Source organism: Streptomyces sp. NPDC007189 (assembly GCF_040703635.1).
GTDB lineage: Bacteria > Actinomycetota > Actinomycetes > Streptomycetales > Streptomycetaceae > Streptomyces.
Genome location: NZ_JBEYEY010000010.1, coordinates 1 through 54,347, shown reverse-complemented (window position 1 = coordinate 54,347; position 54,347 = coordinate 1). Strand labels below are relative to the sequence as shown.

Genomic DNA, 54,347 nt, shown 5'->3' with positions numbered 1-54,347 from the left:
AAGGAGGCGGAACGCGGCCTGCACTCGGAGGCACACGAAGGAGGCGGAACGCGGCCTGCACTCGGAGGCACACGAAGGAGGCGGAACGCGGCCTGCACTCGGAGGCACACGAAGGAGGCGGAACGCGGCCTGCGCTCGGGGCACGCGGAGGGGGCACGCGCCGCCTGTGCGCGAGCGTGCGCCCAGGAGGCGCCACGCCGCATGTGCGCCAGGACGCGCGGAGGGGGCGGAGTAAGCGGCCCGTGTCCGGGCATGCGACCAGGGCGACGCGCCGCCGTCGGGGCCGGGCGACCGGCCGTCGGCCGAGCGGTGATACTGGAAGGCGCATCCGCCCCCATCAGCAGATTGGCCCATGTCGAACTCCACCACCGACCGCGCCACCGTCCCGCAGACCCTGTGGGCGGCCCGCGGCCGTCACACCGGTCCCGCCCCCGAGGAGGTCGTCCGCCGCACCCTGCGCCGGCACAAGGACAGCGGCGACATCGACGACTTCACCGAACCCCCCGTGCCCGAGGAGGAGCAGCGGCGGGTCTTCGAGGCCCGCTGGCGGGTCGCCGGCACGGTCACCGTGCGGGCCCGGCTCACGCTCGTGGCCCGGGAGGCCGGGCCGCAGGGGCACGAGTGGCGGCTCGTCGCGGAGGCGGAGCGCCCGTGGGACGAGGCCTGGCCCTCGCCGGCGACGCTGTTCTGGCCCGAGGGCGCGGTGGGCGAGGACGGCTCCTGGGACCATCACGCCACGGCCGCCGGGCTGCGGTTCCGGCAGGTCAACCCGCTTCCCGCGGACGACAAGGAGATGCGGCGCAGGCTGCGGGACGCGGCCCGCGAGGCGTGGTGCGTCAACGTCGTCGTGCACGAGGCGATGACCCCGGACGAGCGGGGCAAGCTGCCGCTGGCCCGGCTGCTGCCGCCCGGACTGAGGCACCGCGTGGTGGAGCACCGGGCCGCGCCGCACCAGTTCCGCGCCGTCAACTGGGCGCTGAAGGACCTCGGTGTCGAGGCCCCGCGCGGCGGCGCGGTACTGCTGCCTCCGGACCCGGCCCCGGAGGGCTACGACAGCAGCGAGCACACCGTCCGCAACGTCTTCCTGGACGGCTCCGAGCCCGCCGAGCTGCTCGCGGCCCTGCGGCACTACGTCGCGCTGCCCCGGCCGCTGCCCCGGGAGGTCGGGGAGGCGCTGACCGACCTGCGCGAGAACTGGACCCTGATGACCCTCCAGGAAGAGCTGGAGCGGGAGCGGCAGCTGGTCGCCCGGTACGCCGAGGCGCTGGACGCCATGACGAAATCCCGTGACCTGTACAAGGAGGCCGCCGAACAGGCGCTGGAGGCCCTCGCCGCGTACCGCGACGTACCCCCGCCGGTCCTGCCGCAGCAGCGGCCCGACGGCCGGACCCCGGGGGGTACGCTGCAGCAGCTGACCCGGACGTTCGAGCGGCTGAAGTTCACGGCCAAGGGCCGGCGGCATCAGGCGCCCGCCGCGCAGGGCCCGGCCGAGGGTGCGGCGTACGGCACCCCCGGCGTGCCGGAGCCGGAGGGGTCCGCGGCGGCGAGCGGCGGGACGCCGGCCACGGGCGGCGACGGCATGGACCGGGCGTCGTAACCGCCATGGACACCACGACCACCCTGCTGGTGACCGGCGCCGTCGTGGCGGCGGCCCTGCTCGCCGTCGCCCTCGTCCTGCTGGTGCGGCTGGTGCGCACCCGGCGCACGCTGCGGCGCGCCGGGCTGCCGACGGGCCCGCGCTGGGTGTTCTGGGGCGCGGTCGCCTACCTGCTGCTCCCCACCGACCTGCTGCCCGACCCCATATACCTGGACGACATCGCGGTCCTGCTGCTCGCCCTGCGCAGCCTGCGCACCCCCCGCCCGCTGCCGCCGGACGCCACGGAGTCCTGAACACCCCGGCACTGGCCTCACCACGCGCGTTCACCGTGGCCGCCTGGGCGTTCGGACGCGGCGCCGAACGGACCGCATCCCACGGGCCCGGCCACCTGAGCCAACCGCCGGTCGCCTGAGAAGGCCGCCGTGTCCGCGGCCCGGGCGTCGTACCGCCCACCCGGCCCTTTCCTACCGCCCACCCGGCCGTCTCTCCCGGCTCCCCCGCCCCCGCGGGTGCGTCGCGCGGCTCGCTGGCGCATTCTTGCTGTGTCATCCCACCCGACAGGCGCACGGGACAAGGCAGGGACGATGACCGGCAGCGGTGGCGAGCGGACGGGCCGTACGCGGGCCCGGCTGGCCAAGCTGCTGGCCGGTACCGCGACCGGGGCGATCGACGTGGCCGGCGGCCGGGTGGCGGGCGTGTACCTGCGCTCGCGCTCCCCGGGGCTGCTGCGCCTGGCGGTGCTCTCCGGACTCCCGGGGCCGCTGTTCCGGCCCTGGTGGCGGCTGCACGTCGACCGTCCCTTCCCCGTCGCCGACGCCTACCGCCTCGGCGTGCCGGTGGTGCTGGCGGACGCCACCGAGACGGTGCGCCGGTATCCGCAGTTCGCGGCGATGCTGCCCTTCCCCTTCGGGTCGGTGCACATGCCGGTGCCGGGCGGCAGCGAGCCGCTCGGGGTTCTGACGGTGCTGCGTCCGGCGGTGGCCGACACCGCGGACGAGCCGCTGGACCGGGAGCTGCCGGCCCGGCTGGCCGAAGGGCTGGGCGCCGAGCTGCTCGGACTCGCCGACGGCGATCCGGGCGCGGTGGTCTGGGACGGCGAGCCGCTGTGTGTGCGGCCGCGCGCGACCCGGCCGGCGCAGGCCGTCGTCGCGCGGTTCGACTGGGATCCCCAGACCCGCGCGGTAAGCGCGGACGATCGGCTGCACGCCCTGCTGGGGCTGCGTCCCGGCGGCTTCGACGGGACGGACACGGCGTTCGCGGAGGCGCTGGCCCCGGACGAAGCCCACCTGGTCCTGGGCGCCCTGCTGGACGCCGCCGCCGGGAAGCCGCCCGTCGCGCCGCTGAACCTGCGGGCGCGGGACGGCACACCGCGGCTGCTGGATCTGTGGCCGGCCGGCGAGGACGGGGCGGCGGCTCCGGTCGGCGGGGTGGTGGTCGCCCCCGGCGTCTTCGCGGACGGCGCGGCCGATCCGCTGCCGCAGGGCGTGCTGTGCCTGGACCGGCTGGGGCTGGTCGTGTACGCCAACGAAGCCGCCGCCCGGCTCGCCGGCCGGGGCCGGGAGTCGCTGCTCGGGCGCCCGCTGTGGGAGGCGCTGCCGTGGCTGGCCGGTCCGCCGTGCGACGACCATCTGCGCGGGGCCCTGCTGTCCCCGGAGCCGGTGCACTTCCGTGTGCACAGGCCGGGCGGTGAGAGCGGTACGGGCGACTGGCTCGCCGTGTCGCTGCATCCCGGCGAGGACCTGCTGACGTGCACGCTCGTCCCGGCCGGCCGGATGGACGGGCCGCTGGAGCCGGTCGTGGAGGAGCACGTGCCCTCGGAGGCGGTGGCGGCCGGGCGCGCGCTGACGCCGCTGTACCGGCCGATCTCCCTGGCCGTCGCGCTCACGGACGCGGTGACCGCCCAACAGGTGTCGGCGGTGGTGGTGCAGGAGCTGCTGCCCGCGTTCGGCGGCGGGCGCCTCGCCATCTACCTGCTGCAGGAACGGCATTTCCATCTCGCCTGGGAGAGCGGCTTCCCGCAGGGGTTCCTCGTCCAGTTCGAAGGGGTCGGCCTCGACGCGCACGTGCCCGGTGTGGAGTGCCTGACCACGGGCCGGCCGCTGTTCTTCGAGTCGATGCAGCAGATCGCGGCCGCCTATCCGGGCATTCCGCTGGACGCCGAGGAGGGCGCCCGCGCCTTCCTGCCGCTGATCGCCTCCGGCCGGCCGGTCGGCTCGTGCATCCTCGGTTTCGACCGCTCGCGCCGCTTCGGCGCCGAGGAGCGCACGGTGCTCACCGCGCTCGCCGGGCTGATCGCGCACGCCATGGAGCGGGCGCAGCGCTACGACAGCGAAGCGGCCGTCGCCCGCGGCCTGCAGCAGGCGCTGCTGCCGCACCGGCTGTCCACGCATCCGCTGGTGGAGACCGCGGGCCGGTATCTGCCCGGCACCCAGGGCATGGACGTGGGCGGTGACTGGTACGACGTCGTGGAGGCGGGCGACGGGCTCGCGCTGGTCATCGGCGATGTGCAGGGGCACGGGGTGCAGGCGGCGGCGACCATGGGGCAACTGCGCAGCGCCGTACGGGCGTTCGCGCTGGGCGACCGGCCGCCGGACGAGGTGATGGCGGGCACCAACCGCCTGCTGACCGACCTCGATCCCGGTCAGTTCGCCAGCTGCTGCTATCTGCGCCTCGACCCCGCGACCGGCCGTGCCCGCATCGCCCGCGCCGGGCATCCGCCGCCGCTGCTGCGGTGCCGGGACGGGCAGACCCGGCTGCTGGACGTCCCCGGCGGTGTCGTCCTCGGCGTGGACCCGCACGCCCGGTACCCGGTGGCCGAGCTGCTGCTGGAGCCCGACGAGATCCTCGCCCTCTACACGGACGGTCTGGTGGAGCGGCCGGGCACGGACATCGACGAGGGCATCACCGCGCTGCGGCAGGCGCTCGCCACGGCCGGCGCCGCACGCGGGCGGCGGGGCGGGCGGCTGCTGGCCGGGGTCGCCGACCGGCTCACGGCCGAGGCCCGGCGCGCCACGGACCGCCCCGACGACGTCGCGCTGCTGCTCGCCGCCCGCCGCTCGGCCCCGGTACGCCGCGGCTGATCGCCCCGCGCCGCTCCGATCGGCGCAGTCACCTCGGGCGACGGTCTCGCCCGAGCGCGCCGGGCAGTGTAGACATGGGCACATGGTGCGACTGCCCGGCCGGAATGAGACACGGCCGCCCCGTTCCTTCGGGCCCCCGCGCGCCTCGCAGAGCCGGCCGCCGGGGGACCCGGACGGCAGCGGCGGCAGGCATGGTGTGCTGAGGTCGGTGGTGACCGGGCGCAGCGTCGCCGGACAGGTGTTCCTCCTCCAAGTGGTGATCGTGCTGCTGCTCATCGTCGCGGCGGTGGTGGCACAGGTGCTCCAGGTCCGGCACGACAGCGACCTGGAGGCACAGAACCGTTCCCTCGCGGTCGCCCAGACGTTCGCGAACGCGCCCGGCACGGTCGCCGCGCTGCGCTCCCCGGATCCCACCGCCGTGCTGCAGCCGCGCGCGGAGGCGGCCCGCAAGGCGACCGGCGTGGACTTCATCGTCGTGATGAACACCAAGGGCATCCGCTACACGCACCCGAATCCCGACCGGATCGGCAAGAAGTTCGTCGGCACCATCGCCCCCGCGGTGGCCGGGGGCACGGTCGTCGAGCACGTCACCGGCACGATCGGCCCGCTGGTACAGGTCGTGGTGCCGGTGAAGGACACCTCTGGCACGGTGGTGGGCCTGGTGTCGGCCGGGATCACCACGGCGCACGTGGGCGGGGCCGCCCAGCAGACGCTGCCCCTGCTGCTGACGGCGGCGGCGGTGGCGCTGGCGCTGGCCACCGCGGGCACGGCCCTGGTCAGCAGGCGGCTGCTGCGCCAGACGCACGGCCTCGGGCCGTACGAGATGACCCGGATGTACGAGCACCACGACGCGGTGCTGCACGCGGTCCGCGAGGGTGTGCTGATCGTCGGCGCCGACGGCAGGCTGCTGCTCGCCAACGACGAGGCGCACCGTCTGCTGGGCCTGCCCGAGGACGCCGAGCGGCGCAGCGTGCTGGAGCTGGGGCTCGACGACGAGACGGCCGCGCTGCTGGCCTCCGGCCGGATGGCCACCGACGAGGTGCACCTGGTCAAGGACCGGCTGCTGGCGATCAACCAGCGCCCCACCGATCTGCGCGGCGGCCCGGCCGGCAGTGTCACCACCCTGCGCGACTCCACCGAGCTGCGGGCCCTGTCCGGGCGCGCGGAGGTGGCGCGCGAGCGGCTGAACATGCTGTACGACGCGGGGGTGGGCATCGGCACCAGCCTGGACGTGGCGCGCACCGCCGAGGAACTGGCCGAGCTGGCCGTGCCGCGGTTCGCCGACTTCGTGACCGTGGACCTGTTCGACGCGGTCCTGCAGGGCGAGGAGCCGAAGCCGGGCACCGCGCTGCGCCGCACCGCCTGCGCCGGCATCCGCAAGGACTCCCCGCTGTACCCGGTCGGCGAGCGGATCCGGTTCGTGCCCACCTCGCCGCAGGCCCGCGGCCTGACCACCGGCCAGTCGGTCCTCGAGCCGGTCCTGCGGGACGCGCCCGGCTGGCGCGCTCAGCACCCGGAGCGCACCACCGCGATTCTCCAGTTCGGCATCCACTCGCTGATCACGGTCCCGTTGCGGGCGGGCAACCTCGTGCTGGGCCTGGCGAACTTCTGGCGTGCTCAGAAGCCGCAGCCGTTCGACGCCGAGGACCTGGCGCTCGCCGAGGAGCTGGTCGCGCGGGCGGCGGTGTCCATCGACAACGCCCGCCGGTACACGCGCGAGCACAGCATGGCGGTCACCTTGCAGCGCAGCCTGCTGCCGCGCTCCCTGCCCGAGCAGCGGGCGCTGGACATCGCCTACCGCTATCTGCCGGCGCAGGCCGGGGTGGGCGGCGACTGGTTCGACGTCCTGCCGCTGTCCGGCGCGCGGGTGGCCCTGGTGGTGGGCGACGTGGTGGGGCACGGGCTGCACGCGGCGGCCACCATGGGCCGGCTGCGCACGGCGGTGCACAACTTCTCCGCGCTGGACCTGCCGCCCGACGAACTCCTCGGCCTGCTGGACGAGTTGGTGGGCCGGATCGACCAGGACGAGACCGCCGCCGACGGCTCGGCGGCGATCACCGGCGCGACCTGCCTGTACGCGGTGTACGACCCGGTCTCCCGGTGCTGCAGTGTCGCCCGGGCCGGCCATCCGCCGCCCGCGCTGGTGCATCCCGACGGCCGGGTGGAGTTCCCGGAGGTCCCGGCGGGGCCCCCGCTGGGTCTGGGCGGGCTGCCCTTCGAGACGGCCGAGCTGGAGCTGGCGGAGGACAGCCGGCTGGTGCTGTACACCGACGGGCTGGTGGAGGACCGCGAACGGGACATCGACGTGGGGCTGGAGCTGCTGAGCGACGCGCTGCGCGGCACCGCGGGGGCCTCGCCGGAGGACACCTGCCGTGCGGTGCTGGACCGGCTGCCGGCCCGGCCGAGCGACGACGTCGCGCTGATCGTCGCCCAGACCCGGGGGCTGGGCGACGATCGGGTCGCCCAGTGGCAGGTGCCGTCGGATCCGGCGGCGGTGTCCCAGGTCAGGTCCGCGGTGACCCGGCAGCTCGCCGACTGGGAGCTGGAGGACCTGGTCTTCACGACCGAGCTGATCCTGAGCGAGCTGGTCACCAACGCCATCCGCCACGGGCGCGGCCCGATCGGGGTACGGCTGCTGCGCGACCGCACGCTGATCTGCGAGGTCTCCGACCGCAGCACCACCTCGCCGCATCTGCGGTACGCGGCGACGACCGACGAGGGCGGCCGGGGTCTGTTCCTGGTGGCCCAGCTCGCCGAGCGCTGGGGCACCCGCTACACCCCCGACGGCAAGGTGATCTGGGCGGAGCAGCCGTTGCCGTAGGCGTGCCCGCCTCCCGCCGCGCGGACCACTGCCCGCAAGCGGCGATCGTCGCCGACGTGACGGCCGGCTCCGGGCACGACGAGGGCCCGGCGGACGGCACCATGGCGCCGGTTCGCCGCGTGCGCAGGCCGTCAGGGGGCGCCTGCCACGCGGTGACCGGGCGCGGCTGCGGTCCGCCGGGCCCCGTCCCGGATCGCCGCTTCGCCTGGGCGGCGTACGGCGGTCAGCTCAGCCGCGAGCGCAGCAGCTCCTTGCCCATTTCGGCGCCCTTGCGGCTGTCGGCCTGGGCCTTGCGGAACAGCTCCATGACCGCGTCGTCGTGGTCGCGCTCGGCGTCCTGGATGTACGTCTCCAGGCGAAGGGCGTTGTCCAGGCACGACTCGACGTACCAGATCAGGTCGTAGTTCTTGTCGCGGGTACCCGTGACCCCGCCGGTCTCGCTGGTGCTGGTCATCCGGGGTCTCCTCCTTCTGTCGACCCTGCGTCGTTTCTCCTTGCGGAGACTCCCGGGTACCCGTGCCGCCTGCAGGCACACCGCCCGGCGGTCAGCCGAGGGCGCGGTCGAGGTTGAAGGCGGCACTGATCAGGGACAGATGCGTGAACGCCTGCGGGAAGTTGCCCTGTTGCTCACCGGTACGGCCGATCTCCTCGGCGTACAGGCCGAGGTGGTTGGCGTAGGTGAGCATCTTCTCGAAGGCCAGCCGCGCCTCGTCGAGCCGGCCGGCCCGGACCAGGGCCTCGACGTACCAGAAGGAGCAGATGGAGAAGGTGCCCTCGTCGCCGCGCAGCCCGTCGGGGCTGGTCTGCGGGTCGTAGCGGTAGACGAGGGAGTCGGAGACCAGGTCCTCGGTGAGGGCGTCCAGGGTGGACAGCCACTTGGGGTCGGTGGGCGCGATGAACTTGGCGAGCGGCATCATCAGCAGGGAGGCGTCCAGCACGTCGCCGCCCTCGTACTGCACGAAGGCGCCGCGCCGTTCGGACCAGCCGCGGTCCATGATCCGGCGGTAGATCGTGTCGCGGACCTGTCCCCAGCGGAGCAGGTCGGCGGGCAGTCCCCGGCGGCGGGCGAGGCGCATGGCCCGCTCGATCGCCACCCAGCACATGAGCCGCGAGTAGGTGAAGTTCCTGCGGCCGCCGCGGGTCTCCCACACGCCCTCGTCCGGCTGGTCCCAGTGCCCGCACACCCAGTCCACCAGGCGGCACACGTCGTCCCACTGGCCGCTGGAGATCGGCTCGGCCCACTTGTCGTAGAGGTAGATCGAGTCGATGAGGGCGCCGTAGATGTCCAGCTGGAGCTGGCCGGCGGCGGCGTTGCCGACGCGGACCGGGGCGGAGCCGAGATGGCCCTCCAGGTGCGGCAGCACCCGCTCGGGCAGGTCGGCGCGGCCGTCGATGCCGTACATGATCTGCAGCGGCGCGCAGCCGTCCGTGGTGTCGCAGGGGCTGACGTGCGTGGTCAGGAAGCGCATGAAGGCCTCGGCCTCACCGGTGAAGCCGAGCCGGAGCAGCGCGTACACGGCGAAGGCGGCGTCGCGCACCCAGACATAGCGGTAGTCCCAGTTGCGTTCCCCGCCGAGCTGCTCGGGCAGGCTGGTGGTGGGGGCGGCGACGATGGCGCCGGTCGGCGCGTAGGTGAGCAGTTTCAGGGTCAGGGCGGAGCGGTGCACCATCTCGCGCCAGCGGCCCCGGTAGCGGGACTGGTGCAGCCAGCGCCGCCAGTAGGCGACCGTGGCGTTGAACGCGTGCTCGGCCTCGATCAGGGCGCAGCCGCGGGGAGCCACCTCGCCGCCGACCCGGTCGAGGGCGAACACGGCCGTCTCGCCCTCGCCGAGCTTGAAGTCGGCGCGCACGTCGGCGCCGTCGCACTCCACGTCGGCGGTGGAGGTCAGCGCCAGCGCCTCGTGGGCGGACTCGAAGACGGTGGTGCCGGCGAGGGTGCGCACGGTGTGGGGGTCCGCGCCGTACCCGAACCGCGGGGCGACCAGCACCCGGAACGGGACGGTGCCGCGCACGCAGACCACGCGCCGGATCAGCCGGTGCCGGCCCGCCTCGCCCGGACCGTCGGAGGTCACCGGCATGAAGTCCTGCACCTCGCCCACGCCGTCCTCGGTGAAGAACCGGGTGATCAGCACGTTGGTGTCGGGGAAGTAGAACTGCTTGGTGCGCGCGGGCACGGTGGCGGACAGCTCGAAGCGGCCGCCGCGGTCGGCGTCGAGGATGGCCGCGAAGACGCTGGGCGCGTCGAAGGACGGACAGCAGTACCAGTCGATCGTGCCGTTCGAGCCGACCAGGGCCACACTGCGCAGGTCGCCGATGAGTCCGTGCTCGGCGATCGGCAGAAAGCGGGAACGGAGGCGGGCCTCCGCGGGAAACGGGGTCTCGGCCATGTGCGGCCTCCCGGTGAGCGGTGCGAGATGTTTTCCAGCTTAGGAGCGAGTGGTCTCCGGTGGCGTGGGAAGGCGCTGCGGGGAATGGTGAGAGTGTGCCCCGTTTGGCGGCACCGGCGCGGATGCGGTCATCCGGACCGAGGAGGAGGCATCATGTCGACCATCAAGCCCGAGGAATCCCGGTCGTCCGAGGACCACTGCACCCCGGACGCCCTGCTCCACTCCGCTCCCTCCAGGGACGTCACCCCGGAGGACCTGGTGATGGCGGCGGGCAGGGACGTCACTCCGAAGAACCTCGAGTGGGCCCGCCGCAAGATGGAGAAGGAGGGCCCGACAGCCATCGAGAGGCTGATGCCGTAGGGCGGTCCGGGGAACAGGAACAAACGGGGGTCCATACCAGGGGCAGGGCGGGCCGTCCGGAGGGCGCCCGCCCGGATCAGGCGCGCCGGAACGGCCTCGGGAACCTGTGAGCGCAACGGCACCCACCGTCACCGGGTACGGCCGCTTCATCCGACTCGGGCGGCAACCGCCGTACCATCCAGCCGATTTGGGCGGCGGCGATCCCTTCCGGAGCGGACCGGAGGGCTGACAGACTCCCGAGGGTGCCCGACTTCGACTTCGACATGCTCGTCATCGGATCCGGACCCGGTGGTCAGAAGGCCGCCATCGCCGCGGCCAAGCTGGGCCGCCGGGTCGCCGTCGTCGACCGCCCCGACATGCTCGGCGGGGTCTCCCTGCACACCGGGACCATCCCCTCCAAGACCCTGCGCGAGGCGGTCCTGTACCTGACCGGCCTCACTCAGCGCGATCTGTACGGGCAGAGCTACCGGCTGAAGGACGACATCACCGTCGCCGACCTGACCGCGCGCACCCGGCACGTGGTCGGCCGCGAGGTCGACGTGGTGCGCAGCCAGCTGGCCCGCAACCAGGTGACCGTCTACTCCGGCACGGCCCGCTTCGCCGACCCGCACACCGTCGCGCTGTCCGAACTCTCCGGCCGCGAACGGCTGGTGAGCGCGGAGCACGTCGTCATCGCCACCGGCACCCGGCCGGCCCGCCCGGACACCGTCGAGTTCGACGGCCGGACCATCATGGACTCCGACAACGTGCTGACGCTGGAGCGGGTGCCGCGGTCCATGGTGATCGTGGGGGCCGGCGTGATCGGGATGGAGTACGCCTCCATGTTCGCCGCGCTGGGCAGCAAGGTGACCGTGGTGGAGAAGCGTCCCGGCATGCTGGACCTGTGCGACGTGGAGATCGTGGAGTCGCTCAAGTACCACCTGCGGGACCTCGCCGTCACCTTCCGGTTCGGCGAGACCGTGGCCGCCGTCGAACGCCATCCGCGGGGCACGCTGACCGTGCTGGAGAGCGGCAAGAAGATCCCCGCGGACACCGTGATGTACTCGGCGGGCCGGCAGGGTCTCACCAAGGAACTCGACCTTCCCCGCGCCGGGTTGGCGGCCGATGCGCGGGGCCGGATCAAGGTGGACGAGAACTACCGCACCGAGGTACCGCACATCTACGCCGTCGGTGACGTCATCGGCTTCCCGGCGCTCGCGGCGACCTCGATGGAGCAGGGCCGGGCCGCCGCCTACCACGCGTGCGGGGAGCCGGCGGGGCGGATGCACCAGCTGCAGCCGATCGGGATCTACACCATCCCGGAGATCAGCTTCGTCGGGCGGACCGAGGACCAGCTGACCGAGGACCGGGTGCCGTTCGAGGTCGGCGTGGCCCGGTACCGGGAGCTGGCCCGGGGACAGATCATCGGCGACTCGCACGGCATGCTGAAGCTGCTCGTCTCTCCCGTGGACCGCACGCTGCTGGGGGTGCACTGCTTCGGCTCCGGGGCGACGGAACTGATCCACATCGGGCAGTCCGTGATGGGGTGCGGAGGCACCGTGGACTATCTGGTCAACGCGGTGTTCAACTATCCGACGCTGGCCGAGTCGTACAAGGTCGCGGCGCTGGACGCCACGAACCGCCTCCGGCAGATCGACCGCTTGGACTAGCTGCGTCGCGCCCGGCGGCGCAGCCGCACGTCGGCGGGCAGGCTCAGGTCTCTTCCTCCACCACGTGCACCGCGGCCTCTTCCGCGCCCGCGGCTCCGCCGTCGATGCCGACGTCCCGGGCGACCTCTTCCTTCGTGGTGTCGGTGTGCGCGCCCTCGTCGGGAGCGACCAGGCGGCCCGCCCGTGATCCGCCCGCCTCGGGGTCGACCGGCTCGCCCTCGCCGCCGGGCAGGTCGCCGATGTCGTCGCCGGCCGGCGGCTGCGCGTCGGGGACTTCCTGGGCGAGGCGTTCGTCCAGGGTCTCCCCCGCGTGCTGCTCGGCGGCGGTGGTGCCCTGCTTGGTGACGCCCAGGGGGCGTTCCGGCGGGGAGTAGCCCTCGTCGAGGACGTCGTCGTAGGTGCGCTCGTCCACCGCGTCCTGCAGGTCCAGGGGGCCGGCGTCCTCCTGTTCCTCGTTGGTTCCGGTGGGCTGGTAGGCGTCGTCCGCCATCGGGGTCTGCTCCGGCTGCTGGTCGCTCATGGTCGCCTCCCTCGTTGTTCGCGGGCGGTCCCCGTCCGCGTTTCCCGGGAGCCGGGCGGCTAACCCCGTCGGGCGGCGATCGGCTCAGTCGGCGGACTGTTCGGCCAGTCCCGCCGACCACTTCTCCTCGATGCGGCCCGCCTTCCACACGAGCAGGGCGATCGCCCAGGTGGCGAAGAACAGGCCGACGATGACGAAGCCGACGACGTTGAGGTCGAGGCCGGAGATCCAGTCCCAGAAGGCGCCGTGCAGACCGAGCTTGTCGGCGAGCAGGCCGAGGAGTTCGACGGTGCCGATGATCAGGGCGACGGCGATGGACAGGCCGGTGATGGTGAGGTTGTAGTAGACCTTGCGGACCGGCTTGGAGAACGCCCACTCGTAGGCGAAGTTCATGAACGAGCCGTCGATGGTGTCCAGCAGGGACATGCCCGCGGCGAAGAGCACCGGCAGGCACAGGATGGCGTACCAGGGCAGGCCGGAGGCGGCGCCGGAGCCGGCGAGGACCAGCAGGGCGATCTCGGTGGCGGTATCGAAGCCGAGGCCGAACAGCAGGCCCAGCGGGTACATCTGCCACGGCTTGCTGATCGAGCCGGTGACCCGGCCGAGCAGCCGGTTCATGAAGCCGCGGTTGTTCAGCTGCGCCTCGAGTGCGGCCTCGTCGTAGGCGCCGGAGCGCATCTGCCGGAAGACCTTCCAGATGCCGGCGAGGATCACGAGGTTGATGCCGGCGATGAGGTAGAGGAAGGCGCCGGAGACGGTCGTACCGATCAGGCCGGTGACCTCGTGCAGGTGCGAGCCGTCGTCGCGGACCGGTCCGGCCAGGGTCTTCAGGCCGAGCGAGAGCAGCAGGGAGAGGCCGAAGACGATGCTGGAGTGGCCGAGGGAGAACCAGAAGCCGACCGACAGCGGCCGCTGTCCCTCGCCCATCAGCTTGCGGGTGGTGTTGTCGATCGCCGCGATGTGGTCGGCGTCGAAGGCGTGCCGCATGCCGAGGGTGTAGGCGGTGACGCCGATGCCGATGCCGAAGGTCTGGGTGCCGACGCTGAAATGCTGGGGCGCGATGACGCCGACCAGGGTCCCCCAGCCGATGATGTGCAGGGCGAGCACGAAGGCCGCCATCCCGCCGACCCTCGTCCACTCCTGCCGCGTCATGGAGGCGCGGACGCGGTGCCAGGCCGAGCGCGTGGCGTCGGCCTGGGCGGGCAGGGACGGAGCGGAACCGGGGGCGGCCGTCATCGGGTGGGTCTTCCTTCACGGGTGCGGGTACGGCTGCACAGCACAGCCTTGTGCTATCCAACCGTAACTGCAACCTATACGCAATAAGGCGGCGGCGTCAGGCGGTGAACATGCCCCGCCCCAGCCAGTCCCCGCCGTCCCGGACCCCGGGCAGGGCGAAGAAGTAGCCGCCGCCCGTCGGGGAGATGTAGTCCACCAGCGGCTCGTCGATCAGCCGGGTCTGCACCGCCTCGAACTGGCGCTTGACGTCCTGCTGGTAGCAGCAGAAGACCAGGCCCATGTCGAGGTTGCCGACGTTGTCCACGCCGCGGTCGTAGTTGTAGCCGCGGCGCAGGATGCGGGAGCCGTCGGTCTCGGGCTTACGCGGGTTGGCGAGGCGGATGTGGGCGTCCAGGGGGATCGCGGTGCCGTGCGGGTCCTTGGCGTAGTTGGGGACGTCGGTCTCCTTCGCGCCGTCGAGCGGGGCGCCGGTGTCCTTGCGGCGGCCGAACATCTTCTCCTGCTCGGTGAGCGAGACCCGGTCCCAGAACTCGACCAGCATCCGGATGATCCGGATGACCTGGTAGCTGCCGCCCTTGGTCCAGGCGGGCTCGCCCTGGCCGTCGCCGACCCAGATCAGCTTGTTCGTCTCGCGCGCCGAGGTGACGTCGGGGTTGGCGATGCCGTCCTTGAAGCCGAGCAGGTTCCGCTGGGCGCCGGTGGGGCGCGGGGCGTTCTGGAAGCCGTCGATGCGCCACTTGATCTGCATGCCGCCGCGCGTGTGCCGGGCTATGTCGCGCAGCGCGTGCAGCACGGTGTCCGTGCTCTGGGCGCAGATCTGCAGGGACAGGTCGCCGTGGCACTCGGCCGGGTTCAGGTTGTCGTTGGGGAAGGTCCGCATCGGGGACAGCCGGGCCGGCCTGGCCTTGGCGAGGCCGTAGCGGTCGTCGAAGAGGGAGGCGCCGACGCCGACGGTGACGGTCAGGCCGTCCGAGGGGACCTCGGGGCCGAGGATGCCGTTGTCGGAGGGCGGCGCGCCGACGCCCAGGTCGGTGGGGCTGCCACCGGAGGTGAGGAAGCGGGCCCGCTCGGTGATCGTCTTCAGCAGGTCGATCAGGCCCTTGCGGTCGTCGGCGATGACGTTCAGCGAGACGAACGTGGCGGCGGCCGGCGCCGGGGTGATGATGCCGGCCTGGTGGGCGCCGTGGAAGTGGACCTTGGCCGAGCCGTCCGGGCCGCTGCTCTGGGCCTGGGCCGTGCCGCCGGCCTCGCCGAGGGCGAAGCCGCCGCCGGCCAGGACCGCTCCGGCGGCGCCGGCGCCCAGCGCGGTCCGCACGAAGGAGCGGCGGGCGGGCCCGACGGGGCAGGCCGACGGTTCGGCAGTGGACATGGCGGGGTTCCCTTCGGGGTGTTCGCAGGTCGGGTGCTGGTGGGCCATCAGGCGGACTTCCGGATCTCGAGCAGGTCCGGGACGGGGGCGAGGTCTTCCAGCAGCTGGCCGGTGGCGCCGTCGAGCCGCTGCTTGTCGGCGGCGGCGAGCTTGTCGACGGGCGTCCAGTCGGCGCCGTGGTGGGCGGCGTCCAGGAGCTTCTGCACGCGGGCGACGTCCGCGTCGACGGCCGGCAGGAGCTTGGGCGCGCGCCGGGTGAGCAGCGGCTTGAGGACGGTGAGCAGTTCCCGGGTGCCGGTGAGGTTGGCGTCGGCGGTGGCGAGGTTCGTGCCGCTGCCCTCGTCGGTGTCGCCGGTCAGCTCGAACTGGAGGGTGTTCTCCAGGATCTCGTGCGCGCGCAGCGGCAGGTCGCCGGGGTCGAAGTCCTGGGTCGGGAAGGCCTTGCGCAGCCCTTCGGCGTCCGTGGCGAGCTGCCGCGCAGGGCCGGTCAGGTCCTTGGCGGACTGGCCGTGCCACAGGCCGTACTCGAGGCGGAGGAAGCCGGTGAAGCCCTTGTCCCGCTCGCCGTCCGGCAGACCGTCGGCGCGGCCGTCGATCTTCTTGTCGTAGTCCTCGAAGGTGCCGTAGGCGGCGCCGAGGGAGGCGTAGGTGCGGTGGGCGGTGAGCCAGTCGGTGCGGGCCTTGCCGAGGTGGTGGTGCTCGATGTCGACGTCGAGGGTGCGGGTCTGGGCGACCAGGGTGTCCAGCCCCTGCTCGACGTACGACTTGTACGCCTTCAGGGGGGCGGCGAGGTCCTGCTCGGAGACGGGGACGACCGGCGTGGCGGCGCCGCCGCCGCTGACGGTGACCGCCTTGGAGGTGACGGCCTTGCCGCCGGTGGGGACGCAGCGCCAGGCGTAGCTGCCGCCGGCGACGGTGGCGACCAGGTCGCGGGTGGTGCCGGGGGCGAGGCCCTCGATCTCGCCGTAGACCGCGCTGGTCGCCGGGTCTATGAGGTAGACCTCGGAGGTCTTGTCGCCGGTGTTGTGCATCTGGAAGGTCTGCCGGCCGGGCTTGGGCGCGGTGAAGCCCTTGCCGCACTCGGTCTCGGAGACCGCGACCGTCTGGTCGCCGGCGGGCTTGGGCCGGGAGACGGCGACGACGAGTCCGGCGACCACGGCGGGTACGGCGACCACGGCCGCCGGCACCACCCACACCGGGCGGCGCCGCTCGGGCCGGCCAGACTTCGGGTCCCGGGCGGGGCGTTCCTTCGCCTGCTTCGGTGCGGTGGCCCGCACGCCGCGCACGAACAGCGTCATCACGACGGCCAAGTAGCCGGCGTAGGCCACCACCTGCAGCCAGGTCATGGTCGGGGTGAGGTTGAAGACGCCCTGGATGAGGGTGCTGTACCAGGAGCCGGCGTCGACGCTGCTCGCGAGGTCGACCGCGTAGGCGGTCTTGCCGGGGAGCACGCCGCCCTCCTGGAGGTCGCGCAGGCCGTAGCCGAGCACGCCGGCGGCGATGACGATCAGGACGGCGCCGGTGGCGGTGAAGAACTTCGTCAGGTTGATCTTCAGCACGCGCCGGTACAGGCCCCAGCACAGGCCGGCCGCGAGGACGAGGCCGATGCCGGCGCCGGTCAGCGGCCCGGCCGACTCGCCGGCCGCCTGTGCGGTGGTCCACAGGAACAGGGCGGTCTCCAGGCCCTCACGGCCGACCGCGAGGAAGGAGGTGAGGATCAGCACACCGGAGCCCATGGCGAGGGCGCCGGTCACCTTCTCCTTCAGCTCGCCGGACAGGCTGCGGGCCGAGCGGCGCATCCAGAACACCATGGCGGTGACGAACGCGACGGCGATCACGCTGAGGGTGCCGCCGAAGGCCTCCTGGGCGGTCTGCGGCATGGAGGCGGCGGTGAAGGTGAGCACCGCGCCGAAGCTCATCGCCACGGCGACGGCGGCGAGGACACCGGTCCACACCTGGGGCAGCCGGGAGCGCGCCTCGGCCCGCACCAGGGTGGCGATGAGGATGGAGACGATGAGTCCGGCTTCCAGTCCCTCCCTGAGTCCGATCAGGAAACTCGGAAACGCGTCGTCCCACATGCCCTGCTGCCCTCCCTGTTAGTTAGTGAAGGCATGCCTTACCTTCGCGGACCATCATGACCAGGACCATGTAGTCGGCCGGTCATAAAGAGGCAATGGGAAAGCAAAGTCCGGGAACCTTCGCCACTCGCCGTTCGTCTACAGCCCGGTCGACCGTCTACAAATGTGTAGTCGGATCTTGTCGAGGCAAGTCGAAGGAAAGGGCGTACGGCGATGGCCACTCCCCCACATCTGGCGTCGCAGCTCGCGGTCAACGTGCTCGACGCCCATTCGCTGCTCGCCGCCTTCGGCGTGCTCGGCGTCGGCGTCGTGCTCTTCGCGGAGACCGGGCTGCTGATCGGGTTCTTCCTGCCCGGCGACTCCCTGCTGTTCACCGCGGGGCTGCTGTGCACGGGCACGTCCGCCGGCGGGGTGCGCCTGTCGCTCGGGCCGCTGCTGGTGACGGCGGCCGTCGGCGCGCTCGCCGGCTCGCAGTGCGGGTTCCTGATCGGCCGGAAGGCGGGCGGCGCGCTGCTCGCCCGCAGCCGGTCGGCCAAGCTGCGCGAGGGCGCACAGCGCGCCGAGGAGCTGCTGGAGCGGTACGGCTACGCCAAGGCGATCGTGCTGGCCCGCTTCATCCCGGTGGTGCGCACGGTGCTGAACCCTCTGGCGGGGGCCCTCGAGGTGCCGGCCCGCACCTTCACCTTCTGGCAGGTAGCGAGCGGCCTGGTGTGGAGCCTCGGTCTCATCCTCGCGGGGTACGCGCTGGGCTCCTCGATCCCGAACGTCGACAAGTACCTGCTGCCGTTGATCGCGCTGATCGTCGTCCTCTCCCTGCTGCCGCTCGCCGCCGAGGTACTGCGCTCCCGCAGGGCGGCCCGGGAGACCCGATGACGCCGCTCGCTCTGTCCGGCTCGTCGGTCGACGGGCCGCTCTACCTCGACGTGGTGGACCTCGCCCACCGCTCCCCCGGCTGGCTGGACGACACGATCGCCGTGTGGTCGGCGTACGGTCTGGCGGTGTTCGCGCTGCTCATGCTCGCGGGCTGGTGGCGGGCCCGCCGCGACGGGGCAGGCGCGGCCATGACGGCGCTGGCCGTGCCGGTGGCGGTGGTGGCGGCGTTCGGCGTGAACAGCCTCGTCAAGCCGCTGGTCGCCGAGGACCGGCCGTGCCGCCGTCTGGCCTTCCGCACGCTGGAGGCCTGTCCGGCGCGCGGCGACTGGGCGTTCCCCAGCAATCACACGGCGGTCGCCTGCGCCGCCGCGGTCGCCCTGTTCTTCGTCTCGCGGCGGCTGGGCGCCGTCGCCTCGGTGTGCGCGGTCGCGATGGCCGCCTCCCGGGTGTGGGTCGGGGTGCACTATCCGCACGACGTCGTGGCGGGGGCGGTGCTCGGCGCACTGGTCGGCTGCCTGGCCATGATCCTGCTCCGGCGCCTGCAGGCCGGACCGGTGGAACGGCTGGCGGAGACCTGGCTGCGACCGCTGCTGGTCTCGGGAGCCCCGTGAGGTTCAGGAGCCTCGCCGGGCCGGCGGGCGCGGCCGCCCTGGGCGCCTGGGCGGCGTTCGGGGTGCTGGCCGCGGTGGTGGCGCACGACCACGGGCCGCTGTACCTGGACCAGGGCCTGCTGTCCTGGTCCGTGGGGGACCGCCCGCCGGTGGCGGTGGCGGTGGCCCGCGGGCTGACCGACACGGGCACGGGCGTGGTGCCGTACGTCCTGGTGGTCCTGGCCGGGCTGGTCGCGGGACGCACCGCGCGGCAGCGGCTGGTGGCCGTGCTGCTCGGCGCGCTCTGCCTGGGCGCCGGGCAGGCGCTGCGGTACGGCGTGATGGAGCTGGTCGCCAGGGCCCGGCCGCCGCAGTACGACTGGCAGACCGAGGCCTCCGGCTGGTCGTTCCCCTCCGGTCACACCACCACGGCCGCGCTGACCGCCGGTCTGCTGATCACAGCCCTGTGCCTGGGCGCGCCACGCGGCCGGGCGGTGCTGTGCCCGCTGGTCGCGTGCTGGGGGGCGGGGGTCGGGCTGACCCGGGTCTTCCTGGGCGTGCACTGGTTCACCGATGTCCTCGGCGGCTGGCTCTTCGCCGTCGGCTGGCTCGGTGTCTTCGTCCTCGCGGCGGCCCGGTGGCTGCCCGTGTCCCACCCGGACGACGCGGCCGGCGAGCCGGTGGAAACAGACGCGCCCCGGGATCCTCGTCGCCGAGGGTGAGCACGCCCGGCGTGAGTGCGGGCAGGTCAGGGCGTGGCGTGAGGGCCGTCCGGCTGGGCGGTGCGTCGTTCGACCATCTCCCGGCTCAGGTCCCCGGTCTCCGCCTCCGGCAGCCGCTCGAAGCCGTCTGCGGTGATGACGCAGACGACCGGGAAGATACGGCGGTTCAGGTCGGGCCCGCCGGTGGCCGAGTCGTCGTCCGCCGCGTCGTACAGCGCCTGGAGCGCGGCGAGGGCCGCCTCGCGCCGGGTGAGGTCCGGCCGGTAGAGCTTCTTCAGGGCGCCCCGTGCGTACGGGGAGCCGGAGCCCTCGGCGTAGAAGTCCCGTTTCTCGTACAGGCCGCCCGCGGCGTCGAAGCCGAAGATGCGGCCGCGTCCGCCGTCGGGCGCGGTGACGTCGTACCCGGCGAGCAGCGGGACGACGGCGAGGCCCTGCATGGCCTGGGCGAGGTTCTGCCGGATCATGGCCGCGAGCCGGGTCGCCTTGCCGGCCAGGGTCATGGGCGTGCCCTCGATCTTCTCGAAGTGCGTCAGCTCCACCTGGTAGAGCCGCACCATGTCGAGGGCGAGACCGACGGTCCCGGCGAAGGCGACGGCCGTGAAGTCGTCGGCGGGGTGCACCTTCACCAGGTCGCGCTGGGCGATGAGATGGCCCATGGTGGCCCGCCGGTCGCCGGCGATCAGCACGCCGTCGCGGTAGGTCAGGGCGAGCACCGTGGTGCCGTGCGGGAAAGCGCCGGGCGCCATCCGTATGCCGCCGGGCAGCGCGGGCGTCGTGGGCAGCAGGCCGGGGCGGTGCGCGGCCAGGAACTCGGTGAAGGACGACGTCCCCGGCGTGAAGAACGCCTCGCTCGGCAGCCCCGCTGCGTCGTTCCCCGGCATGGCTCTCCCCCTCCTGTACGGCACCCGACACCCGAGTCCTACCTGCGGCGGGCGCGCGGGAAACTCCCCGCCCTCACAGGGCCTTGCGCCGCACCAGCACCCCGAGGACCAGCAGGCCCGGCAGCAGGGGCAGCCACACCGTCAGCAGCCGGTAGCCGAGCACGGCGGAGGCCGCGGCCGCGCCGGGTGCGCCGGAGAGAGTGAGGGCGAACACGAGCGCCGCGTCCAGGGAGCCGAGGCCGCCCGGGGTGGGCAGCAGGGCCGCCGCGCTGCTCGCGGCGAGGTAGAGCAGGGCCACCTGGAGCGGGGGCAGCGGCAGTCCGACCGCCCGCGTGACGGAGATCAGCACCAGCGAGTGCAGCGCGGCGAAGGCGAGGGAGCCGCCCCACAGGGCCGCGGCCCTGGCCGGGCTGGTGTGCAGGGCGCGGAGGTCGGCCAGGACCGTCGACAGGGCCCGGCGGCAGCGCGCCCACCAGGGCGTCGCGGGCAGGACGGCGAGCAGCAGCAGGCAGCCCAGGGCGACGGCGAGCGTCGTCGGGGTGAGGTGCGGCAGGCGCAGCAGGCCCGGGCAGGCCGGGGCGAGCAGCGCGATCAGCGCCAGCCGGACCGCGCCGCCGGCGCCGGCCTTCACGGCGAGGGCACTGGCCGAGCGGCCGGCGGGCAGTCCGCAGCGGATCAGGAACCTGAGGTTCACCGCGCCCGCACCGAGCCCGGCGGGCAGCAGATGGTTGGCGGCGGAGGCGGCGAACTGGGCGGCGACCAGCAGGGGTGCGGGCAGCCGCCGCACCACCGCGCCCTGCTGGGCGAGCGCGGAGGCCGCCCAGGTGCCGAGGGCCGCCGTCGCACCCACCAGCAGCCAGCCCTGGTCGGCCCCGGCCAGCCGCCCTGCCCCGCTCTCCAGGGCGGCCCAGTGCCGGTGTGCCATATACAACCCGCCGAGCAGGACGGCCAGAAGAACACCGGCATGCCAGCAGACGTGCCGCCGTCCGAGCCCCGTGCCGAGTTCCGGCGAGGACGCGACCGGCCGTTCCTGGGTGACGATCGGGGACGTCATCGGCCTCTCCTGGGTACGGGGGCATGATCGGCCGGTGCTGCGCACGCGAGGAAGTCATGGAGCGGTTCCGGATGCGCCGGGATACCGACGACCGGAGACGGGGCCGCCGGAAAGCCAACTGCCACACCCGGAGCCACCGGGAAGCCAACGGCCGGAGCTGGGCCCGCCGGAAAGCCACCGCCCACACCCCGGGCCGCCGGAAAGCCACCAGCCAGGCCCGGGGCCGCCGGGATGCCAGCGGCCGGAGCTGGGCCTGCCGGAAAGTCACCAGCCACACCCCGGGCGGCCGAAAAGCCACCAGCCACACCCGGAGCCACCGGGAAGCCACCAGCCGGACCCGGACCCGCCGAAAAGCCACCAGCCACACCCGGGGTCACCGGGAAGCCAGCGGCCGGACCGGGGCCGGCCGCAAAGCCACCAGCCTTACCCAGACCCGCCGCAATGCCATCCGTCGGACGTGAGCCCGTCCCAAAGCCACCGGCCCACCCCGGACCCGTCGGCAAGTGACCTGCCGCCCCGGAGCGCGAATCCGAGCTGCACCCGGCCGCCCCGAAGCACCAAGCCGAGCTGTAGGCGGCCCCCCGGAAGCGCGGAGCCCGGACGCGTTCGGCCCCGCGCGGACGCGGAGCGGCGGCGCGACCGGCCGTTTCTCGAACCCGGCACCTCGCATCGGCCCCTTCTCGAAGCCGGCACCTCGCATCGGCCGCTTCTTGAACCCGGTACCTCACACCGGCCCCTTCTCGAACCCGGCGCGTCATCGGCCGCTCCCGGGTACGGAGTAGTACAACCGCTGGCCGTCGAGCGAGGCGGACGGCCAGGTGCGGGCGTAGCCGGGTGGGCGGGAGGTGTCGGGGACCAGGGCCGCGACCGGGATCCGGCGCGCGGTGGCGGTTATGGCGGCCTCGGTGCTGTTCGCGTTGTGTCCGGAGGTCGCCGCCGAGGAGCAGCCGGTGTAGAAGGCGACGGGGATGGCGCTGTCGCCGGTGAGCAGGCAGGGCGGGCGGACGCCGAGGCGGTGCAGGGCGGCGGCGGTGCGGGACCAGCCGCGGTGGTCCCGGGTGGTGTTGTCGACCGTGTTCTCCAGCACGGCGAGCTGCACCGCGAGATGGGCGGCGAGTCCGAGGCAGAGCAGGGTCGCGACGACCGGGCGCCAGGGCCGCCGCGGCGCGGTGACCAGGTGCGCCAGCGCGTCCGCGACCGGGAGCGCGAGCAGGGCGTAGGCCGGCAGCAGAAAGCGCGGGGCGGCGTAGTCGATCATGAACAGGTACGGGAAGGCGGCGGTCACCGCGCAGGCGACCGGCAGCAGCGTGGCCGCCGTACGCCGGGCGCGGACGGCGACGACGAGCCCGAGCGCCGCGAGCAGGGGCAGGACGAACCACCACACCGTGAGCACCGGGTCGGGCAGGGCGCCGGTGCACGGCCGGCACAGCGCCCGGCCGCCGAGGCTGCGCAGCTGGTCGACGACGGCGGGATGCCAGCCGATGCCGCCCTGGATCGCCGAGCCCTCGGACAACCGGTGCATCGGGCCGCCGTAGCGCGCGTACGCCTCGATCACCCACTCGGCGCCCCCGGCCGCGAGCCCGGCGAGCAGTACCCACACCCGCCGGCGGGGGCGGCGGGCGAGGCCGAGGGCGAGCAACGGCAGGACCGCCCAGACAGCGTCCATGGGCCGCATCCAGCCCATGAGCGCGGCACTGGCCGCCAGGCCCCACAGCGCTGTCCGGCCGGAACCATGGGCGCTGGCGCGCAGGAAGCAGCCGGCGGCGGCCAGGGCGGCGACGGCGACCCAGTAGTTGGGCATGGCCTGGGGGCCGTAGAAGAGGGTGACCCACAGGGAGGCGAAGAGGGCGCCGGCGAGGGCGAGGACGCGCACCGGGAACAGGCCGCGCCAGGCGCGCAGGGCCAGGTACAGGGCGAGGCCGGACAGGAGTGCGAGGTAGATCCGCAGCAGCGCGGTGGAGGTGGACCAGGAGGCGACGGGTGCGACGAGCAGGGAGACGCCCCGGGCGCGCGGGGCGCTGAAGAAGGCGGCGGGCGCCTGCGGGCTGACCTGGCTGACGTACACCGTCTCGTCCCAGCCGAGGCCCATGCCGGGCCGGACGAGGAGCAGTTGGGCCAGGGTGAAGGCGGCCGCCACGGCGGCGAGCGGGGCGGTGGGCCGCGGCCGCGGGCCGCCGGCGGACGCGCGTCGTGCGCGCTCGCGCCGCAGCCCCGCGAGTGTGGCGTGCGCGCTGCCGGCCATCATCACCCCTCATGCCCCACGATGCGCGGGACGACTGTTCACCCTACATTCTGTAGGGTCGAGGACGGGAGTCGGGAATACACGCCAAGCAAGGTGAGAACACCGCAAAGTAAGGTGAAAACACCGTCGAGCTGGGGGGAAACACCGCCAAACTACCCCGAAATCCGGCCCTCCACCGGGCGGACAGGGCCATCCGGCCGATGGCACTACGCGCTGTAAGGTTGGGGCATGGCTGGCACGGAGTCCCGCGGCAGGGCGGAGCGGCGCAGCGCCGGTGCGCTGGAGAGCGAGGTGCTGGCCACTCTCTGGGCCACGGACCGGCCGCTGACCCCGGCCGAGATCCAGACCGAGGTCGACGGGGCGCTCGCCTACAACACGGTGCACACCATCCTCAAACGCCTGTACGACAAGGGGCTGGTGCTGCGGGACGCCGACGGCCGGCGCGGCGCGTACCGGCCGGCGAAGAACGCGGCCGAGCTGACGGCCGAGGCGATGCACGAGGCCCTCGACCGCGGCCCGGACCCGATCGCCGCGCTCCAGCAGTTCGTGACCGGGCTGAGCCCGGAGGAGGAGCGGGCGCTGCGCGACCTGCTCGCCGGAGACGGCGCATGACGTACGACGTCTACACCCCGCTGGTGCTGTCGCTGCTGCTGTCCGCGGCGGGCCCGCTGATCGCCCGGCGGGTCGCACCGGCCCTCGCCGCGCGCGTGCTCACCTCGGCGGCCGTGCTGACCGCTGCCGCCACCACCTGGTCGCTGGTCCTGCTGGCCGCGACGCTGCTCGGCGCGGCGCCGCCGGTGATCCGCGAGGCCCGCGAGGACGGGCACCCGGTGACGGATCCGGTGCCCGGGGCGATCGGTGTGGCCGCCTGTCTGGCTCTGCTGACGGTCGGCGTGCGGGTGTACCGGGCCCTGCGCGCCGAGCGGCGCACCCGGCGGGTTCTGCGCCGGCTGTGCGTGGGGCATCCGGCGGACACCGAGCTGATCGTCGCCGCCTCCGAGGTGCCGCAGGCCTTCGCGATCCCGGGCAGGCCGGGGCGCATCCTGGTCACCTCGGCGATGCTGAGCGCCCTGGAACCCGCCGAGCGGCGGGTCCTCCTCGCGCACGAGCGTGCCCATCTCGCGCACCGGCACGGCCCGTTGGTCACGGCGGCGACCTTCGCTGCGGTGGCGAATCCGCTGCTGGGCCCGGTGCGTTCGGCCGTCGCCTTCCTCGTCGAGCGCTGGGCGGACGAACAGGCGGCCTCGGCGGTCGGGGACCGCCGGACCGCCGCCCGCGCGCTGGCCCGGGCCGCGCTCACCGCCGGCCGGAACGGCACCGCGTGCGCCCTGCACTTCACCGACCGCGCGGTCACCCGCCGGATCGTCGCCCTGCAGACCACCCCGCCGCCACGGCTCTGGCCGGCCGCGGCAGCCGTCCTCGCCCTGGGCGCCCTCCCCACCCTGCTCGCCGCCGACGCGACGGCCGACCTGCTGCGGCAACTGTCCGGCGCCCTGCACTGAGGGGGCCGGGGCACCGTCCCGATGCAGGTCCCCGGGTTCGAGAACGTGCGGGAGCGGCAACAAGGCCGAGGACGGCAGACCACCGCGCCCCGGACGGCGCACCGCCGATGGACGAACCGTCCCCGCTCAGCCTCCGTTCGGCGCGCGATGGGGCGGCTGCTCCGGCGCCGGCCGGCGCACCACCGGCGGCATCGCCCGCACCGCGGGCCCGTCGGTGCTCACGGTGAGCGGCTCGCCGTGGTGCCGCAGGGTCACCGGCGGCCCGTCCAGCAGCGCGTACGTCGCCTTGTCCGCACCGATGTCCACGCGCAGCCGCCGGCCCCGGAACTCGACGTTGAAGGCGAGCCGGCTCAGCCGCTCGGGCAGACGCGGCGCGAACCGCAGGCGCTCGCCGTCGCGGCGCATTCCGCCGAAGCCCGCCACCAGCGCCATCCAGCTGCCTGCCAGCGAGGCGATGTGCAGCCCGTCGCGGGTGTTGTGCTCCAGGTCCCGCAGGTCCATCAGGGCCGCCTCGGTGGTGTAGTCCCAGGCGAGGTCGAGATGGCCCGTCTCGGCGGCGATGACGGCCTGGCAGCACGCCGACAGGGAGGAGTCCCGGACCGTCAGCGGCTCGTAGTAGGCGAAGTTCCGGGCGACCTGCTCGTCGTCGTACCGGTCGGCGAAGAAGTCGCCGCAGGTGTACATGGCCAGCACCAGGTCGGCCTGCTTGACGACCTGCTTGCGGTAGAGGTCGAAGTAGGGGAAGTGCAGCAGCAGGGGGTACTGGTCGGGGCGGGTGCCGGCGAAGTCCCAGCGCTGGTAGCGGGTGAACCCGGCGTGCTGCTCGTGCACGCGCAGCTCGTGGTTGTAGGGGACGTGCACGGCCTCGGCGGCGTCCCGCCAGGACGCGGTCTCCTCCTCGTCCACGCCCAGCCGGCCCGCCTCGCGCGGGTGGCGTTCGGCGGCGTCGGCGGCGGCGAGCAGGTTCTGCCGGGCCATGAGGTTGGTGTACGTGTTGTCGTCGGCGATCGCGCTGTACTCGTCGGGGCCCGTGACGCCGTCGATGTGGAAGACGCCGTGCGCGTCGTGGTGGCCCAGGGAGCGCCACAGCCGCGCGGTCTCCACCAGCAGTTCCACGCCCGTCTCGCGCTCGAACACGGTGTCGCCGGTGGCCTCGACGTACCGGACGACCGCGTCGGCTATGCCGGCGTTCACATGGAAGGCCGCGGTGCCGGCCGGCCAGTACGCCGAGCCCTCCGGTCCGGCGATGGTCCGCCAGGGGAACGCGGCGCCCGCGAGCCCGAGCTGCGCCGCGCGCTCCCGGGCCTCGTCCAGGGTGTTGTACCGCCAGCGCAGGGCCTCGGCGACGGCGGCGGGCGAGGTGTGGGCGAGCACGGGCAGCACGAACATCTCGGTGTCCCAGAAGGCGTGCCCGTCGTAGCCGGAGCCGGTCAGCCCCTTGGCCGGGATGGCGCGCTGCTCGGCGCGGGCGCCGGCCTGCAGCACGTGGAACAGGGCGAAGCGGACCGCCTGCTGGATCTGCTCGTCGCCCTCCACCTCGACGTCGGCGCGCGCCCAGAAGTCGTCCAGGCAGGCCCGCTGGTCGGCGAGCAGGCCCTGCCAGCCGTCGTGCGCGGCGGCGGCGAGCGCGGCGTCGACCTGGTCGGCCATCGCGGGCAGCGAGCGGGCGCCGGACCAGCCGTGGGCGACCAGCTTCTCCACCCGCAGCGTCTGGCCGGGCTCGAGTACGGAGGTGACCGTCAGACGGGCCACGTCGGTGCCGCTCTCGCTGCGGGTGGTGGTGCGCTCCGGGCCGCTGACGACGTGATCGGCGGCCACGGCCACCCTCAGGCCGCTGCGCCGGGTGCGGTGCACCAGCCGCAGCCGGCTGCCGGAGGCGAAGTGGTCCTCCTGCTCCAGCGGCGACTGCAGCGCCATGGCCGCGCGCGGGTCGCCGTCCGACCCGGGCAGGGTCTCGTTGGCGACCAGCTCGGACTGGATCACCACCCGGCTGCGGTCGCCGACGGCCTCCACTTCGTACGCGATCGCGGCCACCGCGCGCTGCGTCAGCGACACCAGCCGGGTCGAGCGCACCCGGACCGTGGACCCGGCCGGCGAGGTCCACTCGCAGGTCCGCTCCAGCACCCCGCGCCGCAGGTCGAGGACCCGTTCGTGGCTGACGAGCCGGCCGTAGCGCAGGTCGAAGGGCTCGTCGTCGACGAGCAGCCTGATGACCTTGCCGTTGGTGACGTTGATGACCGTCTGGCCCGACTCGGGATAGCCGTAGCCGGCCTCCGCGTACGGCAGCGGGTGCACCTCGTGGACGCCGTTGAGGTAGCTGCCGGGCAGGCCGTGCGGTTCACCCTCGTCGAGGTTGCCGCGCCAGCCGACGTGCCCGTTGGACAGCGCGAACACCGACTCGCTCTGGGCGAGCACGCCGAGGTCGAGGGCGGTCTCCCGGACGGCCCACGGCTCGACGGTGTACGACCGGTCGGTGATCACTGCTTGCCTCCCAGCTCGGCGAGGTCCTTCACCACGATGCTCGCGCCGTGCGCGTACAGCGCGTCGGTCTGGCCCACGCGGTCCACGCCGACGACGTAGCCGAAGCCGCCCGAGCGGCCCGCGTCCATGCCGGCCAGCGCGTCCTCGAAGACGGCCGCCCGCGAGGGCTCGACGCCCAGGTCGTGGGCGGCGGCGAGGAAGGTGTCGGGGTGCGGCTTGCCCGGCAGGTGCCGTGCCGCGGCGACCACGCCGTCGACGCGTACGTCGAAGAAATGCTCGGCGCCCACGGCGCGCAGCACGTCCCGGCAGTTGGCGCTGGAGGAGACGATCGCCGTGCGCAGCCCCGCGGCGCGGACCGCCTCCAGATACCGCAGGGTGCCGTCGTAGGCCTCCACCCCGCCGGTGCGGATCCTCTCCAGCAGCAGGACGTTCTTGCGGTTGCCGAGGCCGTGCACCGTACGGGCGTCCGGTGGGTCGTCGGGGGTGCCCTCGGGCAGGTGGATGCCGCGCGAGTCGAGGAAGGCGCGGACGCCGTCGGCGCGGGGGCGGCCGTCGACGTACTCGTCGTAGTCGGCGACCGCGTCGAACGGCCGGCCCTGCTCTCCCGCGTAGTCCCGCAGGAACGCGTCGAACGTCTCCTTCCAGGCCGCCGCGTGCACGACGGCCGTCTTGGTGACGACCCCGTCGAGGTCGAACAGACAGGCCTGGATTTCGTCGGGCAGACCGAGCTGAGTCATACCGGCACTGTTCCCCATGAGCCGCCTTCCAGTGAGTGGTACACGCCACAGGTTTCCGCAAACTCCTGATGACACACTCTGCTGTGTGCCGCTGACCTTCGACGACCTCCTCGAACGCGCCCGTGGCCTGGTCCGGGGCGGCCGCCGTGCCCTGCTGGGCATCGCGGGCAGCCCCGGTGCGGGCAAGACGACGCTCGCCGAGCACCTGGTGCACGCCCTGAACGCCGACCGCCCGCCCTGGGCGGCGCACGTCCCCATGGACGGCTTCCACCTGGCCGACGCCGAACTGGACCGGCTCGGCCGCCGGGACCGCAAGGGCGCCCCGGACACCTTCGACGCGGCCGGGTACGCGGCGCTGCTGCGGCGGCTGCGCGAGGACACCGACGAGGTGGTGTACGCGCCCGGCTTCGAGCGGGTGCTGGAGCAGCCGATCGCGGGCGCGGTCCCGGTGCCGCCGGCCGCCCGGCTGGTGGTGACCGAGGGCAACTACCTGTTGCTGGCGGAGGGTTCCTGGGCGCGGGTACGGCCGTGCCTGGACGAGGTCTGGTACTGCGAGGCGGACGAGCCCGAGCGGATCCGCCGGCTGATCGCCCGGCACGAGGAGTTCGGCAAGGACCACGAGACGGCCGTGGCCTGGGTCCTGGGCACGGACCAGCGCAACGCCGACCTGGTGACGGGGACCCGGGAACGGGCGGACCTGGTGGTACCGGCCACCGCGCTGCGGTCGCCGACCCGTGCGGCGGAGATCCAGCCGACGGGGCAGGGGTAGGACTGGCCGGCGCCGGTAAGCCTTGGATGTCGCGGTGGGACGCGGACGCCGCGTTCCCGCCGCGCTTCCCGGCGGCCGGCCCCTGGCGCAGCGACGTCGGCGGCGCGGCGGCCCGACCAGGAGTGGCACCGGCGCCCTGACGCCGGCCGACCGCAACCGCTGCACCGCGGCACAGTGCCGGCCGAGGCCACGCCGGCTGCCGGCCCGGGCGCGCGCATCACGGGCGGCACGCCCCGCGTCGCGCGTCCTGCCGGTCCTCGACGCGCCCCGGCTGTGCGGCCGGTTCACCCGGACCGAGATGAACTCCGGCCGGCTGCGGGCCGTATCCGTGGACACGGCAGAAGGTCTGCCGGTACGACTCGTGCAGCGGTGACGCCCGTGGCGGCGGGTGCGGTGCGACAGTGGGGCCATGTCCGGGTCCACCACCGTTCCCGCCGCCCCCCTGCCGGTGCCACCGCGGGGCGGATGATGGCGCGCGAACAGCACCTGGTCCTCACCCGTGAGCCCGCCGCCGCGGGGCCGCGGCCGGCTGCCGGCCGCCGTGCGTACGCCTGGCTGCGCCGCCGCCGTCGGTGGCTGGTGCCGCTGCTGGCCGCGCTGCTGCTCGCCCAGATGGCCGCGGCGATGGTGACGACGGCCGTGCAGCAGACCCCGACCATCGACGAACCGGTGTACGTGGCGACGGCCACCGACTATCTGCACGAGCACCGGATCCGCTACAACCCCGAGCATCCGCCGCTCGGCAAGCTGCTGATCGCGGCCGGTGTGGCGGTGGCCGGTCCGCACTACGACCCGGCGTACACCGGCACCCAGGGGGACGTGGGCCGGCATCTGCTGTACGAGTCGGGCAACGCCCCCTGGCGGGTGATGCTGTGGGCGCGGCTGCCGGTGATCGTGCTGACCCTGCTGTTCGGGCTGGTCGCGTTCGCGTTCGCGAGCGAACTGACCGGCGCGGCGGGCGGTCTGGTGGCGCTCGCGCTGTACGCCCTCTCCCCCGACCTGATCGCCCACGGCTCGCTCGCCACGCTGGACATGCCGATGGCCGGGTTCGTGCTGACGTCGGCCTGGCTGGTGTGGCGTGCCCGTCGCCGGCCCGCGCTGTACCTGCCGCTCGCCGGTGCGGCTCTGGGCGCGGCCCTGGCGACCAAGATGAGCGCCCTTCCGGCGGTTCCGGTGCTGATGGCGCTGGCAGCGCTGTCCGTCCTGGCGTCCCCGGCGCACCGGCCGGAGGCGGGCGCGCCCTCAACGGCCGCACCCGGAAAGGACGTCCGCGGGGAACGGGACGCCCACCCGGCCGGCGCACGCCCGCGCAATCCCCTGTCCCTGCCCGCGCGCGCCGCCCTGCGCACGGCCCTTTCCGCGTATGACGCCCTGAGCGCCGCCCTGTCCGCCCTCGCGGGCCCCCCGGAGGCCCGGCGCCGGAAAACGCTGCGGGCACTCGCAGGCGCGGTCGTGGTGGGACTGGTGGCCGTCGCCGTCGTCTGGGCCGCGTATCTCGCCGTCGACCCCCGCCTGCGGTTCTCCCCCGCCGAGCCGGTCCCGGCGCTGCACGGGCTGCGCGGGCGGCTGGTGGACCTGCTGCCGCTGCCGGGGGCGTACCGGGCGGGGATGCGGGTGCAGTTCGCGCTGGAGGCGTACCCGTGGCAGGGGTATCTGTTCGGGCATCTGTACACCGGCTCGCTCTGGTACTACCTGCCGGCCGCGCTGCTGGTGAAGACGCCGCTCGGGCTGCTGGTGCTGGGCGCGGCCGGTGCCGTGGCGGTCGTGGCGGCCCGCCGGCTGCGGCCCGCGGCGCCGTATCTGCTGCTGCCGCCCGGGGTGCTGCTGGCGGCGGCGATGACGGGGTCGCGGGACTTCGGGACGCGGTACGCGCTGTTCGTGCCGGTGTTCCTGGCGGTGGCGGCGGCCTGTGTGCCCCGGCCCGGCCGGCGGTGGACGGCCGTGGTGACGGCGGCGCTGGTGCTGTTCACCGCCGTGAGTTCGCTGCGGACGTTCCCGTACTACCTGCCGTACTCCAACGAGGCCTTCGGCGGCCCCGCCCGCACCCACCGGCTGCTGCACGACTCCAACGTGGACTGGGGACAGGACCTGGGCCGGCTCGCCGACCGGCTCCGTCAGCGCTATCCGGGCGAGCGGGTGTGGCTGGTGTACAAGGGCAGCGGTGTTCCGTCGTACTACGGCATCCGTGCGGCCGATCCGCGCGGGGTGCCGCCGGAGCGGGTGCACGGGCTGCTGGTGGTGTCCGACTCCGCGCTCGCCAAGGCGCGCGGGCGGCTCGCGGAGCTGGTCGCCGGCAGCCGTCCGGCCGGTGACGTGGGGCATTCGATCAGCCTGTTCCGCCGCTGATCGCGCCTGCTCACACCCCGGTTCCTGACGGTGGGTGAGCTATGTTGAGTGCTTGTGGCAGACAAAGGAGGCGGACCGGTGCCCTCGCCGCAGCAGGCTCGCGCACAGGCATCAGCGATCACGTCCGGCAAGACCGCGCCCGAGGCCGAGGCGTCGCCGACCTCGCGGCTGAGGCAGCTCTTCGACGGCCCCCATCTGTCGCCGGGGCAGCGGCGCATCGCCCAGTATCTGATCGAGCACATCACCGAGGCCGCGTTCCTGTCCATCACCGAGCTGGCCGACCGGGTCGGGGTCAGCCAGCCGTCCGTCACCCGCTTCGCCGCCGCCGTCGGCTTCAGCGGCTATCCGGCGCTGCGCGAGAAGCTCCAGTCGATCGCCCTGAGCAGCCTGGCCGGCGGGCCGGGCGAGGAGAACCGGGCCAACGAGCTCCAGGCGGCCGTCGACGCCGAGATCGAGAACCTGGAGAACCTGCGGCGCGACTTCGCCGACCCGGAGAAGATCATCCACGTCGGCCGCGAGCTGTCCCGCTCCTTGCCGCTGACGGTGCTGGGGCTGCGGATCTCGGAGTCGCTGGCCGAGTACTTCGGCTATGCCGCACGCCGGATCCACCCCGACGTACGGCTGGTCACCCGGGGCGGCAGCGTGGCCTACGACGCGCTGCTGCAGTGCCGTGAGGCCGGCGGCACCTGGGTGCTGGCCTTCGCCATGCCCCGGCACTCCCAGGAGACCCTGCAGGCCGTCCGGGTCGCGCGCGGCGCCGGCCTGAAGGTGGCCCTGGTGACCGACCTGGCGCTCGGCCCGGTGGCCGACGAGGCCGACGTCACCTTCGCCACCGGCACCGGCTCCCGGCTGGTGTTCGACTCCTACGCCGCGCCGGGTGTGCTGGCCGCCGCGCTGCTGCAGGCCATGACCGACGCCGACCCGGAGCGCACCCAGGGCCGCCTGGAGAAGTACGAGCAGCTCTCCGACCAGCACCAGTTCTTCCTGAAGGACTGAATCGCGCGGGTTCGTGCGCCCGTGCGCCGGGTGCGGTGAAGATCCTGCGGTCACCTCTGCCACGGACGGGGATCATCCACGACAAATGACGCATGAATGTTTTCATACGTCTTGCAAAGCGGACGGCATATATAAATACTGCTCACGGATCGCGCCCGGATCACCACTCGGGCACGTTCCGCACCTGCGGACTCACCGCTCGTACACCGCCCCGAGAAAGCCGACGGACCGCCCATGCGTCAGCACCTCCCGCGCAGCGCAGGCCCCAGGCGCCCGGGGCCCCGCACGGACACCCCCAGCCGCCGTCCCCTACCCACGTCGGCGCCCGGGGTGTACGGGGCGCACCGCCTGCGCGATGCGCCCGTGGCGGCTCCGGTCATCCCCTAGGCCGGAGCCGCCCCGCACCCGTCGACCACCCTCACGACGCCGCACACCGGAAGCGATCACCATGCCTCTGACCAGCACCCGTATCAGCCCCGACTGGCCCTGTCAGGTCAAGGAGCCGGGCTCGTACGACTGGGAGCGCTCGGCCGCCAAGTGGCTGCGCGAGCTGATCCCCGCGCGCTACGCCAGCTACCCCGCCCTCATCCGGCACCCCGTGCTGCTCGCCCGGCACGCCCAGCTACAGGTCCAGCAGGAGATCCGGGTGGCGCGGACCGCGCTGCAGACCGCCCGGGCCGAGCTGCCGATGCTCGGCCTGCCCGAGTCGGTCATCGAGCACACGATCAAGCTGTACGCCGCCGAGGTCCTGCAGCTGCAACACATCGCCCGCAGCGTCCGCGCGGTCAGCGAGGCCCTGGCCGCCCGCGGCACGGGCCGCTGAGCCGGCCGGCCCGCCCCGGTTCCGCCGGTCGACGCCGTGGCCCTGTCCGCGCCTTTTCGCGGGCGGTCCGCGTCCCTTCCCTGCGGACGACTCGCGGATGTCCGCTGGCGGTCGTACGAAGTCCGTGTGCAGCTCATATGAATCCGGGTCCCGCAGACAGGTGATCAAAGGGCCCCTGATGTGCCATGCTCGTCGCGTGACGAGCGAGCCCGTGCACCCGGTGGATCCCACCGGCGCCGATCTGGCGGCTCTGGCGAGAGTCGTGGCCCGACAGCGCGCGGAGCTGGAAAGACTGCGGGACCTGTCCGCGACCTCCGCGGTCGTGGAGCGGGCCAAGGGCGTGCTCATGGCCGTCACCGGCTGCACCCCGGAAGCAGCCCACGAAGAGCTGGCGAGCTGCGCCCGGGACGGCAACCGCACCCTCCTCGAACAGTGCTGGCTCACCCTGGGCGCGCTGCTGCCGCCGAAGGAGCGGCCGTCCGCCGCACCGCCCCCGGACGAAGCACCGGCCGCCGGCCCGCGCCAGGCCGCGCCCACCGGCACCGCCGACCTCGCGAAGACACTCGGGCGCATAGGCCGCGACCTGGTCCGGGTGGGCACGCCGCAGGAGCTGGCCCGGTGCCTGCTGGACCACCTCGCGCCCGAGACGGAGGCGGACGCCGTCCTGCTGTACGAGCGGCTGCCCGAGGGCGGACTCGAACTGATCGGGCACGCCGGCATCGACCGGACCCTCGCCGCACAATGGCGGTACGTGCCCCCGGTGACCGGGGTGGCCGCGCTCGACGCCCTGCGGTCCGGCCGGCCGCAGTGGCTGGAGGACATCCCCGTGCGCACCGACCGGTTCCTGCTGCTCGGCGAGTCGCCGGGGCGCTGGCCCAGCAGGGCCTGGCTGCCCCTGCCGGACGGGGGCAGCGCGGGTGCGGCCCTCGGCGTGCTGCGCCGGGGCGGCGGGGCGTTCGCGCTCCGCGAGCGGGAACTCCTGCAGGCCGTGGCCCGGCTGGCCGCGGGCCGGCTGCGCGCCTTCGACACCGGCCGGGAACCCGCCGGTGACGGCGTCGCCCAGGCCGCGCAGGCGGTGCTCGACGCGCTGCCGGGCGCCGCGCTGCTGCTGACTCCCCTGCGCACCGCCTCGGGCGAGGTGGAGGACTACCGCATCGACGCCGTCACACCGGAGGCGGTCGACGGCTTCGGCCGCAAGGGCCGGGAGCTGGCCGGCAGGCGGATCCTGGAGAGCTATCCGTTCATCGCGGGCGAGCCGCTGTGGCACGGCTGTCTGGAGGCCCTGGAGACGGGGCTGCCGTTCGAGAGCGCGCCGTTCGTCCACCAGGACCCGGTCGGCGAGACGCTCGTGACCGCCACCTACTCGGTGCGGGCCGCCCCGCTGGGCGACGGCCTGCTGGTCACGTGGGTGCGGCACGACCGCGTGGAGCGCCAGGAGCAGCGCCTGGCCGACGTGCAGCGGCTCGGCAAACTCGGCTGGGCCAACTGGAACCTGGTCACCGGCGAGGTCTCCTGGTCGGAGCAGACGTACGCCGTGCTCGGCCGGAGGCCCGCGCAGCCGCCGCTCGGTCTGCTGCGGCTGCCGGACCTGGCCCTGCCGGAGGACACCGGCCCGCTCGCCCACGCCATCGCCGAACTGGTCCGCCACGCCCGGCCGTGCGACGTGCCGTTCCGCATCGGGACGGACGAGGGGACACGGCACCTGCGGCTGGTGGCGGAAGCGGTGACGGCGCCCGACGGCAGCCCCGTCGAGGTGCACGGCTTCGTCCAGGACCTCACTCCGCAGCGCAGCGCCGAGCTGGCGCTGGTGGAGAGCGAGCGGGCGATGCTGCTGCAGCGCGGGATCCTGCAGGCCGAGCGGGCCCTCGCCGCCCGGCTGCAGCATGCGCTGCTGCCGCTGCCGAGCAAGCCGGTGCGGCGGGCGGGGCTGCGGATCGAGGTCGCGTATCTGCCCGCGCAGTCCGGCATCCACGTGGGCGGCGACTGGTTCAGCGCGATCGAACTGCCCGACGACGACGCGCTGTTCGTGGTCGGTGACGTGGCGGGCCACGGCGTCGACGCCGTGGCCACGATGGCCCAGCTGCGGTTCACCGCGAAGGGCATGGTCACCACCGGCTCCTCGCTGACGGGGGCGCTGGACCGGCTCAACTATCTGCTGCTGCACTCGCGTGACGGCCAGATCACCGCGACCATGGTGCTCGCCCGCTACAACCCGGACCGGCAGGTCCTCACCTGGGCGCAGGCCGGGCACCTGCCGCCGCTGCTCGTGCGCGACGGCGAGGCGCGCTACCTCGACCGGCCCGGCGGCATCCTGCTCGGCGCGAGCGCCGCCCCCGTCTACGAGTCGGCGGAACTCCGCCTGGAGCCCGGCGACCGGCTGCTGCTGTTCACCGACGGCCTGGTCGAACGCCCCGGTGAGGGCCTCGAGGCGGGCCTGGACCGGCTGGCCGAGGCGGTGCGCGTCCAGGGCTCCGGCGAGTCCGGCTCCCTGGACGCGCTGCTCACCACGATGATCGCGGACGAGCGGCGCGACGACGTGTGCGTGCTGGACATCCGGATGCCGGTGGACGACGTGGCGGACGCGCACGTGTGAGGCCGTCGCCGCGCCCGGGTACGGGGGCGGGGACGGCGGCGCCGGGTCAGTCGTCGTCGCGGTGCCGCCAGTACCAGCACAGGCCGGCGACGAGTGCCAGCAGGAACACGGCGGGCAGGAGCAGGCCCGGGATACGGGAGCCGGTCATCGGGGCTGGCTTTCGGTCGTCGTACGGCAGCAGTGTGATGATGAGGCCTGGGCACCGCCCCGGCAAGGGCTTTCGCAGGTGTCGCCCGCTGTTCGAATCCGCTCAGTCCACGGGGTGACCGGCCTCGATGTCGATCGCGTCGGACAGCCGCAGCAGCGGCCCGGCGGCGCGCCCCTCGCCCCACTGCACCGGTTCCAGGACGAATCCGACGTGGTCGCCGCCGTCGGTGCGGTGGAGGATGGCGCCGACGAACCAGGCCACCGCGTCCCGTACGATCACCGCGCCGCCGTGGCCCTCCGCGCAGTCCAGGCCGGCGAACTTGTCGACCTCGTCGCCGGTCCGGCCGCCGAAGAGCTCCGCGAGGTCCCGCTGGTCGCGGGTGATCAGGTGGACGGCGAGATACTGGGCGGCCCGGGCGACGCGGTAGGTGTGGTTGGCCTTGGACAGCCAGACGGCGAACCGGGGCGGCCGGATGGAGCACTGCGAGGCGAACCCCACCAGACACCCGCCCCGCTCACCGCCGGCCACGGCCGTGACCACGCACATGTCGGGGTCGAGCCGCTGGAAGAACCGCTCCGTACCGCGCTCCGCCCCGCTCACCCCACGATCCCGGTCCACGGAACCCACCGCATCGAACCCGCCCTCCGAGTCCGCCGAACGGCCCGCGCCCACCGCCCCCGCCGTACCGCCCGGGTCCCTCATCTCTGTCCTGCCGTCCACGTCCGTCATGGCACCGTGCTCCCGTCCGCTGCCGGGCGGGCCTCCGGTCAGGCCTGAGGCCCGCGGTGGGGCCCGCGCCGCTTTCCCGGGGTTCCCCGCGGGCCTGTCATGAATCGTCGGGCAGGACGGTCCGGGACTCCAGCGCGCGGCGCGTGTCGTCGCCGTAGACGCCGGTCTCGTCGCCGGTGATGCCGTACCAGAGCTGGAATCTGGCCACGGCCGCGGTGAGGCCGGTGTCGTAGGTGCCGCTGGTGGAGCCGTCGCGGTAGACGTCCGGGATGCGCAGCAGGCGTTCCTGCAGTTCGGTGACCTCGGGGCCGGTGTCGCCCTGGCGGAGGGTGCCGGGACCGTCGGGGTCGGCGGCGGAGGGTGCGAGGGAGGGCGTGGGCGCCGATGCCGTGGTGGGCGGGGCGGTGGTCGCCGCGCTCGGCGGGGGTGAGGCCGCGGCGGAGTCCTGGCGGCCGGGCAGGAGCAGGGCGCCGCCGAAGCCGAGGAGCGCGGCGGCGGCCACGGCGACGGCGACGGCCGCACGGCGTATGCCGGGAGCGGTGCGGGGCGGCCGTACGGGCGGCAGTTCCTGGGTCTCCGCCTCCTCGGTGGGCGCCGCCCGCACCGGGACGCTCTCCATCTCGCGCATCAGTTCCGCGAGCCCGTCGAGACGGCGGGGCCGCAGCACCCGGACGGGTTCCAGGACCGGACCGGTGTGCGGCCGTTCGGGATCGGGCGGTGTCGGCACCGGGCTCTCCTTCCGTCGTCCCCGTCGTGGCCGTCGCCCCCTCGTGAGATACGACGCCGGGGGTGCCGCCGTTCAGCGCAGTCGCCCTCCCTTCGAACGACCGAAACGCTCAACTCGGTAAGAACCATTGAGTGTTTGACAAAGCGGGCGCTAGAAAGCGCCTTCATGACGACTCCTTGGTCACGCCGTGGCTTTCTGACCGTCTGTTCGGGATCCGCTGTCACCCTCGGTCTCGGCACCCCTGTGTTCGCGGCGCCGGACGAGTTCGCGACGCTCCGCGCGAGATGGCGGACCCTGATCCTCGGCGAGGGATTCGACCCCGCCGCCGAGCCCTTCACGAGCAGACTCGCCGACCTGGGGACGACGGCGAACCGGTACCGGACGACGATGGCCCCCGCCGCCGGCTCCCTGTGGCCCGACCTGGTCTACGCCGACCCGGATCCGGACACCGACCAGGAGTCGTACGGCTACTCGGGCAACATGAACACCAGTTACACCCGGCTGAGCACGATGGCGCAGGCCTACTGCCAGCCCGGCACCGGCCTGAGCGGCGACACGGATCTGCGGGACGCGATCGTCACGGGCCTGGACCACCTGCACGACGACGTCTACCACGCGGGCCAGGTCCGCTACGGCAACTGGTACAGCTGGCAGATCGGCGCACCCCAGGCGCTGCTGGACGCGTGCGTGCTGATGTACGACGCCCTGTCGGCCGGGCAGATCGCGAACTACCTCGCCGCCGTGGACCACTTCGTGCCCGACTCGGCGGTGGCGAGCTACAGCGGGACGAGCACGGGCGCCAACCGGGTCGACCTGTGCCGGGTGCTGGCGCTGCGCGGGATCGCCGGGGCGGGCGCGGCCAAGGTGGCGCTGGCCCGCGACGCCCTCTCCCCCGTGTTCCCGTACGTCACCTCCGGCGACGGCCTGTACGCCGACGGTTCGTTCATCCAGCACACCACGGTGCCGTACACCGGCTCGTACGGCTCGGTCATGCTCGGCGGACTGGGCCTGCTGTTCGCGCTGCTGGCGGGGTCCCGCTGGGAGGTGACGGACCCGGGCCGGCAGATCGTGTTCGACGCGGTGGAGCACGCCTGGGCGCCGTTCCTCCACAACGGCCTGGTGATGGACTGCGTCGCGGGCCGGGCGATCAGCCGGGGGCTCGCGGCGGCGGACCCGGAGCGGATCCAGCAGGACGACCATCTGCGCGGCCATCCGGTCCTGGCCTCGATCGTGCTGCTCGGGCAGGGGGCGAGCGCGGCCGAGAACGCCCGCTGGCGCGCCCTGGTGAAGGGCTGGGTGGAGCGCGACTACTACAGCCCGCCGCTCGCCGATCCGGTGCTGAGCCTGCCGCATCTGGCCCGGCTCCAGAGGGTCGCGGACGACGCGTCGGTGACGCCGGTCCCCGAGCCGGCCGGGCACCGGCTGTTCCCCTCCATGGCACGGGCCGTCCATCGCGGACCGGGCTGGGCGGCCGCTCTGAGCATGGCGGACAAGCGGATCACGTACTACGAGACGGGCAACGGCGAGAACCTGCGCGGCTGGCACACCGGCGCCGGGATGCTCTACTGGTGGGGCGACGCCTTCGCCAACGGCCAGTACAGCGACGCCTTCTGGCCCACCGTCGACCCCTGCCGGCTGCCCGGTACGACCGTCTCGCGCAAGGTGCTGGCGGACGGGGCAGGCGGCGACTGGGGCGCTGCGAAGCCGGACGCGGACTGGGTGGGCGGCGCGACGGACGGGCGGCGCGCGGCCGTCGGGCAGCACCTGAAGGGCCTGCAGTCGACGCTGGTGGCGAAGAAGTCGTGGTTCTTCCTGGACGACACGGTGGTCTGTCTCGGCGCGGGCATCACCTGCGGCGACGGTACGGCGGTGGAGACGACCGTGGAGAACCGCAACCTCGGCCCCACCGGAGGCGCCCCCTTCACCGTCGACGGCACGGTCCAGCCCGCCACGTACCCCTGGTCGGCGACGCTCGCCGGGGCGAGGTGGGCGCACATCGGAGGGCACGGCGGCTATGTCTTCCCGGGCGGGGCGACGGTGCGGGCGCTGCGCGACGCGCGCGACGGCAGCTGGAGCACGATCAACAAGGGCGGCTCGACCACCGTGCTGAACCGCACGTACCTGACGCTGTACGTCGATCACGGCACCGACCCGGTGAACGCCTCGTACGCCTACCAGCTGCTGCCCGGCGCCACCGCCGCCCGTACGCGGGCGCGGGCGGCGGACCCGAACTGGCTCACCGTGCCGGCCAACACCGGCAGCGGGCAGGGCGTGTCGGTGCGCTCGCTCGGCTTCACCGGGGTGAACTTCTGGTCCGGCGGAACGGTCGGAACGCTCACCGCGAGCGACCCGTGCTGCGTGATGATCAGTGAGAGCGAGGACGGCACCGCGGTGATCGCGGTGAGCGATCCGATGCGGATGCGCACGCGTCTCACCCTGACCTGGCGGCGGGCGGTCACCGCGGTGACGTCCGCGCCCGCCACGCTCGCCTCGGCGGCCACCGGCTCCGCGCTGAGGCTGGACTTCGGCGATCTCACGGGCACGGCCGGGGCCACCCAGCGGGTCACCGTCAGGCTGGGCTGAGCGCTTCCCGCCCTCCCCGTGCTCCCCGCGCTCCCTCCACGAACCGGTCCAGGGACGCCGTGAACGCGGCCACGAAGGCGTCCCTGGCCTCCTCCGGGAGGGCCTGGAGGGACAGGTAGGGGTTCAGGTCCTCCAGTTCGACCAGCAGCAGGCCGCCGTCGCGGGTGCGGCAGGCGTCGACGCGCTGGATGCCGTGGCCGAGGTCGTTCCAGTCGACGAAGCGCCGGGCGAACTCCAGGTCGGCGGCGGTGGCCGCATACGGTCTCAGCTCCCAGCGGCGCTGCGGGTCGGGGGCGTACAGGGCGTACTGGAAGTCGTCGTCGACGAAGTAGAAGGACACCTCGTGGGCGAAGTCGACACGGGGCTGTATCAGGACGTCGCCGGTGGCGTGCGCGGCGACCTGGCCGGCGGGGACGATCCGCAGGCCGAGCGAGTCGGCGCCGAGCAGGGGCTTGACGACGTAGCGTTCGGCGGCCGGCAGCAGGCCCAGGTCCTCGGCGCGGCCGACGGTCGGTATGACGGGGAAGCCGGCGGCGCTCAGGTCGAGCAGGTACTGCTTGCCCGCCATGTCCGCCTTGCCGGTGAGCGGGTTGTAGACGCGGGCTCCGGTGGCGAGCGCCCGCGCGCGGAAGGCCTCGTAGGCGCGCTGGTAGCCGAGGACGGGCCCGCTGTTGCGGACCACCACGGCGTCGAAGCCGTCCATCAGCGCCTCGGCGTCCAGCGGGTGGCACAGCGCGAGGTCGAAGCGGGCGCGGAGCCGGGAGGTGAGGAAGACGTCCTCGTCGCAGTAGCGGCGCCCGCGGGCCTCGTACGCCAGGTCGGTGACGTAGAGCAGGCGGGGGCGGGCGGCGGGCATACGGGGTCTCCTCCGGGGTGCGGCCGGGCGGCGGGGGCGCGCCGGCGGTGGGTGGGGAAAGGGTACGAGGAGCGGGTGCGCAAGCACTCAGTTCCCCCGCTCACCCACCCGTGCTGCACTGAGTGTCACAGTCGCCGTCCGGGTGCTACGTTCCCCTTCATGAGCTCCAGCAGCGCGGCGCCGGTCGCGAAGCCCTCGATGCGGGAGGCCCTCGTCTCGGCGGCCTTCCGGCTCTTCCTGGAACGCGGATACGAGCAGACCACCGTGGACGACATCGTGGCCCTGGCCGGGGTCGGCCGGCGTTCGTTCTTCCGCTACTTCCCCTCCAAGGAGGACGTGGTCTTCCCCGACCACGAACGCTGCCTGGCCGACATGACCGCCTTCCTCGCCGCGAGCGACGAGGAGCACGAGCCGGTGCGGCGGGTGTGCGACGCGGCCCGGCTGGTGCTGCGGATGTACGCGGAGAACCCGACGTTCTCCGTGCAGCGCTACCGCCTCACCAAGAAGGTGCCGGGACTGCGGGCCTATGAGCTGTCGGTGGTGTGGCGCTACGAGCGCGCGCTCGCCGAGTACCTGCGCGGCCGGTTCGCGGGCCGGCCCGACGGGACGCTGCGGGCGGACGTCGTCGCCGCGGCGGTCGTGGCCGCGCACAACAACGCCCTGCGCTCGTGGCTGCGTTCGGACGGCGTGGGCGACGCGGGCGCCGCCGTGGACCGCGCTCTCGGGTATGTGCAGCGGGAGTTCGGGGCCGCCGCCGGGCCCGCCGCGCCGCCCGTCCGCATCCATCCGCTGCCGGGCGGGGAAGGCGACCGTCCCGACGACGTGGTGGTGCTCGTCTCCCGCCGGGACGCGCCGCTGTGGCGCGTGGTGCAGGAGCTGGAAGCGGCCCTCGGGCGCGCCTGACACCCCGCCCGGTACCCCCGCCGTCGCAGATTGGGGGTACGCAGTGCCTTTACGTGTGACACTCAGTGCCATACTCTGTCGCCGTGCACGGTGGCACCGCCGCCGCGCACGCGTGTGCCCGGTGCGCGCCGGACACGCGGGATTCCGGCCGAGCGCAGGGAGTTGACCAGCGTGTACCACTACTCAGCAAACGCATCGCATCCGGCGGCCGGCTCCGCGGCGGGTGTCCTCGACCCCGTTTCCGCGGACTCCAGGGACGCCCTCGTCTTCCAGCGCTGCACCTGGTGCGGCACCGCGATGTACCACCGGCTGCTGTGTCCGGTGTGCCAGGGCAGCGAGCTGCGCACGGAGCGCAGCGAGGGCGTCGGCACGGTCCGGCACTCCACCGTGGTGCACCGCAACACGCCCGCGGCACGCAACGTGTCGCTGATCGAGATGGCCGAGGGGTTCGTCGTACGGGGCCGGGTCATGGGCCCGCCGATCGGCATCCACAGCGGCGACCGCGTCCGGCTGTCCACCGCCCAGGACCCGGTGCGCGGCGAGCCCGTCTTCCAGCTGCTGGACGAGCCGTACCGGGGCGCCTGGACCTGACGGCGCGCCGGACCCCCGGGACGGAACGACGGTGGGCAGGTCCTGGTGGCCCTCAGTCCGCGAGCGTCACGCGGATTCCCACCGTGCCGTCCGGTCCGCGGCGCAGCCGGCTGCCCAGCAGGGTGAGGCGGCCGAGGATGCCGTACTTGCGGGCGACGAGGTCCCGGTAGCCTGCGGTGGTGGCGGCGTCGGCGATCTCCGCGGTGGCCGGGACCTGGTCGCCGGTGGGGTTGCCGCGCAGGTCACAGGGGCCGACCAGGACGTCCGCGCGACGGCGGATCCGCTTGACCTTGAAGCTGTCGGCGGCCGTCCAGACACCGAGGCTGTCACCGTCGCGGACCACCCACACGGGGGTGGCGACCGGGGTGCCGTTCTTGCGGTAGCTGGTCACCAGCAGGTACTTGCCGGAGCCGAGCCGGTCCAGCCGCGTGTCGTCCATGCCGGGCAGTCTAGGAGGCCGCGCCGCTCGGCAGACCGGCTCGGTCGCGGTGTTCACCGGATCCGCCCGGTCACTTCAGGGCCGCCGCCATGCGCCGTACCCCTTCGGTGAGGATCTCGGGCGAGGTCGCCAGATTCAGCCGTACGTGCCCGGCGCCGCCGGTGCCGAAGGGCAGGCCCGAACTGAGCGCGACCCGGCCGCGGTCGAGGAAGACCTGGGCGGGATCGTCGCCGAGGCCGAGGGCGCGGCAGTCGAGCCAGGCCAGATAGGTGGCCTCGGCGGGGTACGGGCGGATCGCGGGCAGGTGCTCGGCGAGCAGGCCGGTGAGCAGGCGCCGGTTGGCCTGCAGCCCGGCGAGCAGGGCGTCCAGCCAGTCCGTGGCCTCGCGCAGGGCGGCGGTGTGCGCAATGACGCCGACGTGGCTGGGGCCGTGGCTCACCTCGTCGGGGAGCCGGCCGAGGTCGGGCGCCGCCTCGGGGCCGGCGAGGGCGAGGGCGGCCTTGAGACCGGCCAGGTTCCAGCCCTTGGAGGCCGACATCAGCGACAGGCCGCGCTCGGCGCCGGGCACGCTCAGATACGGCACGAAGGCGGTGCCCGGGGCGACGAGCGGGGCGTGGATCTCGTCGGCGACGACCCGGACGCCGTACCGCTCGGCGAGGGCGGCGACGGCGGCCAGTTCACCGGCGGTGTGCACGGTGCCGGTGGGGTTGTGCGGGCTGCACAGCAGGAAGGCGGCGCGCCCGGACCCGGCGCTCGCCTCGCGGAACGCCTGCTCCAGGGCGGCGAGGTCGAGGCGCTGGTCGGCGCCGAGGGGGGCTTCGATCACCCGGCGGTCCATGTGGGTGACGAACTGGAAGAACGGCGGATACACCGGCGGATTGACGACCACCGGATCTCCGGGCCCGGTGACCAGTTTGATCATCTCGACCACGCCGAGCATCACGTCCGGAACGATCGCGGTGCGCTCGACGGCGATCCCGTCCCAGTTCCAGCGGTCGGCGGCGAAGGCGGCCAGGGCCTCGGCGTAGGCGGTGCCCGCGGGGTATCCGGTGTCGCCGAGGGCCAGCGCGTCGGTCACCGCGCGGACGACGGGTCCGGCGAGCGGGACGTCCATCTCGGCCACCCACAGCGGCAGTACGTCCTCGGGGTAGGTGCGCCATTTCATGCTTGTACGGCGGCGCAGCTGCTCCAGGCCGAGCGCGTGCAGCGGGCCGGGTTCACCGGGCGTGACGTGCGGGATGTCGGTCATGAGGATCACGATAGGAGCGCGGCGGAGCCGGTGGAACGCCCGTACCACCGGCTGGTGCGCCGAAGATCGACTCGGGCGTTCGGGCCGCCTGTTGCGGGGATCTTCCGTCGGGCGCGGCCGGGGACCCGATACGTCGACCGCACCCCGCTGCCGGGGTGTCCTGAACGCCGCGCCCGTCGGCCGCGTATGGAGGTGCGGGCCCTGGACGAGGCGGGGCCTCGCGCCGCCGGAACGGGCGGCGCGCGTTCGGTTCGGCTTCGGGAGCCCCGCATGCGGCACGCACGACGACGGATCGTCCGGCGGGTGACCCGCCTGACGGCGGTCGCCGGACTCCTTCTGGGCGGCGCGATGGTCACCCAGGCGGCGATGGCGAGCGAGCCACCCCCGGCCGCCGCCAGACCGCTCGCCTCCGCGTCCGGGACCGGGGCCGGGGAGACGGGGGCCGCGCTGGTGGCGCGGCTCGGCACGGCACGCACGGCGGGCGACTGGATCGGCGCGGACGGGCGGCCGGTCGTCGCGGTGACCGACGAGGCGGCGGCCCGTGAGGTACGGCGCGCGGGGGCCGAGGCGAAGGTCGTCCAGCACAGCATGAACGAGCTGAAGTCGGCGACGGCCGCGCTGCGTTCGGCTCCGCGGGTGGCGGGCACCGCGTGGGCGGTGGACTACCGCACCAACGAGGTCGTGGTCAGCGCGGACAGCACGGTGTCCGCGGGCGACTGGTCCAGGATGAGCCATGCGGCGGCGCGGATCGGGAGCTTCGTGCGGATGGAGCGGACGAAGGGCACGTTCACCACGCGGCTGAACGGCGCCCAGCCGATCCTGTCGACCGGCGGCCGCTGTTCGGCCGGGTTCAATGTGACCGACGGGCGCAGCGACTTCATCCTCACGGCCGGTCACTGCGGTCCCGCGGGATCCATCTGGTTCGCCGACGACCAGGCCGGCCGGCAGCTCGGCAGGACGGTGAGCAGTACCTTCCCCGGCAACGACTTCTCACTCGTGCAGTACGCCTCCGGCAAGGCCGGTGACGGCGCCGACGTCGTCGCGATCGGCGGCGGCAACGGGGTGCGGATCACGGGCCTCGCCGACGCGGCGGTGGGGCAGCGGGTGTTCCGCAGCGGCAGCACCAGCGGCCTGCACGACGGAACGGTCACCGCGCTGAACGCGACCGTCAACTATCCGGAGGGCACGGTCACCGGGCTCATCCAGACCACGGTGTGCGCCGAGCCCGGCGACAGCGGCGGGCCGCTGTTCTCCGACGGGATCGCGCTCGGCGTGACCTCGGGCGGCAACGGCGACTGCACCACGGGCGGGACGACGTTCTTCCAGCCGGTGACGCGGGCGCTGTCGGCGCTGAACGTCAAGCTGATCGTGTCGGCGCAGAACGCCGGCGCCGGCGCCCCGGGCGCCTCCCCCGCGCCCTCCGCCTCGACCGCCCAGGGTGCGATGGCGCCGAACGCGGCGTCGCCGGGGTCCTCGGCGGCGGTGACCGGCGCCACGGGGCGGACGCTGCTGGCACGGCTGACGGACACCCGGAACGTCGGTCCCGGGCTGCTGGTCATCGCGGGCAGTCTGATCGCGCTCGTCGCGACCCGCTACATACGGGCCGAGCAGGACCGCAAGGCCTATCAGCGGCACTACTCGGCGACCTGGGGCTGAGGTACGGGGACATACGAAGGGCACCCGTGCTCACGGGTGCCCTAGAGGGTTCGGCGCGGTCCGCGCGAGGCCGGTCAGGCGGCCCGCTGCGATCGCGGGGTCGCGGCGGCCCACTCCATCACGAGGCGCTGGTACTCGGCGCGCTGCTCGGTGGTCAGTGTCCCGCCCGACCGGCGCCACAGGGCCCTGATCTCCTCGTTGACCTCCGCGGCCGAACGCTCGGGAGCGGCTTCAACAGTGGTGGACATGCTGTGAAGCATATGCCGATCGAGGTGAAGGCGCTGTGAGTAACTGCACTTCATACGGACATTACGGACGTGGTGCTCATCACGTCGATGTGTCAAGCACCAGACGGGAGTTCACCCCGGGCGGCCGGCTGATGCGGGGTGCCGGCGGGCGCGGATCGTCTCGTGCACCGTGTTCCCGGTCACATCCCCCAGTGCCGGCGCTCTCGCCGCCGAGAAGGATAGGCCCGGGGCGACTTTCATGGCGAGGCCGCCCCCGCCGCCACACCAAGCCGGTGTGGCGGCGGGGGCGGGGCGGCGGCTCAGGTGCCCGGCTTGCGGCCGTAGACGAAGACGTCGTCGCCGTTCTTCAGCAGGGACCAGTACGCCTTGGCGTCCTTGGTCGTCATGTTGACGCAGCCGTGCGAGCCCGGCGGGTTCCACATGCTCAGGTTGACCGAGTGGAAGGCCTGCCCGCCGTCGAAGAACTGGCTGTAGGGCATCGGCACGTTGTAGATGCTGGAGACGTGGTCGATGTCCCGCCAGTAGATCTTCTTCAGGCCCGTGCGGGTCGTGTACCCCTTGCGGCCGGTGCGCACGGGCACCGGTCCGTAGACGAGCTTCTTGCCGTCCTGGACCCAGCTCAGCTGGAGCGTGAGGTTCACACAGGCGATCCGGCCCTTGTTCACCGGGCACGCGCCGGCCTTGTTGGGGTCGCTCCCCACGGCCTTCTGCTGGTTCATGAGATCCATCACACCCCAGGTGACGGGGCCGGCGTAGCCGATGTCGGGCGTGATGCCGTGTTTGTCCTGGAACGCCTTGATGGCCTTGCAGTCGGCCGCGGACTGCTTGCCGTCGACCGGCCGGCCGAGGAACTTCTCCACCTGCTTCTGGTACGGCCCCGTCTGCGTGGTGCAGCTCGCGGCCTGGGCCGGCGCCGCGGTGAGGGCGAGCGTGAGCGGCGCCACCAGCCCCGTGACCGCCAGCACGACGACACCCCGTCTGCGTATGTCCCCCATGTGAACCCCTTCTCCCCATCCCGCCCGGGGCCTGCCCCGGGTGCTCCCCTGCGCGATTCCCGCGTTCTCGCACTCCTAGACCTGCGCGGGCGCCCGGGGGTTGTGGTTCCGGTCAGACTGTGACGAAACGGTGAACCAGGGGGCGCGGTGCCGCCGACCTCGTCCGTGGGCCGCCCTGGCGACGGCCGCCCACGGCGTCCAGTCCAGTTGCCCCGTATTGGACCGGGCCCACGGCTCCCTGACCGCTCTACGCTGCCGTACATGCACCCGACCCTCGCCGGCGACCTCGCCCAATTCCCCGAACTCCTCCAGTCCGCCCGCGACTTCGCCGCCCGGGAGGCGGTGGGCCTGGACCAGCGGCCGGTTGCCGTCGGCGGGGCGGCGCCCGGGCCGGCTGGGTTGCCCGAGGAGGGTGTGGGCGCGGAGGCGGCGCTCGGGTGGTTCGGTGAGCGGTGGGCGCCGGGGTTCTCCGGTTCCGCCGGGCCGCGTTATCTGGGCTTCGTCACCGGGGGCGCGACGCCCGCGTCGGTCGCCGGGGACTGGCTGACGTCCGTGTTCGACCAGAACCTGTCCGGCGCCGGCGGTTCGTGGGCGCAGGAGCTGGAGCGGGAGACGCTCGGCTGGCTGCGCGAGCTGTTCGGGCTGGGCGAGGCGCACAGCGGGGCGTTCGTGACGGGGGCGACCGTGTCCAACACGGTCGGGCTGGCGATCGGCCGGGAGTGGCTGGGCGAGCGGCTGGGGGTGGACGTCTCCCGGGCGGGCGCGGCCGCGCTGGGGCCGGTCGACGTGCTCTCCGGCAGCCCGCACTCCAGCGTGGCCAAGGCGATGTCGGTCCTGGGCATCGGCCGTGACCGGCTGCGGAAGGTGCCGCTGCTGCCCGGCGACCGGGAGGCCGTGGACGTGGCCGCGCTGGAGTCCGCCCTCGCGGAGCTGCACGGCAGGCCGGCGATCGTCGTGGCGAACGCCGGCACCGTGAACACCGTCGACTTCGACGACCTGCGGGCGATCGCCGCCCTGAAGGACGCCTACGACTTCTGGCTGCACGTCGATGCCGCGTTCGGCGGCTTCGCCGCGCTCTCTCCGGAGTATTCCGCGCTGGTCGACGGTCTCGACGCCGCCGACTCGGTCTGCGTGGACCTGCACAAGTGGCTCAACGTCCCCTACGACGCGGCCGTGCAGTTCACCCGGCGCCGCGATCTGCAGGTGAAGGTGTTCCACAACGCCTCCCCCTATCTGGGCGTGCCGGCCGGCGAGCCCGACTTCCTGCATCTGACCCCGGAGAACTCGCGGCGGCTGCGCGCCCTGCCCGCGTGGTTCTCGCTGGCGGCCTACGGACGCGCCGGGCACCGGGAGATCGTCGAGCGGAACGTGGCGCTGGCCCGCCGGCTGGGCGCGGGCGTCGAGGCGCTGCCGGGCCTGCGCCTGCTGGCGCCGGTGCGGCTGAACGTCGTCTGCTTCACCCTCGCCGAGCACCCCACCCAGGAGCGGGTCGACGCGCTGGCCCGTGCGGTGGCCGCATCCGGCGAGACGTATGTGACGCCGACGGTGTACGGCGGGGTGCCCGGGCTGCGGGCCGCGTTCAGCAACTGGCGCACCACCGAGGCCGACACCGAGCGGGTGCTCCGAGCGCTGGCGGCGGCCTCGGGCTGACGGCTCAGGGGCGTCGCAGGGCCGTGTGGAAGCCGGTGTTGACCGCGGTGAGGCCGCCGTCGACGACCAGCGTGGCGCCGGTGATCCAGGCGGCGTCGCGGGAGGCGAGGAAGGCGACCGCGGCGGCGATGTCCTCGGGCTCGCCGACCCGGCCGAGCGGATACAGGTCACGGAGGGCTTCGAGCTCGGCGTCGCGGCCCTCCCACGCCGAGGTGCGGACGGTGCCCGGCACCACGAGGTTCACCCGCACGCCCCGGGCCGCCGCGTGCCCGGCGAGGGTGCGGGTGAGCGAGCCGAGGCCGGCCTTGGCGGCGCTGTAGGCGTGGTTGCCGAAGTCCTGCAGCCCGTTGACGGAACCGATGCCGACGATCGCGCCGCGTCCGGAGGCGGCGAGGTGGGGCAGGGCGGCACGGCAGCAGCGGTAGGCGCCGGTGAGGGTGACGTCGAGGTCGAGCGCCCAGGCCTCGTCGGGGTCGTCCTCGAAGAGCGGGGCGTCCGGGGTGCAGTGGGCGGCGCAGTTGACCAGGACGTCGAGCGAGCCGAACGCGGCGACGGCGTGGGCGACGGCCGCCTCCACCGAGGCGCGGTCGGCGACCTCGCACGCCAACGCCTCGGCGGCTAGCCCCTGTCGGCGCAGGTCCGCGGCGGTTCGCTCGGCCTCGGGCAGGTCCCGGTCGGTGACCAGGACCCGTCCGCCCTCCTCGGCGATCCTGCGTGCGACGGCGGCGCCGATGCCGCGGGCCGCGCCCGTGACGAGAACTCCGTGTTCCGCGAAGCGAGTGTGATCGGTCATGCGGTGACCGTACGGCCCGGCGGGCGTTCTTTCACCGGTATCGGTGTCGGTCCGTACGGTCGGCGGCGGCCTCAGTGTCCGCGCCTGATCCACTCCTCCAGGTGCGGTGCCTCGGCGCCGATGGTGGTGGGGTCGCCGTGGCCGGTGAGGACCTTCGTCTCCGGCGGCAGGGTGAGGAGCCTGTCGCGGATGGACTCGATGATCGTCGGGAAGTGGGAGTAGGTGCGTCCGGTGGCGCCCGGCCCGCCCTGGAAGAGGGTGTCCCCGGTGAAGACGGTGCCGAGCGCCGGGTCGTACAGGCAGACCGCGCCGGGGGCGTGTCCCGGGGTGTGGATCACGGTCAGGTCGGCGCCGGCCGCCTCGATGACCTGGCCGTCCAGCAGGTGCCGGTCGGGGTCGCGGTGCGGGTGGGTCATCTTCCACAGCGGCAGGTCGTCCGGGTGCAGCCAGATGGTCGCGCCGGTGCGCTCGGCGAGTTCGGGTGCGGCGTTGACGTGGTCGTTGTGGGCGTGGGTGCACACGATGGCGGTCAGCCGACGGTCGTCGACGGCGCGGGCGATGGCCTCGGCGTCGTGGGCGGCGTCGATGACGATCACCTCCCGTTCGTCGCCGACGATCCACACGTTGTTCTCGACGTCCCAGGTGCCGCCGTCGAGGGTGAACTGCCCGCTGGTGACGAGGCGTTCGATGCGCACGGTCATCAGAACACCACCACCGAGCGGAGCACGTCACCGTGGTGCATCCGCTCGAACGCCTTCTCCACCTCGTCCAGTTGAATGGTCTCGGTGACGAACGCGTCGAGCGGCAGCCGGCCCTGGAGGTGCAGGTCGATCAGCATGGGGAAGTCGCGGGAGGGCAGGCAGTCGCCGTACCAGGACGACTTCAGGGCGCCGCCGCGGCCGAAGACGTCCAGGAGGGGCAGGTCGAGCTTCATCTCGGGCGTGGGCACGCCGACCAGGACGACGGTGCCGGCGAGGTCGCGGGCGTAGAAGGCCTGTTCGTACGTCTCGGGGCGGCCGACGGCCTCGATGACGACGTCGGCGCCGAACCCACCGGTCAGCTCGCGGATCACCTCGACGGGGTCCGTGTCCTTGGAGTTGACGGTGTGCGTGGCGCCCAGCTTCCTGGCGGTCTCCAGCTTGCGGTCGTCGATGTCCACGGCGATGATCTTCGCCGCGCCGGCGAGACGGGACCCGGCCACGGCCGCGCACCCGACGCCGCCGCAGCCGATCACGGCGACGGAGTCGCCCCGGCCGACGTTCCCCGTGTTGATGGCGGCGCCGATACCGGCCATCACCCCGCAGCCCAGCAGCCCGGCGACCGCCGGGGAGACGGCCGGGTCGACCTTGGTGCACTGGCCCGCCGCCACGAGGGTCTTCTCGGCGAAGGCGCCGATGCCCAGGGCGGGCGACAGCTCGGCGCCGTCGGTGAGGGTCATCTTCTGCTTCGCGTTGTGGGTGTTGAAGCAGTACCAGGGCCGGCCGCGCAGGCAGGCCCGGCAATTTCCGCACACCGCACGCCAGTTGAGGATCACGAAGTCACCGGGCGCCACGTCGGTGACCCCCTCGCCGACCGCCTCGACGACACCGGCGGCCTCATGGCCGAGGAGGAAGGGGAAGTCGTCGCTGATGCCGCCCTGCTTGTAGTGCAGATCCGTATGACAGACACCGCAGGCCTGGACGCGTACCACGGCCTCGCCGGGGCCGGGATCCGGCACGACGATCGTCTCGACCCGTACGGGCTGGTCCTTTCCCGGTGCGATCACGCCGCGTACTTCCTGCGCCATGGTCTGGCCCCTTCCTCGATTGCCTTCGCGCCGACCCTACGCGCGACCGATCCGTGGCACGAACCCCCGCAGCGGCGCGTCATGTTCGCGGAGGACGGCTTACTCGATGTCCGGCACCAGACCCATAGCGGGCGCCGCGAGGTCGGTGACCTGGTGCAGCTCACTCAGCCGGTTCAGCTCGCTGACCTGGTTCAGCGCGCGCAGCTGCTCGGAGACCCGGGGGACCTCCGTCTTGTGCTGGGCCGGGATGTCGCTGACGGTGAGCGAGTCGAGCGTGGCCATGGGGTGGATCAGCCCGGTGTTCGGCGCACTGGTGTCGGCCGCGTGCGCCAGCGGTGCGGCAAGGCCCGTGACCCCGGCTGCGAGACCGAGAGCGGCGACGATACGTCGTGTTGAGGTCATGTTCTCAGCAACGGCCGCACACCGTGTCCGGACACGGGCGGCGGCCCGCGCTCACCCGTGAGGCGGAGGCCGCCGCCCGGGCTTCCCAGAGGCCGCCGGGGCCGCGCTCGCCCTGGCCGCCGGAGTGGGCTCGCCGGGCCTCCGGGGCTGCGCTTGCCGGGGTCGTCGGGCCGGAGGAGTCTCTAAGGGTGGGGGTGCGCGCGGCCTGCGCCCGCCGGGCCGCCGGCGCCCGAAGGAGGTCACCCATGGGCACCACGACAGGTTCCGCCTTCGACATCGAGACACTGCGCCGCGGCATAGAAGGGACCACCGGCAACACCCTTCTGTCGCTGTACGCCGACGACGCGGAGATCCGTATCGTCGACCACGACCACCAGCCCAGCCATCCCACCGTGCTGCACGGCCGGAGTGAGATCGCCCAGTTGCTGCACGACATCTACAGCCGCGACATGACGCACCGGCTGGACCAGTGCGTCGTGCAGGGCGACCACGCCGCGTTCAGCGAGTCCTGCCAGTACGGCGACGGCACCCGTGTCCTGGCCGAGTCGATGGTCACGTTGCGTGACGGCAAGATAGCCAACCAGTTGATCATCCAGGCCTGGGACGAGTAGCCACGCCCCCGGCCCTGAGAGCGGTGCGCCGTGTCCCGCGTCCCGCGCCGCGGCGTGGGCGTCGAACGCGGCGTGCCCGGCCTCGGTGAGCCGGTGCATGAGGCGGGAGCGGTGCGCGGGGGTCAGCGCATCCAGGCGCTGTACGACATCACGTCCCCGGCCTTCACCCCGTACCGGGGGTCGTCCCGGGTGACGGTGGCCTCCAGACCGAGGACGGCGCCGGTACGCGGATCGAGGATCAGCAGGCGCCGCTCGCCCCGGGCGTCGTACGTGTACGCCTGTCCGGGGCGCCCCAGCCGGTCCGTCACCTGGCCGGCGGGGCGCAGTCCCCCGGCGTCCGCCAGGACCCGCACCAGCGCGGCCGACTCGCGCGCCCCGAGAGTCCAGTAGTCCAGCAACTCCCCGACGGCGTCCAGGAGTTCGGGGGTGGTCAGGGTGCCGGTGCCGGTGCGGGCCGTCTCGGTGAGGTAGGCCCGCAGGGCGGCCGGATCGTGTGGGGGGCGCGCCTCGGGCGGGGCGTCGCTCCAGCTCGGCGGGTAGGTGGTACGGCTCAGCACATGGCCGTCCGCCACCAGGCGCGGAGTGTCGCCCTCGTCGGTGAGCACCGGACGGCCCGGGTGGCGCGGGTCGGTCGCCACGACGAGTTCCGTGTGGCTGTCGTCCGCCCTCCAGCGCACCACGCGCTCCTCCGGCAGGGTCACGGGCGGCTTGTCGTCGCTCATGCCGAGACTCCAGGACTGCACATGGGTGCCCCTGCGCAGGCCGGGCGAACCGTCGGCGGCGGCAGCGGCGGCCAGCTGGGACATCCGGTCCAGCGGTACGGCGGTGGAGTGGGCCCGGACGGTCAGCGGGCGGGGCGCGGCGAATGCGGGCTGGCCGCTCGGGCCGCCGAGAAGCGCGGTGAACGTGGTGGCCAGCACGACGGCGGTGGCGGCCAGACCCCACAGCAACCGGGCGCGCGGCACCCGGCGCCGGACGCGCGGGGCGGGCTCGTCGCGCAGCAGCAGCTCCAGCCGCCGCTCGGCACGGTGGTCCAGCGGCCCGTCGCCGTAGTACGGGCCGTGGGCGGGGACCGGGTTGGCGTCGCGGAGGAGTTCGAGTTCGTCAGGCATGGCGGGGGTCCTTGCGCAGCGGTACGTCGGCGGGGGCAGTCGCGGGGTGTGTGGCGTGCGTGGGGTGCCCATGGCGAGGCACGGCTTCCGGTGCTCCGGCACCCGACCGAAGCCCGGGAAGCGGCACATCCACCGGCGCTCCGGCACCCGGCCGGAGCCCGGGAAGCGGCACATCCTCCGATACCCCGGGGCCCGGCCGGAGCCCAGTAAGCGACACATCCACTGGCACCCCGCCACCCAACCGAAGCCCAGGAAGCGGCACGTCCTCCGGCACCTCGGCACCCGGCCCGGGCCTGAGCGGCGATACGTCCTCCGGTGCTTCACGGCCCGGCCCCCGCCCGCTCGTCGGGCCGGGGGCCGGGCTCGTGGGGCGCAGGCGGGCTATCTCGGTGCGGAGGCGGCGGCGGGCGCGGTGCAGGCGCATCGTCGCCGCGCGTCTGCCGCAACCGAGGACCACGGCGATCTGCCCGGCGTCGAGTTCCTCCCAGGCCGCGAGGCGCAGGATCTCCCGGTCGGCCGGGGAGAGCCGGTCCAGGGCCTCGTGCACCCAGGCGCCGGGCGGCTCCGTGTCCGGGCTGTCCACGAGGTGCCGGCCGTGCGCGGCGTCGTCGTTGCCGAGCCGGTCCACCAGCCGTCGTCTGCGGCCGTAGCCGCGTACGGCGTTCGCCAGGCAGTTGCGGGCCACCCCGTACAACCAGGGCAGCGGCGCGTCCGGCAGGTCGCGCCGGCGCCGCCAGGCGGTCGTGAACACCTCCGCCACCACTTCCTCCACCTCGTCGCTCTGCCCGGGCAGCCGTCGCGCGACATAACGGCTGACCGCCCAGTAGTGCTCGCGATAGGCAGCGGCGAAGATCTCGTCGTTGCTCATGTTCCGTTCGTGTCCGGCACCGCCCGGATCGTCACACCCTTCTTCCGTGATGCTTCTCGCGTCGCCCGAGTGTGACCGGTGGGCCGGGCGCGGACACAGGCGGGGCGTGAAGAGGATCAGAGACTTCAGGGGCATGAAGGCCGTACGGTGGCTGACGACCACCGATCACAAGACGATCGGAACGCTCTATTTGGTCACCGCGTTCGCGTTCTTCCTGATCGGTGGCGTGATGGCGCTGCTCATGCGCGCCGAGCTGGCCCGGCCGGGTCTGCAGATCATGTCGAACGAGCAGTTC

General features: G+C 73.6%; 45 protein-coding genes and 2 pseudogenes. 23 read left to right on the top strand and 24 right to left on the bottom strand.

The window, feature by feature from the left end; genetic code table 11:
- The first annotated feature begins 352 nt into the window (after positions 1–352).
- The 4 genes from AB0950_RS21265 (at position 353) to AB0950_RS21250 (ending at position 7,498) form a co-directional block, all read left to right on the top strand.
- A complete protein-coding gene (locus AB0950_RS21265; RefSeq protein WP_360573073.1) occupies positions 353–1,597 on the top strand; it encodes a hypothetical protein in 1,245 nt (414 codons plus the stop codon).
- A 5-nt stretch (positions 1,598–1,602) separates the two neighbouring features.
- Positions 1,603–1,890, top strand: a complete 288-nt coding sequence (locus AB0950_RS21260) for a DUF1232 domain-containing protein (protein WP_360156473.1) — start codon at positions 1,603–1,605, stop codon at positions 1,888–1,890.
- Between the two features lie 291 nt (positions 1,891–2,181).
- Positions 2,182–4,677: a SpoIIE family protein phosphatase gene (locus AB0950_RS21255; RefSeq protein ID WP_366779195.1), complete on the top strand. Its 2,496-nt coding sequence runs from the start codon at positions 2,182–2,184 to the stop codon at positions 4,675–4,677.
- 82 nt (positions 4,678–4,759) lie between these two features.
- Entirely contained in the window at positions 4,760–7,498 is a 2,739-nt protein-coding gene (locus AB0950_RS21250) for a SpoIIE family protein phosphatase (protein ID WP_366779194.1), read from the top strand.
- 223 nt (positions 7,499–7,721) lie between these two features.
- Here AB0950_RS21250 and AB0950_RS21245 read toward each other — a convergent pair whose 3' ends face one another.
- Both AB0950_RS21245 and AB0950_RS21240 read right to left on the bottom strand, forming a co-directional pair.
- Positions 7,722–7,952 (bottom strand): hypothetical protein, encoded by a 231-nt coding sequence (locus tag AB0950_RS21245; RefSeq protein ID WP_360156482.1) that lies wholly within the window; start codon positions 7,950–7,952, stop codon positions 7,722–7,724.
- A 91-nt stretch (positions 7,953–8,043) separates the two neighbouring features.
- Positions 8,044–9,885, bottom strand: coding sequence for a glycoside hydrolase family 15 protein (locus AB0950_RS21240; RefSeq protein ID WP_366779193.1), 1,842 nt, complete (start codon positions 9,883–9,885; stop codon positions 8,044–8,046).
- 153 nt (positions 9,886–10,038) lie between these two features.
- Here AB0950_RS21240 and AB0950_RS21235 point away from each other — a divergent pair, with 153 nt between their 5' ends.
- On the top strand, positions 10,039–10,245 hold the full coding sequence (locus tag AB0950_RS21235) for a hypothetical protein (protein WP_360156488.1): 207 nt from the start codon (positions 10,039–10,041) through the stop codon (positions 10,243–10,245).
- A gap of 242 nt (positions 10,246–10,487) precedes the next feature.
- Entirely contained in the window at positions 10,488–11,894 is a 1,407-nt protein-coding gene (gene sthA / locus AB0950_RS21230) for a Si-specific NAD(P)(+) transhydrogenase (RefSeq protein ID WP_360156491.1), read from the top strand.
- 43 nt (positions 11,895–11,937) lie between these two features.
- Here sthA and AB0950_RS21225 read toward each other — a convergent pair whose 3' ends face one another.
- From AB0950_RS21225 to efeU, 4 genes are all read right to left on the bottom strand, one after another.
- Positions 11,938–12,414, bottom strand: a complete 477-nt coding sequence (locus AB0950_RS21225; protein ID WP_360156494.1) for a DUF5709 domain-containing protein — start codon at positions 12,412–12,414, stop codon at positions 11,938–11,940.
- An 84-nt stretch (positions 12,415–12,498) separates the two neighbouring features.
- Positions 12,499–13,650: a HoxN/HupN/NixA family nickel/cobalt transporter gene (locus AB0950_RS21220; protein WP_366779192.1), complete on the bottom strand. Its 1,152-nt coding sequence runs from the start codon at positions 13,648–13,650 to the stop codon at positions 12,499–12,501.
- A gap of 97 nt (positions 13,651–13,747) precedes the next feature.
- Complete coding sequence (efeB, locus tag AB0950_RS21215) at positions 13,748–15,019, bottom strand: iron uptake transporter deferrochelatase/peroxidase subunit (RefSeq protein ID WP_366779191.1); 1,272 nt, start codon at positions 15,017–15,019, stop codon at positions 13,748–13,750.
- A gap of 47 nt (positions 15,020–15,066) precedes the next feature.
- Positions 15,067–17,097: an iron uptake transporter permease EfeU gene (gene efeU / locus AB0950_RS21210; RefSeq protein ID WP_366779190.1), complete on the bottom strand. Its 2,031-nt coding sequence runs from the start codon at positions 17,095–17,097 to the stop codon at positions 15,067–15,069.
- A gap of 213 nt (positions 17,098–17,310) precedes the next feature.
- On the opposite strand from efeU, the gene AB0950_RS21205 reads away from it, so the two are divergent.
- The 3 genes from AB0950_RS21205 to AB0950_RS21195 are packed head-to-tail and all read left to right on the top strand — an operon-like array spanning position 17,311 to position 19,282.
- Positions 17,311–17,970, top strand: coding sequence for a DedA family protein (locus AB0950_RS21205; protein WP_360156506.1), 660 nt, complete (start codon positions 17,311–17,313; stop codon positions 17,968–17,970).
- Positions 17,967–18,581, top strand: a complete 615-nt coding sequence (locus AB0950_RS21200) for a phosphatase PAP2 family protein (RefSeq protein WP_360156509.1) — start codon at positions 17,967–17,969, stop codon at positions 18,579–18,581. Before AB0950_RS21205 ends, AB0950_RS21200 begins: the two co-directional genes overlap by 4 nt.
- The gene (locus AB0950_RS21195) at positions 18,578–19,282 is read left to right on the top strand and encodes a phosphatase PAP2 family protein (protein WP_366779189.1); all 705 of its coding nucleotides are present in this window, start codon (positions 18,578–18,580) and stop codon (positions 19,280–19,282) included. Before AB0950_RS21200 ends, AB0950_RS21195 begins: the two co-directional genes overlap by 4 nt.
- A 26-nt stretch (positions 19,283–19,308) precedes the next feature.
- Here AB0950_RS21195 and prcB read toward each other — a convergent pair whose 3' ends face one another.
- The 3 genes from prcB to AB0950_RS21180 form a co-directional block, all read right to left on the bottom strand.
- On the bottom strand, positions 19,309–20,163 hold the full coding sequence (prcB, locus tag AB0950_RS21190) for a proteasome subunit beta (RefSeq protein WP_360573081.1): 855 nt from the start codon (positions 20,161–20,163) through the stop codon (positions 19,309–19,311).
- A gap of 73 nt (positions 20,164–20,236) precedes the next feature.
- Entirely contained in the window at positions 20,237–21,217 is a 981-nt protein-coding gene (locus AB0950_RS21185) for a lysylphosphatidylglycerol synthase domain-containing protein (protein ID WP_360156518.1), read from the bottom strand.
- A 754-nt stretch (positions 21,218–21,971) separates the two neighbouring features.
- Complete coding sequence (locus tag AB0950_RS21180; RefSeq protein ID WP_366779274.1) at positions 21,972–23,459, bottom strand: hypothetical protein; 1,488 nt, start codon at positions 23,457–23,459, stop codon at positions 21,972–21,974.
- A gap of 228 nt (positions 23,460–23,687) precedes the next feature.
- Between AB0950_RS21180 and AB0950_RS21175 the strand changes: the two genes are divergently transcribed.
- Both AB0950_RS21175 and AB0950_RS21170 read left to right on the top strand, forming a co-directional pair.
- A complete protein-coding gene (locus tag AB0950_RS21175) occupies positions 23,688–24,071 on the top strand; it encodes a BlaI/MecI/CopY family transcriptional regulator (RefSeq protein WP_366779188.1) in 384 nt (127 codons plus the stop codon).
- Positions 24,068–24,961: a M56 family metallopeptidase gene (locus tag AB0950_RS21170; RefSeq protein WP_366779187.1), complete on the top strand. Its 894-nt coding sequence runs from the start codon at positions 24,068–24,070 to the stop codon at positions 24,959–24,961. The genes AB0950_RS21175 and AB0950_RS21170 overlap by 4 nt, the downstream gene beginning before the upstream one ends.
- A gap of 126 nt (positions 24,962–25,087) precedes the next feature.
- On the opposite strand, the gene AB0950_RS21165 is transcribed toward AB0950_RS21170, so the two are convergent.
- Together AB0950_RS21165 and AB0950_RS21160 are read right to left on the bottom strand one after the other, a co-directional pair.
- Positions 25,088–27,442: a glycosyl hydrolase family 65 protein gene (locus AB0950_RS21165; RefSeq protein ID WP_360156527.1), complete on the bottom strand. Its 2,355-nt coding sequence runs from the start codon at positions 27,440–27,442 to the stop codon at positions 25,088–25,090.
- The gene (locus AB0950_RS21160; RefSeq protein WP_360573088.1) at positions 27,439–28,179 is read right to left on the bottom strand and encodes a beta-phosphoglucomutase family hydrolase; all 741 of its coding nucleotides are present in this window, start codon (positions 28,177–28,179) and stop codon (positions 27,439–27,441) included. Before AB0950_RS21160 ends, AB0950_RS21165 begins: the two co-directional genes overlap by 4 nt.
- Positions 28,180–28,264: 85 nt before the next feature.
- Between AB0950_RS21160 and AB0950_RS21155 the strand changes: the two genes are divergently transcribed.
- The 5 genes from AB0950_RS21155 (at position 28,265) to AB0950_RS21135 (ending at position 35,706) form a co-directional block, all read left to right on the top strand.
- Positions 28,265–28,948, top strand: a complete 684-nt coding sequence (locus tag AB0950_RS21155) for a nucleoside/nucleotide kinase family protein (RefSeq protein ID WP_366779186.1) — start codon at positions 28,265–28,267, stop codon at positions 28,946–28,948.
- 465 nt (positions 28,949–29,413) lie between these two features.
- Positions 29,414–31,294 (top strand): phospholipid carrier-dependent glycosyltransferase, encoded by a 1,881-nt coding sequence (locus tag AB0950_RS21150; RefSeq protein WP_366779185.1) that lies wholly within the window; start codon positions 29,414–29,416, stop codon positions 31,292–31,294.
- Positions 31,295–31,372: 78 nt separating this feature from the next.
- Positions 31,373–32,290, top strand: a complete 918-nt coding sequence (locus AB0950_RS21145) for a MurR/RpiR family transcriptional regulator (RefSeq protein WP_360156539.1) — start codon at positions 31,373–31,375, stop codon at positions 32,288–32,290.
- Positions 32,291–32,738: 448 nt separating this feature from the next.
- On the top strand, positions 32,739–33,113 hold the full coding sequence (locus AB0950_RS21140) for a hypothetical protein (RefSeq protein WP_360156542.1): 375 nt from the start codon (positions 32,739–32,741) through the stop codon (positions 33,111–33,113).
- A gap of 178 nt (positions 33,114–33,291) precedes the next feature.
- Complete coding sequence (locus AB0950_RS21135; RefSeq protein WP_366779184.1) at positions 33,292–35,706, top strand: SpoIIE family protein phosphatase; 2,415 nt, start codon at positions 33,292–33,294, stop codon at positions 35,704–35,706.
- A gap of 250 nt (positions 35,707–35,956) precedes the next feature.
- Here AB0950_RS21135 and AB0950_RS21130 read toward each other — a convergent pair whose 3' ends face one another.
- Positions 35,957–36,400, bottom strand: a complete 444-nt coding sequence (locus tag AB0950_RS21130; protein WP_360156613.1) for a flavin reductase family protein — start codon at positions 36,398–36,400, stop codon at positions 35,957–35,959.
- A gap of 280 nt (positions 36,401–36,680) precedes the next feature.
- On the bottom strand, positions 36,681–37,310 hold the full coding sequence (locus AB0950_RS21125) for a peptidoglycan-binding domain-containing protein (protein WP_366779183.1): 630 nt from the start codon (positions 37,308–37,310) through the stop codon (positions 36,681–36,683).
- 165 nt (positions 37,311–37,475) lie between these two features.
- On the opposite strand from AB0950_RS21125, the gene AB0950_RS21120 reads away from it, so the two are divergent.
- The gene (locus AB0950_RS21120; RefSeq protein ID WP_366779182.1) at positions 37,476–39,893 is read left to right on the top strand and encodes a polysaccharide lyase 8 family protein; all 2,418 of its coding nucleotides are present in this window, start codon (positions 37,476–37,478) and stop codon (positions 39,891–39,893) included.
- Here AB0950_RS21120 and AB0950_RS21115 read toward each other — a convergent pair.
- The gene (locus AB0950_RS21115) at positions 39,880–40,749 is read right to left on the bottom strand and encodes a hypothetical protein (RefSeq protein WP_366779181.1); all 870 of its coding nucleotides are present in this window, start codon (positions 40,747–40,749) and stop codon (positions 39,880–39,882) included. The genes AB0950_RS21120 and AB0950_RS21115 overlap by 14 nt on opposite strands.
- 159 nt (positions 40,750–40,908) lie before the next feature.
- Here AB0950_RS21115 and AB0950_RS21110 point away from each other — a divergent pair, with 159 nt between their 5' ends.
- Together AB0950_RS21110 and AB0950_RS21105 are read left to right on the top strand one after the other, a co-directional pair.
- Positions 40,909–41,652, top strand: a complete 744-nt coding sequence (locus tag AB0950_RS21110; RefSeq protein ID WP_366779180.1) for a TetR family transcriptional regulator — start codon at positions 40,909–40,911, stop codon at positions 41,650–41,652.
- A 171-nt stretch (positions 41,653–41,823) separates the two neighbouring features.
- Positions 41,824–42,243: a zinc ribbon domain-containing protein gene (locus tag AB0950_RS21105; protein ID WP_360156560.1), complete on the top strand. Its 420-nt coding sequence runs from the start codon at positions 41,824–41,826 to the stop codon at positions 42,241–42,243.
- A 52-nt stretch (positions 42,244–42,295) separates the two neighbouring features.
- On the opposite strand, the gene AB0950_RS21100 is transcribed toward AB0950_RS21105, so the two are convergent.
- Both AB0950_RS21100 and AB0950_RS21095 read right to left on the bottom strand, forming a co-directional pair.
- Positions 42,296–42,682 carry a PPOX class F420-dependent oxidoreductase gene (locus AB0950_RS21100; RefSeq protein WP_366779179.1) on the bottom strand — a complete coding sequence of 129 codons (387 nt, stop codon included), beginning with the start codon at positions 42,680–42,682 and terminating at the stop codon, positions 42,296–42,298.
- 70 nt (positions 42,683–42,752) lie between these two features.
- Complete coding sequence (locus tag AB0950_RS21095) at positions 42,753–43,931, bottom strand: aminotransferase class I/II-fold pyridoxal phosphate-dependent enzyme (protein ID WP_366779178.1); 1,179 nt, start codon at positions 43,929–43,931, stop codon at positions 42,753–42,755.
- Positions 43,932–44,201: 270 nt separating this feature from the next.
- On the opposite strand from AB0950_RS21095, the gene AB0950_RS21090 reads away from it, so the two are divergent.
- Entirely contained in the window at positions 44,202–45,587 is a 1,386-nt protein-coding gene (locus AB0950_RS21090; RefSeq protein ID WP_366779177.1) for a S1 family peptidase, read from the top strand.
- A gap of 74 nt (positions 45,588–45,661) precedes the next feature.
- Here the strand turns inward: AB0950_RS21090 and AB0950_RS21085 are convergent, their stop codons facing one another.
- Positions 45,662–45,847, bottom strand: a complete 186-nt coding sequence (locus AB0950_RS21085) for a hypothetical protein (RefSeq protein WP_153537178.1) — start codon at positions 45,845–45,847, stop codon at positions 45,662–45,664.
- A gap of 287 nt (positions 45,848–46,134) precedes the next feature.
- Positions 46,135–46,830 (bottom strand): L,D-transpeptidase family protein, encoded by a 696-nt coding sequence (locus AB0950_RS21080; protein ID WP_360156573.1) that lies wholly within the window; start codon positions 46,828–46,830, stop codon positions 46,135–46,137.
- Between the two features lie 261 nt (positions 46,831–47,091).
- On the opposite strand from AB0950_RS21080, the gene AB0950_RS21075 reads away from it, so the two are divergent.
- On the top strand, positions 47,092–48,480 hold the full coding sequence (locus tag AB0950_RS21075) for an aminotransferase class I/II-fold pyridoxal phosphate-dependent enzyme (protein ID WP_360573106.1): 1,389 nt from the start codon (positions 47,092–47,094) through the stop codon (positions 48,478–48,480).
- A 4-nt stretch (positions 48,481–48,484) separates the two neighbouring features.
- Here AB0950_RS21075 and AB0950_RS21070 read toward each other — a convergent pair whose 3' ends face one another.
- The 4 genes from AB0950_RS21070 to AB0950_RS21055 form a co-directional block, all read right to left on the bottom strand.
- The gene (locus AB0950_RS21070; RefSeq protein ID WP_360573108.1) at positions 48,485–49,273 is read right to left on the bottom strand and encodes an SDR family NAD(P)-dependent oxidoreductase; all 789 of its coding nucleotides are present in this window, start codon (positions 49,271–49,273) and stop codon (positions 48,485–48,487) included.
- A gap of 71 nt (positions 49,274–49,344) precedes the next feature.
- A complete protein-coding gene (locus AB0950_RS21065) occupies positions 49,345–49,974 on the bottom strand; it encodes an MBL fold metallo-hydrolase (protein ID WP_330336323.1) in 630 nt (209 codons plus the stop codon).
- The gene (locus AB0950_RS21060) at positions 49,974–51,059 is read right to left on the bottom strand and encodes an S-(hydroxymethyl)mycothiol dehydrogenase (RefSeq protein ID WP_360573112.1); all 1,086 of its coding nucleotides are present in this window, start codon (positions 51,057–51,059) and stop codon (positions 49,974–49,976) included. The genes AB0950_RS21065 and AB0950_RS21060 overlap by 1 nt, the downstream gene beginning before the upstream one ends.
- A 99-nt stretch (positions 51,060–51,158) precedes the next feature.
- Positions 51,159–51,461, bottom strand: a complete 303-nt coding sequence (locus AB0950_RS21055) for a hypothetical protein (RefSeq protein WP_360156586.1) — start codon at positions 51,459–51,461, stop codon at positions 51,159–51,161.
- 245 nt (positions 51,462–51,706) lie between these two features.
- On the opposite strand from AB0950_RS21055, the gene AB0950_RS21050 reads away from it, so the two are divergent.
- The gene (locus tag AB0950_RS21050) at positions 51,707–52,072 is read left to right on the top strand and encodes a nuclear transport factor 2 family protein (protein ID WP_360156589.1); all 366 of its coding nucleotides are present in this window, start codon (positions 51,707–51,709) and stop codon (positions 52,070–52,072) included.
- 122 nt (positions 52,073–52,194) lie between these two features.
- Here AB0950_RS21050 and AB0950_RS21045 read toward each other — a convergent pair whose 3' ends face one another.
- Positions 52,195–53,184, bottom strand: coding sequence for a CU044_5270 family protein (locus AB0950_RS21045; RefSeq protein ID WP_360573114.1), 990 nt, complete (start codon positions 53,182–53,184; stop codon positions 52,195–52,197).
- Positions 53,185–53,548: 364 nt separating this feature from the next.
- Positions 53,549–54,052, bottom strand: a pseudogene (locus tag AB0950_RS21040) (sigma-70 family RNA polymerase sigma factor); the annotation flags it as partial.
- A gap of 133 nt (positions 54,053–54,185) precedes the next feature.
- Here AB0950_RS21040 and AB0950_RS21035 point away from each other — a divergent pair.
- Positions 54,186–54,347: pseudogene (locus AB0950_RS21035) on the top strand (cytochrome ubiquinol oxidase subunit I); the annotation flags it as partial.

Excerpts from the sequence above, each read along its gene's own strand:
- AB0950_RS21265 (WP_360573073.1), top strand. The coding sequence starts at position 353 with ATGTCGAACTCCACCACCGACCGCGCCACCGTCCCGCAGACCCTGTGG.
- AB0950_RS21260 (WP_360156473.1), top strand. The coding sequence starts at position 1,603 with ATGGACACCACGACCACCCTGCTGGTGACCGGCGCCGTCGTGGCGGCG.
- AB0950_RS21255 (WP_366779195.1), top strand. The coding sequence starts at position 2,182 with ATGACCGGCAGCGGTGGCGAGCGGACGGGCCGTACGCGGGCCCGGCTG.
- AB0950_RS21250 (WP_366779194.1), top strand. The coding sequence starts at position 4,760 with ATGGTGCGACTGCCCGGCCGGAATGAGACACGGCCGCCCCGTTCCTTC.
- AB0950_RS21245 (WP_360156482.1), bottom strand. The coding sequence starts at position 7,952 with ATGACCAGCACCAGCGAGACCGGCGGGGTCACGGGTACCCGCGACAAG.
- AB0950_RS21240 (WP_366779193.1), bottom strand. The coding sequence starts at position 9,885 with ATGGCCGAGACCCCGTTTCCCGCGGAGGCCCGCCTCCGTTCCCGCTTT.
- AB0950_RS21235 (WP_360156488.1), top strand. The coding sequence starts at position 10,039 with ATGTCGACCATCAAGCCCGAGGAATCCCGGTCGTCCGAGGACCACTGC.
- AB0950_RS21225 (WP_360156494.1), bottom strand. The coding sequence starts at position 12,414 with ATGAGCGACCAGCAGCCGGAGCAGACCCCGATGGCGGACGACGCCTAC.
- AB0950_RS21220 (WP_366779192.1), bottom strand. The coding sequence starts at position 13,650 with ATGACGGCCGCCCCCGGTTCCGCTCCGTCCCTGCCCGCCCAGGCCGAC.
- efeB (WP_366779191.1), bottom strand. The coding sequence starts at position 15,019 with ATGTCCACTGCCGAACCGTCGGCCTGCCCCGTCGGGCCCGCCCGCCGC.
- efeU (WP_366779190.1), bottom strand. The coding sequence starts at position 17,097 with ATGTGGGACGACGCGTTTCCGAGTTTCCTGATCGGACTCAGGGAGGGA.
- AB0950_RS21205 (WP_360156506.1), top strand. The coding sequence starts at position 17,311 with ATGGCCACTCCCCCACATCTGGCGTCGCAGCTCGCGGTCAACGTGCTC.
- AB0950_RS21200 (WP_360156509.1), top strand. The coding sequence starts at position 17,967 with ATGACGCCGCTCGCTCTGTCCGGCTCGTCGGTCGACGGGCCGCTCTAC.
- prcB (WP_360573081.1), bottom strand. The coding sequence starts at position 20,163 with ATGCCGGGGAACGACGCAGCGGGGCTGCCGAGCGAGGCGTTCTTCACG.
- AB0950_RS21185 (WP_360156518.1), bottom strand. The coding sequence starts at position 21,217 with ATGACGTCCCCGATCGTCACCCAGGAACGGCCGGTCGCGTCCTCGCCG.
- AB0950_RS21180 (WP_366779274.1), bottom strand. The coding sequence starts at position 23,459 with ATGGCCGGCAGCGCGCACGCCACACTCGCGGGGCTGCGGCGCGAGCGC.
- AB0950_RS21175 (WP_366779188.1), top strand. The coding sequence starts at position 23,688 with ATGGCTGGCACGGAGTCCCGCGGCAGGGCGGAGCGGCGCAGCGCCGGT.
- AB0950_RS21170 (WP_366779187.1), top strand. The coding sequence starts at position 24,068 with ATGACGTACGACGTCTACACCCCGCTGGTGCTGTCGCTGCTGCTGTCC.
- AB0950_RS21160 (WP_360573088.1), bottom strand. The coding sequence starts at position 28,179 with ATGACTCAGCTCGGTCTGCCCGACGAAATCCAGGCCTGTCTGTTCGAC.
- AB0950_RS21150 (WP_366779185.1), top strand. The coding sequence starts at position 29,414 with ATGATGGCGCGCGAACAGCACCTGGTCCTCACCCGTGAGCCCGCCGCC.
- AB0950_RS21140 (WP_360156542.1), top strand. The coding sequence starts at position 32,739 with ATGCCTCTGACCAGCACCCGTATCAGCCCCGACTGGCCCTGTCAGGTC.
- AB0950_RS21135 (WP_366779184.1), top strand. The coding sequence starts at position 33,292 with ATGTGCCATGCTCGTCGCGTGACGAGCGAGCCCGTGCACCCGGTGGAT.
- AB0950_RS21130 (WP_360156613.1), bottom strand. The coding sequence starts at position 36,400 with ATGTGCGTGGTCACGGCCGTGGCCGGCGGTGAGCGGGGCGGGTGTCTG.
- AB0950_RS21120 (WP_366779182.1), top strand. The coding sequence starts at position 37,476 with ATGACGACTCCTTGGTCACGCCGTGGCTTTCTGACCGTCTGTTCGGGA.
- AB0950_RS21115 (WP_366779181.1), bottom strand. The coding sequence starts at position 40,749 with ATGCCCGCCGCCCGCCCCCGCCTGCTCTACGTCACCGACCTGGCGTAC.
- AB0950_RS21110 (WP_366779180.1), top strand. The coding sequence starts at position 40,909 with ATGAGCTCCAGCAGCGCGGCGCCGGTCGCGAAGCCCTCGATGCGGGAG.
- AB0950_RS21100 (WP_366779179.1), bottom strand. The coding sequence starts at position 42,682 with ATGGACGACACGCGGCTGGACCGGCTCGGCTCCGGCAAGTACCTGCTG.
- AB0950_RS21095 (WP_366779178.1), bottom strand. The coding sequence starts at position 43,931 with ATGACCGACATCCCGCACGTCACGCCCGGTGAACCCGGCCCGCTGCAC.
- AB0950_RS21090 (WP_366779177.1), top strand. The coding sequence starts at position 44,202 with ATGCGGCACGCACGACGACGGATCGTCCGGCGGGTGACCCGCCTGACG.
- AB0950_RS21085 (WP_153537178.1), bottom strand. The coding sequence starts at position 45,847 with ATGCTTCACAGCATGTCCACCACTGTTGAAGCCGCTCCCGAGCGTTCG.
- AB0950_RS21080 (WP_360156573.1), bottom strand. The coding sequence starts at position 46,830 with ATGGGGGACATACGCAGACGGGGTGTCGTCGTGCTGGCGGTCACGGGG.
- AB0950_RS21075 (WP_360573106.1), top strand. The coding sequence starts at position 47,092 with ATGCACCCGACCCTCGCCGGCGACCTCGCCCAATTCCCCGAACTCCTC.
- AB0950_RS21070 (WP_360573108.1), bottom strand. The coding sequence starts at position 49,273 with ATGACCGATCACACTCGCTTCGCGGAACACGGAGTTCTCGTCACGGGC.
- AB0950_RS21065 (WP_330336323.1), bottom strand. The coding sequence starts at position 49,974 with ATGACCGTGCGCATCGAACGCCTCGTCACCAGCGGGCAGTTCACCCTC.
- AB0950_RS21060 (WP_360573112.1), bottom strand. The coding sequence starts at position 51,059 with ATGGCGCAGGAAGTACGCGGCGTGATCGCACCGGGAAAGGACCAGCCC.
- AB0950_RS21055 (WP_360156586.1), bottom strand. The coding sequence starts at position 51,461 with ATGACCTCAACACGACGTATCGTCGCCGCTCTCGGTCTCGCAGCCGGG.
- AB0950_RS21050 (WP_360156589.1), top strand. The coding sequence starts at position 51,707 with ATGGGCACCACGACAGGTTCCGCCTTCGACATCGAGACACTGCGCCGC.
- AB0950_RS21045 (WP_360573114.1), bottom strand. The coding sequence starts at position 53,184 with ATGCCTGACGAACTCGAACTCCTCCGCGACGCCAACCCGGTCCCCGCC.